Annotated in this window: 40 protein-coding genes and 1 pseudogene; 14 read left to right on the forward strand and 27 right to left on the reverse strand. The window is 75.2% G+C overall.

Translation table 11 applies throughout. The annotated features are described in order from the left end of the window. Positions 1–125: 125 nt before the first annotated feature. Entirely contained in the window at positions 126–1,064 is a 939-nt protein-coding gene (locus C8D89_RS27365; RefSeq protein WP_116711313.1) for a ferric reductase-like transmembrane domain-containing protein, read from the reverse strand. Between the two features lie 10 nt (positions 1,065–1,074). Beyond that, positions 1,075–1,254, reverse strand: a complete 180-nt coding sequence (locus tag C8D89_RS27370) for a hypothetical protein (RefSeq protein WP_116711314.1) — start codon at positions 1,252–1,254, stop codon at positions 1,075–1,077. Positions 1,255–1,371: 117 nt separating this feature from the next. Here C8D89_RS27370 and C8D89_RS27375 point away from each other — a divergent pair, with 117 nt between their 5' ends. Next, complete coding sequence (locus tag C8D89_RS27375; protein ID WP_116711342.1) at positions 1,372–2,160, forward strand: intradiol ring-cleavage dioxygenase; 789 nt, start codon at positions 1,372–1,374, stop codon at positions 2,158–2,160. A 4-nt stretch (positions 2,161–2,164) separates the two neighbouring features. Here C8D89_RS27375 and C8D89_RS27380 read toward each other — a convergent pair whose 3' ends face one another. Continuing rightward, positions 2,165–3,205: an aldo/keto reductase gene (locus tag C8D89_RS27380; protein WP_116711315.1), complete on the reverse strand. Its 1,041-nt coding sequence runs from the start codon at positions 3,203–3,205 to the stop codon at positions 2,165–2,167. 86 nt (positions 3,206–3,291) lie between these two features. Between C8D89_RS27380 and C8D89_RS27385 the strand changes: the two are divergent. Beyond that, positions 3,292–3,423: pseudogene (locus C8D89_RS27385) on the forward strand (DNA-binding response regulator); the annotation flags it as partial. A 1-nt stretch (position 3,424) separates the two neighbouring features. On the opposite strand, the gene C8D89_RS27390 reads toward C8D89_RS27385, so the two are convergent. After that, positions 3,425–8,632, reverse strand: coding sequence for an ATP-binding protein (locus C8D89_RS27390; RefSeq protein WP_116711316.1), 5,208 nt, complete (start codon positions 8,630–8,632; stop codon positions 3,425–3,427). Positions 8,633–8,761: 129 nt separating this feature from the next. On the opposite strand from C8D89_RS27390, the gene treZ reads away from it, so the two are divergent. Continuing rightward, positions 8,762–10,495: a malto-oligosyltrehalose trehalohydrolase gene (gene treZ / locus C8D89_RS27395; protein WP_243418427.1), complete on the forward strand. Its 1,734-nt coding sequence runs from the start codon at positions 8,762–8,764 to the stop codon at positions 10,493–10,495. A gap of 43 nt (positions 10,496–10,538) precedes the next feature. Here the strand turns inward: treZ and C8D89_RS27400 are convergent, their stop codons facing one another. The 3 genes from C8D89_RS27400 to C8D89_RS27410 are packed head-to-tail and all read right to left on the reverse strand — an operon-like array spanning position 10,539 to position 12,127. After that, entirely contained in the window at positions 10,539–11,150 is a 612-nt protein-coding gene (locus C8D89_RS27400; protein ID WP_116711318.1) for a protein-L-isoaspartate(D-aspartate) O-methyltransferase, read from the reverse strand. Between the two features lie 42 nt (positions 11,151–11,192). Next, entirely contained in the window at positions 11,193–11,702 is a 510-nt protein-coding gene (locus tag C8D89_RS27405) for an STM3941 family protein (protein ID WP_133252089.1), read from the reverse strand. Beyond that, positions 11,699–12,127, reverse strand: a complete 429-nt coding sequence (locus C8D89_RS27410) for a CoA-binding protein (protein WP_165825971.1) — start codon at positions 12,125–12,127, stop codon at positions 11,699–11,701. The genes C8D89_RS27405 and C8D89_RS27410 overlap by 4 nt, the downstream gene beginning before the upstream one ends. A 106-nt stretch (positions 12,128–12,233) precedes the next feature. On the opposite strand from C8D89_RS27410, the gene C8D89_RS31020 reads away from it, so the two are divergent. Both C8D89_RS31020 and C8D89_RS27415 read left to right on the forward strand, forming a co-directional pair. Then, complete coding sequence (locus tag C8D89_RS31020; protein WP_341477339.1) at positions 12,234–13,226, forward strand: FAD-binding oxidoreductase; 993 nt, start codon at positions 12,234–12,236, stop codon at positions 13,224–13,226. 6 nt (positions 13,227–13,232) lie between these two features. After that, a complete protein-coding gene (locus C8D89_RS27415) occupies positions 13,233–15,200 on the forward strand; it encodes an FAD-binding and (Fe-S)-binding domain-containing protein (protein WP_341477340.1) in 1,968 nt (655 codons plus the stop codon). A gap of 37 nt (positions 15,201–15,237) precedes the next feature. Here the strand turns inward: C8D89_RS27415 and C8D89_RS27420 are convergent, their stop codons facing one another. Beyond that, complete coding sequence (locus tag C8D89_RS27420) at positions 15,238–16,443, reverse strand: MalY/PatB family protein (protein WP_243418428.1); 1,206 nt, start codon at positions 16,441–16,443, stop codon at positions 15,238–15,240. Beyond that, on the reverse strand, positions 16,440–17,858 hold the full coding sequence (gene pyk, locus C8D89_RS27425) for a pyruvate kinase (protein WP_116711321.1): 1,419 nt from the start codon (positions 17,856–17,858) through the stop codon (positions 16,440–16,442). The genes C8D89_RS27420 and pyk overlap by 4 nt, the downstream gene beginning before the upstream one ends. An 86-nt stretch (positions 17,859–17,944) precedes the next feature. Between pyk and C8D89_RS27430 the strand changes: the two genes are divergently transcribed. Continuing rightward, a complete protein-coding gene (locus C8D89_RS27430) occupies positions 17,945–19,240 on the forward strand; it encodes an AI-2E family transporter (RefSeq protein ID WP_116711322.1) in 1,296 nt (431 codons plus the stop codon). Between the two features lie 15 nt (positions 19,241–19,255). On the opposite strand, the gene C8D89_RS27435 is transcribed toward C8D89_RS27430, so the two are convergent. The 9 genes from C8D89_RS27435 to ruvC all read right to left on the reverse strand — a co-directional run bounded on the left by C8D89_RS27435 (position 19,256) and on the right by ruvC (position 29,481). Then, positions 19,256–21,739: a RelA/SpoT family protein gene (locus C8D89_RS27435; protein ID WP_243418429.1), complete on the reverse strand. Its 2,484-nt coding sequence runs from the start codon at positions 21,737–21,739 to the stop codon at positions 19,256–19,258. 252 nt (positions 21,740–21,991) lie between these two features. After that, complete coding sequence (locus tag C8D89_RS27440; protein WP_243418430.1) at positions 21,992–22,540, reverse strand: adenine phosphoribosyltransferase; 549 nt, start codon at positions 22,538–22,540, stop codon at positions 21,992–21,994. Next, positions 22,537–23,952: a protein translocase subunit SecF gene (gene secF, locus C8D89_RS27445; RefSeq protein ID WP_116711323.1), complete on the reverse strand. Its 1,416-nt coding sequence runs from the start codon at positions 23,950–23,952 to the stop codon at positions 22,537–22,539. Before secF ends, C8D89_RS27440 begins: the two co-directional genes overlap by 4 nt. Beyond that, positions 23,949–25,739 carry a protein translocase subunit SecD gene (gene secD, locus C8D89_RS27450; protein WP_116711324.1) on the reverse strand — a complete coding sequence of 597 codons (1,791 nt, stop codon included), beginning with the start codon at positions 25,737–25,739 and terminating at the stop codon, positions 23,949–23,951. The genes secF and secD overlap by 4 nt, the downstream gene beginning before the upstream one ends. Before the next feature lie 102 nt (positions 25,740–25,841). After that, a complete protein-coding gene (yajC, locus tag C8D89_RS27455) occupies positions 25,842–26,267 on the reverse strand; it encodes a preprotein translocase subunit YajC (protein ID WP_116711325.1) in 426 nt (141 codons plus the stop codon). Positions 26,268–26,336: 69 nt separating this feature from the next. After that, a complete protein-coding gene (ruvB, locus tag C8D89_RS27460) occupies positions 26,337–27,407 on the reverse strand; it encodes a Holliday junction branch migration DNA helicase RuvB (RefSeq protein ID WP_116711326.1) in 1,071 nt (356 codons plus the stop codon). Beyond that, positions 27,404–28,015 carry a Holliday junction branch migration protein RuvA gene (gene ruvA, locus C8D89_RS27465; protein ID WP_116711327.1) on the reverse strand — a complete coding sequence of 204 codons (612 nt, stop codon included), beginning with the start codon at positions 28,013–28,015 and terminating at the stop codon, positions 27,404–27,406. Before ruvA ends, ruvB begins: the two co-directional genes overlap by 4 nt. A gap of 87 nt (positions 28,016–28,102) precedes the next feature. After that, positions 28,103–28,921 carry an alpha/beta fold hydrolase gene (locus C8D89_RS27470; protein WP_116711328.1) on the reverse strand — a complete coding sequence of 273 codons (819 nt, stop codon included), beginning with the start codon at positions 28,919–28,921 and terminating at the stop codon, positions 28,103–28,105. Beyond that, the gene (gene ruvC / locus C8D89_RS27475; RefSeq protein WP_116711329.1) at positions 28,918–29,481 is read right to left on the reverse strand and encodes a crossover junction endodeoxyribonuclease RuvC; all 564 of its coding nucleotides are present in this window, start codon (positions 29,479–29,481) and stop codon (positions 28,918–28,920) included. Before ruvC ends, C8D89_RS27470 begins: the two co-directional genes overlap by 4 nt. A gap of 107 nt (positions 29,482–29,588) precedes the next feature. On the opposite strand from ruvC, the gene C8D89_RS27480 reads away from it, so the two are divergent. Further along, positions 29,589–30,059, forward strand: coding sequence for a nuclear transport factor 2 family protein (locus C8D89_RS27480; protein ID WP_116711346.1), 471 nt, complete (start codon positions 29,589–29,591; stop codon positions 30,057–30,059). On the opposite strand, the gene C8D89_RS27485 is transcribed toward C8D89_RS27480, so the two are convergent. Continuing rightward, positions 30,056–30,694, reverse strand: a complete 639-nt coding sequence (locus C8D89_RS27485; protein WP_116711330.1) for an alpha-ketoglutarate-dependent dioxygenase AlkB — start codon at positions 30,692–30,694, stop codon at positions 30,056–30,058. The two genes, C8D89_RS27480 and C8D89_RS27485, sit on opposite strands and share 4 nt — an antisense overlap. A 90-nt stretch (positions 30,695–30,784) precedes the next feature. Here C8D89_RS27485 and C8D89_RS27490 point away from each other — a divergent pair, with 90 nt between their 5' ends. Together C8D89_RS27490 and C8D89_RS27495 are read left to right on the forward strand one after the other, a co-directional pair. Beyond that, complete coding sequence (locus C8D89_RS27490; protein WP_116711331.1) at positions 30,785–31,051, forward strand: acylphosphatase; 267 nt, start codon at positions 30,785–30,787, stop codon at positions 31,049–31,051. Next, positions 31,048–32,169, forward strand: coding sequence for a DNA glycosylase AlkZ-like family protein (locus C8D89_RS27495; protein WP_116711332.1), 1,122 nt, complete (start codon positions 31,048–31,050; stop codon positions 32,167–32,169). The genes C8D89_RS27490 and C8D89_RS27495 overlap by 4 nt, the downstream gene beginning before the upstream one ends. Here the strand turns inward: C8D89_RS27495 and C8D89_RS27500 are convergent. Genes C8D89_RS27500 through C8D89_RS27510 form a run of 3 tightly spaced genes read right to left on the reverse strand, consistent with a single transcriptional unit; the run spans position 32,153 to position 34,419 of the window. Next, on the reverse strand, positions 32,153–33,154 hold the full coding sequence (locus C8D89_RS27500) for an endonuclease/exonuclease/phosphatase family protein (protein WP_116711333.1): 1,002 nt from the start codon (positions 33,152–33,154) through the stop codon (positions 32,153–32,155). The two genes, C8D89_RS27495 and C8D89_RS27500, sit on opposite strands and share 17 nt — an antisense overlap. Positions 33,155–33,160: 6 nt before the next feature. Then, a complete protein-coding gene (locus C8D89_RS27505) occupies positions 33,161–33,652 on the reverse strand; it encodes a GNAT family N-acetyltransferase (RefSeq protein ID WP_116711334.1) in 492 nt (163 codons plus the stop codon). Between the two features lie 5 nt (positions 33,653–33,657). Continuing rightward, positions 33,658–34,419 carry a YebC/PmpR family DNA-binding transcriptional regulator gene (locus tag C8D89_RS27510; protein WP_116711347.1) on the reverse strand — a complete coding sequence of 254 codons (762 nt, stop codon included), beginning with the start codon at positions 34,417–34,419 and terminating at the stop codon, positions 33,658–33,660. Between the two features lie 74 nt (positions 34,420–34,493). Between C8D89_RS27510 and C8D89_RS27515 the strand changes: the two genes are divergently transcribed. From C8D89_RS27515 to C8D89_RS27525, 3 genes are all read left to right on the forward strand, one after another. Next, positions 34,494–35,027 (forward strand): PaaI family thioesterase, encoded by a 534-nt coding sequence (locus C8D89_RS27515; RefSeq protein WP_279323409.1) that lies wholly within the window; start codon positions 34,494–34,496, stop codon positions 35,025–35,027. Between the two features lie 84 nt (positions 35,028–35,111). Next, on the forward strand, positions 35,112–36,158 hold the full coding sequence (locus C8D89_RS27520; RefSeq protein WP_207787466.1) for a PQQ-dependent sugar dehydrogenase: 1,047 nt from the start codon (positions 35,112–35,114) through the stop codon (positions 36,156–36,158). A 68-nt stretch (positions 36,159–36,226) separates the two neighbouring features. Continuing rightward, on the forward strand, positions 36,227–36,700 hold the full coding sequence (locus tag C8D89_RS27525; RefSeq protein WP_116711337.1) for an SRPBCC family protein: 474 nt from the start codon (positions 36,227–36,229) through the stop codon (positions 36,698–36,700). A gap of 5 nt (positions 36,701–36,705) precedes the next feature. Here the strand turns inward: C8D89_RS27525 and C8D89_RS27530 are convergent, their stop codons facing one another. From C8D89_RS27530 to C8D89_RS27540, 3 genes are all read right to left on the reverse strand, one after another. Further along, positions 36,706–37,197 (reverse strand): winged helix-turn-helix transcriptional regulator, encoded by a 492-nt coding sequence (locus C8D89_RS27530; protein WP_243418431.1) that lies wholly within the window; start codon positions 37,195–37,197, stop codon positions 36,706–36,708. 7 nt (positions 37,198–37,204) lie between these two features. Next, positions 37,205–37,714, reverse strand: coding sequence for an SRPBCC family protein (locus C8D89_RS27535; RefSeq protein ID WP_243418432.1), 510 nt, complete (start codon positions 37,712–37,714; stop codon positions 37,205–37,207). Between the two features lie 107 nt (positions 37,715–37,821). Then, positions 37,822–38,823 carry an LLM class flavin-dependent oxidoreductase gene (locus C8D89_RS27540; RefSeq protein ID WP_243418433.1) on the reverse strand — a complete coding sequence of 334 codons (1,002 nt, stop codon included), beginning with the start codon at positions 38,821–38,823 and terminating at the stop codon, positions 37,822–37,824. A gap of 90 nt (positions 38,824–38,913) precedes the next feature. Here C8D89_RS27540 and C8D89_RS27545 point away from each other — a divergent pair, with 90 nt between their 5' ends. Continuing rightward, complete coding sequence (locus C8D89_RS27545; protein ID WP_116711338.1) at positions 38,914–39,861, forward strand: ATP-binding protein; 948 nt, start codon at positions 38,914–38,916, stop codon at positions 39,859–39,861. Between the two features lie 83 nt (positions 39,862–39,944). Then, positions 39,945–40,337: an SCO5389 family protein gene (locus tag C8D89_RS27550; RefSeq protein ID WP_116711339.1), complete on the forward strand. Its 393-nt coding sequence runs from the start codon at positions 39,945–39,947 to the stop codon at positions 40,335–40,337. On the opposite strand, the gene pdxT is transcribed toward C8D89_RS27550, so the two are convergent. Continuing rightward, positions 40,334–40,960, reverse strand: a complete 627-nt coding sequence (gene pdxT, locus C8D89_RS27555) for a pyridoxal 5'-phosphate synthase glutaminase subunit PdxT (protein WP_116711340.1) — start codon at positions 40,958–40,960, stop codon at positions 40,334–40,336. The genes C8D89_RS27550 and pdxT overlap by 4 nt on opposite strands. Before the next feature lie 212 nt (positions 40,961–41,172). Continuing rightward, on the reverse strand, positions 41,173–41,475 hold a 303-nt coding region (locus C8D89_RS27560), incomplete at its 5' end, for a hypothetical protein (RefSeq protein ID WP_207787467.1).

Below are 41,475 nucleotides of genomic sequence, written 5' to 3' on the forward strand. Positions count from 1 at the left end.
ATCCCGATCCACCGGTCGATACCTCTTTGCCACCCCAAGATCCTCCCGCTCAAAGGAGATCAACAGGGGGAGGCGCGCGATTTGGCAACAAGCTCATCTCCCTGACGACCGTGACGGCCTGCTGATCACTGCCGGCGGCGTCGTCGCGGCCGCAGCCCGACGGTCGGTGCCTCCGGCCCGGCGAGCGTGTCGGTCCGGGCCGCGGCGCCGGCGTCGTCCTCGGGGTCGGCGTCGTGTCGGCCTCGGGAGGCGGGACGCTCCGCGGGCCGTGCGACCACCCGCATCTCGTGCACCGCCGTCCCCGGCGGACGCGGCGGCTCGACGTCCTCGCCCCCGTCCGCCCGCGACCCCGGCTCGGCCTGCGCAGCGAGGGCGTCCCCCGCTGCCCCCGACGCAGCCGAGGTGACCCTCGCTCCCCCACCCTCCGAGCGCCCCGGCCCGTCCCCCACCACCGGCTGCGAGCCCGTCGCGTGGTCACCCGCGCGCCGGGCCTCGGCCGGGTCGGTCCGGCCGCGCGCGGCGAGCGGCACCGGGCCACGCCGGCGGACCGAGCGCCGGTGCAGCAGGGCCGCGACGACGACGCCCGTCCCGATCAGCGGCACCACCAGTGTCCACCACGTCCCGCCGCGGAAGGAGGCGTTGGCGACGGCGTGCGCCACCGCCACCGGGAAGCACACGTACGAGGTCCAGTGCACGACCAGCCACGCGCGCTTGGACAGGAATCGACGCAGGCTGCTCGAGATCACCACCGCGAGCAGGAGGTCCAGCGCGACCGCCCCGAGCCCGACCGGCCACGGGTTGAACCCGGCGGAACCGGGCACGACGACGTGGTACCAGCGCAACGGGAGGTAGGGCGTCACGATCACCGCCGCGACGTGCAACGCCACGAACACCACGGTGATCAGCGCCAGGTTGCGGTGCAGCGCGACCAGCACGAACCGCGGGAGCGTCTGCCCGGCCCGGCCCGACGTCGTGTTGTGCAGGGCACCGAGGGCGATCACGACGCTCAGCAGCAGGAGCGCGACCAGCCCGAGGGCCCGGGAGACGTTCCAGAGCTCGATCACCGGCGAGCGCTCAGCGGTACTCGGCGGTGGTCACGCGCGGGACGTCGGCGGCGGTCGACGACGCCGAGATGGCCGCGTGCAACCCCACCACCAGCATCGCCGCCGCGACCGTGGTCCAGGCGGTCAGCTCGACGATCGTGCGCTTGTTCTGCTCGTGCTGCACGGCCTTCGTGGTGCGGCGACGGGACACCTCGGACCTCCCTGGACGTGGTCGTCACAGGATGGACGACCACGCAGGGTGACGCCCTCGGGGGCGGTGCCGTGAACGTTCAGCGCGGGCTCAGCCGCTGTGGTCATGCTGGGCGCCATGACGCCGGACGACCACCACGCCCACGACGGGGGCCTGCGGGCCGACCTGCCCCGGCTGCTCGGGCGCCGCCGAGCGATCACCCTCCTCGCGGGCGTCGCGCTCGCCACCGCCTGCGCACCCGGCCGGGGCGAGGGCGGCGGGCCCGGCGGGGCCGTCGAACCGGGGTCGCCCGGCGAGATCCCGCAGGAGACGGCGGGCCCGATCCCCGGCGACGGCACCAACGGGCCGAACGTGCTGCGCGAGGCCGGGGTGGTGCGCCGGGACATCCGGCCGAGCTTCGGCTCGCTCTCCGGTGTCGCCGAGGGCGTCCCGCTGACCCTCGACCTGACGGTCACCTCCGCCGCCACCGGCGCGGCGATCCCCGGGGCCGCGGTGTACGTCTGGCACTGCGACCGCTCGGGCGCCTACTCCCTCTACGACCGCGAGGACCAGAACTACCTCCGCGGCGTGCAGCCCGCCGACGCCGCCGGGCGCGTGGTGTTCACCAGCATCTTCCCGGCGGCCTACGCGGGCCGCTGGCCGCACGTGCACTTCGAGGTCTACCCGGACCTCGCCCGCGCCACGGGCGGCGACGCCGCGATCACCACCTCGCAGCTGGCGTTCCCCGAGGCCGTGTGTCGGCAGGTCTACGCGCTGCCCGGCTACGAGGACAGCGTCGGCAACCTCGCCGACGTGTCGCTGGCGAGCGACGGCGTCTTCGCCGACGGTGCCGGCGCCCAGACGGCGGCGATGAGCGGCGACCCCGCCCGCGGCCTGGTCGCCGCCCTCACCGTCCCGGTGGCGTGAGCGGTCAGGTCAGCAGCGACGCGTCGGCCGGCGAGAGCCGGTCGGTGATCGTGTTCTTCTGGTGCCAGTACGGGTAGAGCAGCGGCATCGCCGAGACCTCGTCGAGGCGACCGACCTCGTCGGAGGTGAGGGCGAGCTCGGCGGCGCCCAGGTTGTCGGCCAGCTGCTCCTCGGTGCGGGCGCCGATCACGAGCGAGGTCACGCCGGGCTTGTGCAGCAGCCACGCGTTGGCCACCTGCGCGACCGAGACGCCGTGGCCGTCGGCGATCTCGGCGGCCACCTCGACGATGTCGTAGAGCCGCTCGCGGTCGTGGACCGGCGGCTCGGACCACTCGCCGAGGTGGCGCGAGGTCTCCGGGTCGTCCTGCCCGCGGCGGAACTTGCCCGACAGCAGGCCGCCCGCGATCGGGCTCCAGACGAGGATGCCGAGACCCTGGTCGATCGACACGGGCACCAGCTCGTTCTCGGCCTCGCGGGCCTGCAGCGTGTAGTGGATCTGCTGGGACACGAAGCGCTGGTACTCCCCGCGCTCGGACACCCCGAGCGCCTTCATGACGTGCCAGGCCGAGTAGTTCGAGCAGCCGATGTAGCGAATCTTGCCCTTGCGGACCAGCGTGTCGAGCGCCTCGAGCGTCTCCTCCAGCGGCGTCTGCCCGTCCCAGCCGTGCAGCTGGTAGAGGTCGATGTGCTCGACACCGAGCCGGCGCAGGCTGTCCTCGCAGCTGCGCACGATGTGCTGGCGCGACGCACCGCCGTCGTTGGGCCCGTCACCCATGGGGAAGCGACACTTGGTGGCGAGCAGCAGGTCGTCGCGGTGGTTCTTCGTCGCCTGGCCGACGATCTCCTCGGACACGCCCGCCGAATACATGTCGGCGGTGTCGACGAGGTTGACTCCGTGGTCGACGCACAGGTCGATCTGGCGCGTCGCGCCCTCGACGTCGGTGGTCCCGAGCGTGGAGAATCCGCCCTTGCCGCCGAAGGTCATCGTGCCCATGGTCATCGTCGAGACCTTCAGCCCCGACCGTCCGAGTGCGCGGTACTCCATGCCGCTCGGTTGCCCCCGCCCGACCGGCCCGGAACGTGAGATGGCCGAAGGACCCCTCCGCTCGATCCACGCGAGCACCGGGGCCCTCCGGCCTCTTCCTGTCGCCCAAGACGGTGCGCAACGTGGTGTCCGCCATCTTCACCGAGCTCCACGTCGCCGACCGCGCCGAGGCGATCGTGCGTGCCCGCGAGGCCGGGCTCGGCCGCGGGACGGGGTGAGTCAGGCCTCCTCGGGCATCGCCAGCGCGACGACGCGGGCGGCCGGACTGCCGGGTCGCGTGCGGACGCCCGCCCGCGCGCCGCGCCCGCGCGTGCGCTGCAGGGCCTCGAGTACGAGGCCGACGCCGGCGCTCGCGAGGTGGCCGACCGCGCGCAGGTCGAGGACCACGTGGTCGCCCACGTCGACGGCGTCGAGCACGGGCTCCCGAGCGCTCGACGCCGCGGCGAGGTCGAGGTCGCCGCGCAGCACGATCCGGCGCCCGGCGGCGTCGTCCTGCACCGTGACCGTCGCCGGGGACCCCGCCGGCGGCGGTGCGGTGTCGTCGGCCGGATCGGTCCCGGATGCGGCGTCGGGCTCGGTGTCGGTGTCGTCCGGGGTCTCGGGCGCGTCGGGCCCGCCGGCCCCGTCGGGGTCGAACAGGAACCGCACGCGCGTGCCGCCGTCGGCCGCCGGGGTCACCTCGGTCTCGCGGGTGAGCTCGCGGACGAGCGTCAGCCCGCGACCGCGGTAGCCCGGGTCGGCGGGGACCGGCCGCCAGGCGCCGTGGTCGCGCACCGAGACCTCGATCGTGCCGTCGGCGCACCGCGCGAGGCGCACGTCGACCACCCCGGGCTCGACGTCCTGGTAGGCGTGCTCGACGGCGTTGGTGGCCGACTCCCCGAGCGCGAGCTGCAGGTCGTCGAGGGCGACCGCGGGCAGGGCCGCGACCCGAGCCCAGCGGGCGACCCGCCGCCGCAGCAGCGAGAGCGACTCGGGCTGCGCCGGCAGGTGCATCTCCAGCGGCGGCGGCAGCAGCCGGGCGACCACGAGGGCGACGTCGTCGGAGCGGCCGCCGAGGTCGGCGAGCAGCGCGCTGGCCAGCGGCTCCGGCCCGGCGTCCCGGTGCCGCTGCGCCGCCTCGGCGAGCCGCGCGAGCCCGTCGTCGAGGGACTCGCCGCGGCGCTCCACGAGCCCGTCGGTGTAGAGCACCAGCGCCGCGCCCGGTTCCAGCGTGGCGACGGCCTCGCCGTGGCCGCGCCGGTCCGGCGGCAGGCCCAGCAGCGGGCCGTGGCCGGCCGGGTCGTCGAGGTAGCGCACGGCCGGCCCGTCCCCGTCGCTCGCGGGCGCCACGAGCAGCGCCGGCAGGTGCCCGGCGCGCGCCCACCGCAGCGCGCCGCTGCGCAGGTCCAGGATCAGGCACATCGCCGTGGACGCCCGCGCGCCGGGGATGCGCGCGGTGAGGCCGTCGAGCAGGCCCAGGGCCTCGGCGGGACCGTGCCCGGCGAGCAGGTAACCGCTCAGCGCCGTACGCAGCTGGCCCATGACCGCCGCCGCGGCCGTGCCCTGCCCGACGACGTCACCCACCGCGACGGCGACGCGGTCGCCGTCGAGCGCCACGACGTCGTACCAGTCGCCGCCGGCCTGTGTGCCCGTGGCGCCGGGGATGTAGCGCACGGCCAGGCCGAGCCGGTCGACGGTGGGCAGGGCCTGGGGCAGCAGGCTGCGTTGCAGGGTGTCGGCGATCTGGTGCTCGGCGCGGTAGAGCCGGGCCCGGTCCAGGGCCATCGCGCACGGCTCGGCCAGCGCCATGAGCGTGTTGCGTTCCGTGCGCGAGATGCGCGCCCGGTCGACCAGGCCGACCTTGATCGCGCCGACCGGGATACCCGCGGCCACGAGCGGCAGCGCCATCGCCCCGCGGACGTCGCTCTCGCGCAGACGCGCCACGATCGCCGGGTCGAGCCTCGAGCCGGCCCGCCCGTCGGCTCCTTCCCCGCCTCCTCCGCCGAGGGACGCGGCGTGGTCGCCGAGGAGCCACAGCGGCTCGCCGCCGTCGACGGCGGCGCCCACCAGCGAGGGTGTCTCCCGTGTCGGGTCGAGGAACGGCGCCTCGGCGTTGCGGGCGACGAGCAGCGCGAGATTCCCGGACTCCGGCTCGTACTCGAACACCGCGACGCGCGAGGTGGACCCGAACAGGGCCTGGAGGTGCTCCACGGCCACCTCGGCCACCTGGGTGGGGGTGGCCGCGGCGGAGAGCTCGGTGGTCGCGCGCTGCAGCAGTGCCAGCCGGTCCGCCGTCGCGCGCTCCTCGGCCAGCAGCAGCGCGTTGTCCAGGGCGAGGGCGGCGCGGTCGGCGACCTCCTCGACGAGCCCGCGGTCGTCGTCGTCCCAGGTCGGGGCCTCGGCGTGACGCTGCAGCGTGAGCACCGCCACGGCTCGGTCGCGCGCCAGCAGCGGCAGCGACAGCGTGGCGCCCGCCGTGACGGGCGCCCGGGTCGTGATGGCCTCGCGCTCCTCCCGGGTGACCGAGTCCGCCGGGGCCGCCGCGGTGCGCCGCGTGGCCGACGAGGAGTTGGCCGGCGGCGTGCCCGGTCCGGCGCCCGGCCCGGCGTCCCACGACGGGACGGCCACGCACCCCCACGCGGGCCGGCCGTCCTCGCCGACCGACCGGACCGTGGCGTGCTCGGCGAGCCCCACGTCCACGAGCACGTGGACGAGGCGCTCGAGGCGGTCGACCATCTCGGGCTCGCCGTCGAGCTCGGCGCCGACGCGGGCGAGCAGCCGGTGGCGATCGGCCTCGAGGGCGCGCGCGTTGACGTCGACGCAGCTGCCGACCCAGCCGGACACGCCCTCCTCGCCCGGCAGCGGGACGGCGTGCTCCACGACGCGGTGGTGGGCCCCGTCGCCGCGGCGCAGGCGGAACTCGATCTCCCAGCCCTCGCCCGCGGCCATCGCCGCCGCCGTGACCTCGTGGTAGCGGTCGCGGTCGTCGGGGTGCAGGCCGTCCTGCCACCCGTCGCCGCGCTCCTCGCCCTCGTCCCGCCCGGTGAACCGCCGCCACCCGGCGTTGTGGAAGGTGCGGCCGCCGTCGGGATCGGCGACCCAGATCATGGCCGGGGCGAGGTCGGCCATCGCGGTGAACCGGTCCTCGGCACGGCGCCGGGCGCGCCCGAGCTGGAGATGGGCGTCGACCCGGGCCCGCAGCTCGGGGGCGGTGAACGGCTTGACGAGGTAGTCGTCGGCGCGGGCCGCGAGGCCCTCCACGGCGGCCTCCTGCCCGGCCCGCGCGGAGAGCAGCAGCACCGGGATCCGCGACGTGCGCTCGTCGTCCCGCAGTGCCGCGAGCATGGATAGGCCGTCGCGCCGGGGCATCATCACGTCGGAGACGACGATCTCGGGCGGGTCGGCCAGCGCGGCCTGCAGCGCCTCCTCGCCGTCCGCCGCGAGGCGGACCTCGTGCTGCGGTGCGAGCAGCCGCTGCAGGTAGGCGCGCATGTCGGCGTTGTCGTCGGCGACGAGGACCCGACCGCCGGCGGCACCCGTCGCGCTCCTGGCTCCGTCGGCCGGAGCGGCCGGCGGGGCGTCCGCGGACTGCTCGGCGTCGGGCAGCCAGCGCAGCGCCTCGGAGACGAAGGACTCCGCCTCGGCCGAGGGCGGCGGCGGGACGTCCGCGGTGTCGTCCGGGTCCTCGGTGACCTGGTCGGCGGGCAGGTGCGCGCGGCCGAACGGCACGCGCACGGTCATCGTGGTGCCGGCGCCGGTCTCGCTCTCGGCGCTCACCTCGCCCCCGTGCAGCGCGACGAGCTCGCGCACCAGGGCCAGGCCGATGCCGCTGCCCTCCCCCGAGCGGGCCCGACCACCCGCGACGCGGTGGAAGCGCTCGAACAGGCGGGGCAGCTCGTCGGCCGGGATCCCGACGCCGGTGTCGGTGACGTGCAGGACCGCCGCGTCGGCCGCCGCCTCCAGCCGCACCGTCACCCGGCCCTCGACGGTGAACTTCAGCGCGTTGGACAGGAGGTTCAGGACGACCTTCTCCCAGGCGTCCCGGTCGACCAGCACCCGCCGCGGCAGCGGTGGGCAGTCGACGACGTACTCCAGCCCGGCGCGCTCCATCGCCGAACGGAACACCCCGGCGAGCTCCGCGGTCGCGGTGGCGAGGTCGATCGGCACGAAGTGGGCCTCGTGCCGTCCGGCCTGCAGCCGCGAGAAGTCGAGCAGGCTGTTGACCAGGCGTCCGAGGCGCTGGCCGTTGCGGTGCACCACCTCGAGCTCGGCGCGCCAGCGCTCCGGGTCGACCTCGTCGGCCGCCCGCAGGTCCTCGACCGGCCCCATGATCAGCGTCAGCGGCGTGCGGAACTCGTGGCTGACGTTGGAGAAGAAGTCGGTCTTGGCGCGATCGAGCTCGGCGAGCGCCTCGGCGCGGCGGCGCTCGGCCTCGTAGCTGCCGGCCCGCGCGAGACCGGCGGCGACCTGCCCGCCCACCAGCTCCAGGAAGCTCGCCATGCGCTCGTCGAGGGGCCGGTGCGGGTTGGCGCCGACGACGAGGACGCCCGCGGTGGACGACCCCGGCCCGCCCTCGGTGCCCTGGCCGGGCGCGGCGGGCAGGGGCACGAGGACGGCGCGCGCCGGCGGGCGGTCCCACGCACCGGACGGGACGTCCGGCCCGCACCGGCTCGCGAGGTCGTCGACGACGGTCGTGCCGGTGGCCCGGTCCAGCGGCCACGGGCCGGCGCCGGGCTCGATCACCTCGGGGGCCGTGGCCGACCCGCGCACCGCACCGGCGCCGGCGGCCAGTCGGGCGGTGCCGGTCTCCTCGTCGAACAGGTAGACCAGCCCGAAGGGCACGTCGCGATCGTTGGCCGCGAGCACGTGCTCGACCGCGCCGAGCACGTCGGCCTGCGAGCGGGCCGTACCCACGGCCGTCGCCAGGTCCCGCAGTGTCGCCATGCGCCGGTCACCGACGACGCGGTCGGTGCTCTCGGTGACCACGCAGAGCAAGCCGCGCACCGCACCTTCGTCGTCGGCGAGCGGGCTGTAGGAGAACGTGTGGTAGGTCTCCTCGGGGTAGCCGCTGCGCTCGAGGAAGAGCAGGAGGTCCTCGTCCCAGGTGGCGACCCCGGTGTCGAGCACCGAGGCGATCCGCGGCTCGATGTCCGGCCAGATCTCCGACCAGATCACCCGGATCGACTTGCCCAGCGCCCACGGGTGCTTCGACTGCAGGGTGTCGCGCCAGTAGGCGTCGTTGTAGAAGACGGTGAGCTCGGGCCCCCACGCCATCCACATGGCGAAGCGGGAGGTCAGCAGCGTGCGCACGGTGGTGCGCAACGGCGTCGGCCACGTGCCGGGCGGCCCGAGGGGCGTCGCTGCCCAGTCGACCTCGGCCATGTCCGCGCCGACCCGTCCACCACCCGCGAAGAGGGCACCCTCGTCCGCCGCGGACTCCGCGCGCATGTCACCGCCTTCGCGTGCACCTCGGTCGGGATGCGTGGCCGTCGTGGTGAGGCCGCCCTCTCCCCGATACCCCATCATCCCGAGCCGATGTCACGCATGCGGCACCGACCCGTCGGGAAGGTTGCGGCCGTGACAGACGAGAGGGCACACGAGTTCGCGGTGTGGGCCCCCGACCGCACGTCGGTCGGCCTGGTCCTGGACGGCCGTACCGAGGCGATGACCGCGGGCGAGGACGGGTGGTGGACGGTGACGGTGCCCGGCGCGGGCCCGGGCACCGACTACGCCTTCTCCCTCGACGGCGGCGAGCCGCTGCCCGACCCGCGGTCGCGCTGGCAGCCGCACGGGGTGCACGCGCCGTCGCGGCTCGTCGAGGTCGAGCCCTCCCCCGCCGACGCGGTCTGGACCGGGCGGTCCCTGCCCGGGTCGGTGATCTACGAGATGCACGTCGGCACGTTCACCCCCGGCGGGACGTTCGCGTCGGCCGAGGAGCGGCTCGACCACCTCGTGGAGCTCGGCGTCGACTTCGTCGAGGTGCTGCCCGTCAACGCCTTCGACGGCACGCGTGGCTGGGGCTACGACGGCGTGCTCTGGTACGCGGTCACCGAGAACTACGGCGGGCCGGCGGCGTTCCGCCGCTTCGTCGACGCCTGCCACGCCCGCGGACTGGGCGTCGTGCTCGACGTCGTCTACAACCACCTGGGGCCGTCCGGGGCCTACCTCGACCGCTTCGGGCCGTACTTCCTCGGCGAGAACGTGTGGGGGCCCTCGCTCAACCTCGACGGGCCGGGCTCGGACACCGTGCGGGCCTACATCCTCGACAACGTCACGATGTGGCTGCGCGACTACGGCGTCGACGCCCTGCGCCTCGACGCGGTGCACGCCCTGCGCGACGCGCGGGCCACCCACCTGCTCGAGGAGATGGCCCAGCACGTGCAGACGCTCTCGGCGCACCTGCGCCGCCCGTTGACGCTGATCGCGGAGTCCGACCTCAACGACCCGCGATTGATCACGCCGCGCGAGGCGGGCGGCTACGGGCTGGACGCGCAGTGGTGCGACGACATCCACCACGCACTGCACTCCTCGCTCACCGGGGAGACGCAGGGCTACTACGTCGACTTCGGATCCCTCGACGTGCTCGCGGGCGTGCTGCGCCACCCGTTCCACCACGCCGGGACGTGGTCGACGTTCCGCGGGCGCACGCACGGCCGGCCCGTCGACGTGCTCACCATCCCGGGCCACCGGTTCCTGGCCTACCTGCAGGACCACGACCAGGTGGGCAACCGCGCCGCCGGCGACCGGCTCGCCGCGTCGCTCTCGCCCGGGCTGCTGGCGTGCGGGGCCGCGCTGGTGTTGTGCTCGCCCTACACGCCGATGCTGTTCATGGGCGAGGAGTGGGGCGCCCGCACACCGTGGGCGTTCTTCGTGGGCTTCGAGGACCCGGAGCTGCAGGCCGCGGTGCGCGAGGGGCGTCGCTCGGAGTTCGCCGAGCACGGATGGGGCGCCTCCGACGTGCCCGACCCGACGGCCCCGTCGACGTTCGAGGACTCGCGGCTGGACTGGTCGGAGCCCGATCGCGAGCCCCACGCCTGGCTGCTCGCGGTGCACCGGGACCTCATCGCCCTGCGCCGCGCCCACCCCGAGCTCACCGACCCGCACCTCGACCGCGTGCACGTCGACCACGACCCCGGGGCCCGCACGCTCGTCGTGCACCGGGGGACGTTGCGGCTGGCGGTCAACCTCGGCGACGGGCCGGCGACGCTGCCCGTCGCCGCGCGCGAGGTGCTCTGCGCCCCCTCGGGCGTCGAGACCGCCCCCGACACCCTGACCCTCCCGCCGGAGTCCTTTGCGCTGACGCGCGTGTGAGCGCTTTCCCGTGCCTGGGCACGGGAGAGCGCGCACACGCTCGCTAGAGCAAAGGGACGAACGAGACGGGCATGAGCCGTTCGGTCTCGCCGCCGCGGCGCATCCGGACGAGGTCGCCGTGGCGGCCGTGCCCGACGGGGCAGACGAGCACGCCGTCGTCGGTGAGCTGCTCGAGCAGCGCGGCGGGCACCTCGCCCTCGGCCATCGCGGCCACCGAGATCGCGTCGAACGGTGCCCGGTCCGGCGCGCCGAGCCGCCCGTCGCCGCACCGCACCTCGACGTCGTGGCCCGTCGCGGCCAGGGCGTCGCGGGCGGCGGCGGCGAGCGCGGGGTGGTACTCGATCGCCAGCACCTCCCGGGCGCAGCGCGAGAGCACCGCCGCGGCGTAGCCACTGCCGGCGCCCACCTCGAGGACGCGCTCGCGGCCGGTGAGCTCCAGCGCCGCGGCCATCGCGGCGACGATCGCCGGCGCCGAGATCGTCTGGCCGGACGCGATCGGCAGAGGCCCCTGACCGTAGGCTTCCCCGGCGAGGTGCGCGGGCACGAACCGGTGACGCGGTACCACGGCCATCGCCGCCCACACCCGCTCGTCGCCGACCCCTTGGCGGCGCAGCTCGGCGACCATCGCCGCGCGTCGCCGGTCGTGGTCGGTCATGCCCGGATTCGTACCCGATGCCGCGCCCGCAGCACACGGTCCTCAGGGCCGCAGGCGCTCCAGATCCGCGGCGAGCTCCTCAGCCGGCACGGGCAGGACCGTCGGCGGCAGGACCACGGGGCTGCCGAGCCGCCCCGCCTGCGCTCGACCGACGCGTGCCCGCGCCGGGCTCGTGCGGGCCAACACCGCCTCGGGGTCGCGGACCCCGATGACGAGCATCCCGCCGCCGCGCCCGGGCAGGACCTCGATCGTCCCGATCTCCGACCACGGCAGGAAGCCGGCCGCCACCACGGACCCGCCGTCGTCGACGCCGTCGGGTGTCGCCACGAGCAGGGCGCGTCCCTTCACCAGGCGCAGCAGCGCCCGGATCGCGCCGACCCCGAAGAACGCGAGGAGCACGACACCGAGCACGACGTTCCCCGCGCCGCCCGAGACCAGCAGCCACACCCCGGCGGCGACGCCCACCACGCTCATCGCCAGCGTGGCCATCGGGGCGGCGCGGGGCGCGCGGACCTCGATGCGGTCGGGCTCGCGGGAGATCGCCGGGCTCACGCGCACCACCGCTGGTGCTCGGCACGCAGGTCCCGGTCGGCGACGGCGACAAGCCCGGCGGCGCGGGCGCGGGCGAGCGTGCGCGCGGTCGCGTCCTCGTCGGCCACGCCGGACGGCAGCCACACCGCGGCGCCCCCGGCCGCGGCGACCTCGTCGACCACGCCGTCCCAGGCCGCCGGGGCCCGGAAGACGACGACCAGGTCGGGAGGGGGCACGTCGGCGAGCGCCGGCGCGCACAGCCGCCCGAGCGTCTCGACGACGTGGGGGTTCACCAGGTCGACGACCCAGGCCGTGCGGTCGAGCAGGTAGGCCGCGAGCCGGAAGCTGGGGCGGGTGAAGCGGTCGGACACGCCGAGCACCGCCACGCGCTCGACGCGCGTGAGCAGCGCGCCGACCGCGGCGTCGTCCAGCACCCCGGTCCCCACGTGTCTCATCCTCCCGCACGTGCGTGATCTTCTGAGCTATAGCTCAGAAGATCACGCACGTAGCGCCCGGGTTGCGCCCCACCGGGCCGGTGGCGAAGGTCGGCGGGTGGCCACGGTCGACCTGCCCTCACCGCGCACCCGCACCGCGAGCCCGGAGGAGGCGCTCGCCCGCGACCTGGCCGCGCGGGTGGACGGCGAGGTCCGGTTCGACGCCGGCTCCCGGGCCGCCTACGCCGTCGACGCGTCGAACTACCGCCAGGTGCCGATCGGCGTCGTCGTCCCGCGCTCGATCGACGCCGGGGTCGAGGCGCTGGCGGTCTGCCGCGAGCACGACGTCCCGGTGCTCTCGCGCGGCGGCGGGACGAGCCTCGCCGGGCAGTGCTGCAACGCCGCCGTGGTGATCGACTGGTCCAAGTACTGCACCCGCCTGGTCTCGGTCGACGCCGACGCCCGCACCTGCGTCGTCGAGCCCGGGATCAAGCTCGACGACCTCAACGCCGCCCTGCCCGGCCCGCTGATCTACGGCCCGAAGCCCGCCACCCACGTCAGCTGCACGCTCGGCGGGATGATCGGCAACAACTCCTGCGGCTCGACCGCGCAGGTCTTCGGCAAGGTCGCCGACAACGTGCGACGCCTCGAGGTGCTGACCTACGACGGCCTGCGGATGTGGGTCGGGCCGACGTCGGAGGAGGAGTACGCGGCGATCCATGCCGCCGGCGGGCGGCGCGCCGAGATCTACCGGGGCCTGCGGGCGATCGCCTCCGACCACGCCGCCCTGGTCGCCGAGCGCTTCCCCGACATCCCCCGGCGCGTGTCGGGCTACAACCTCGACGACCTGGTGCCGGGCCCGGACGCCGACGGTACCGGGTTCGACCTCGCCCGCGCGCTGGTCGGGTCCGAGTCGACCCTGGTGACGGTGCTGCACGCCGAGCTGGACCTCGTCACCGAGGCCCGGCACACCGCCATGGTGGTGCTCGGCTTCGACGACGTCGTCGCCGCCGCGCGCTGCGTGCCGGCGATCCTGCCGCACGCCCCGCACTTCCTGGAGTCGATCGACCGCGTCATCGTCGAGTTCGAGCGGGCCAAGGGCGTGCACTAGCGCGCGATGGCCGCGATGCCGCCGGGACACAGCTGGCTCATGGTCCAGATCCGCGACGACGACCCCGAGCGGGTCGCGGAGCGCGCGCGGGCGCTGGCCGACGCGCTGGGGGGGACCTGCTCGATCCTCACCGTCACCGACCCCGCCGCGCAGGCCGAGCTCTTCGGCATCCGGGAGTCCGCGCTCGCCGTCTCCGCCCGCGATCCCCGCACAGGGCAGGACAATTACGAGGGCTGGGAGGACGCGGCCCTGCCCACCGACCGTCTCGCGGACTACCTCGCGGAGTGGGTGGCGCTCGTCGAGGAGTACGGCTTCACCGAGGGCACCGCGATCTACGGGCACTTCGGACACGGGTGCATCCACACACGCATCCCGTTCGACCTCGGCTCGGCGGCGGGAATCGCGGCCTACCGGTCGTTCATGGAGCGCTCGGCGGACCTGTGCGTGGAGTACGGCGGGTCGCTGTCGGGCGAGCACGGCGACGGCCAGTCGCGCGGCGAGCTCCTCGAGCGGATGTACGGCCCGGAGCTGGTGGCCGCGTTCGAGTCGGTGAAGGCGCTCTTCGATCCCCGCAACCGGATGAACCCGGGCAAGCTCGTCCGCCCGAACCGCCTCGACGAGCACCTGCACGTCGGCGCCGACTACTCGCCCGCCGACCCGGCGTCGGCGTTCGCCTACCCGTCCGATGACGGCCGTTTCACCCGCGCCGTCGAGCGCTGCATCGGGGTCGGCCGGTGCCGAGCGACCGATGGTGCTGGCGGGATGGTCATGTGCCCCTCGTACCGCGTCACCGGCGAGGAGCACCACTCCACGCGGGGTCGCGCGCGGCTGCTGTGGGAGATGCTGCGCGGCCACGCCGACTCGCCGATCCGCTCCGGCTGGCGCTCGACCGAGGTCCGCGACGCGCTGGACCTGTGCCTGGCGTGCAAGGGCTGCCTGTCCGGCTGCCCGGTCAACGTCGACATGGCCACCTACAAGGCCGAGTTCCTGCACCACCACTATGAGGGTCGGCCGTGGCGCCGCCCGCGCTCGCACCTGTCGATGGGCTGGCTGCCCGCCCTCGCCCGGGTCGCGTCACCGCTCGCGCCGCTGGTCAACCGCCTGACGTCGTCGCGGGCCGCGGGCCTGCTCCAGCGCGCCGGCGGCATCGACGCCCGCCGTGCGATCCCGACGTTCGCCACCCCGCGGTTCGCGCACTGGTACCGCGCCCGCGGGCCCTTCCCGCAGGGCGGCACGGCGACGCGCGGCGAGGTGCTGCTCTGGCCGGACACGTTCACCGAGTTCCTGCACCCCCGCGCGGGCGCCGACGCGGTGCGGGTGCTGGAGGCCGCGGGTTTCACCGTCCGCGTGCCCGACCGGGAGCTCTGCTGCGGGCTGACCTGGGTGACGACGGGCCAGCTCGACGTCGCCGCCCGGGTGCTGGGCCGGACGCTGGACGCGCTCGCCCCGGCCGTGGGCGACGGGATGCCGATCGTCGGCCTCGAGCCCAGCTGCACCGCGGTGTTCACCGACGACGCGCCCAACCTGCTGCCCGGCCCCCGCGCCGACGCGATCGCGGCGGCGACGACGACGCTGGGGCGTCTGCTGGCCGAGCGCGCGCCCGACTGGACCCCGCCGGGGCTGGACGGGCGCGAGGTGATCGTCCAGCAGCACTGCCACCAGCACGCCACCGGCGGCTACGGTGCCGAGACCGCGGTGCTGGAGCGGGCGGGCGCGCGGGTGGAGGTGCTCGACTCGGGGTGCTGCGGGCTGGCCGGCAACTTCGGGTTCGAGCAGGGGCACTACGAGGTGTCGGTGGCCTGCGGCGAGCAGGTGCTGCTGCCCCGTGTGCGTGCCGCCGACGCCGCCACCGCCGTCGTCGCCGACGGCTTCTCCTGCCGCACCCAGATCGACCAGCTCACCGCACGCCGCGGCGACCACCTCGCCTCGCTCCTCGCCGCCGGCCTCCCCGACGACGAGCCCCTCCCCTGGTGACCTACGTGCGTGATCTTCTGAGCTATAGCTCAGAAGATCACGCACGTAGGGCGGCGCGCAGGCGGTCGAGGGCCTCGGCGAGGACGGGGCGGGCCATGGCGAGGTTGAGGCGCACGCCCCCACGGCCGGCCTCGCCGCAGGCGGCGCCGTCGGTCATGACCACGCCCGCCTCGCGGGCGAAGAACGCCGATGGGGGCTCGCCGAGCCCGAGGCCGCGGGCGTCGAGCCACGCCAGGTAGGTGCCGTCGGGCACGATGACGTCGAGACCGGGCAGGTCGGTCCCGGCGAGCAGGGCACGGTTGCCCTCGAGGTAGGCCAGCACCTCGTCGAGCCAGGCGCCGCCCTCCCGGTACGCCGCGGTCGTCGCCAGCACCCCCGGCGTCGCCGTGCCGTGCTCGGCGAGGTAGCCGGTGGCCGCCCAGTGCGCCGCGTCGGCCTCGTTGGACAGGATCACCTGGCCGCACTTGAGCCCCGGGGTGTTCCAGGCCTTCGACGCCGAGGTCGCCGTGACCGTGTGCGCCGCGGCGGCGTCGGACGTGGCCGCGTAGGGCCGGTGCCGGGCGCCGCCGAAGGTCAGCGGTGCGTGGATCTCGTCGGCGAACACACGCGCGCCGTGGCGCTCGACGACCTCGGTCACCTCCGCGAGCTCGGCGTCGGAGAACACGCGGCCGGTCGGGTTGTGGGGATTGGTGAGCACGAGCAGCCCCGCCCCCGCGGCGAACGCCCGGTCGATCGCGTCCAGGTCGAGCACGAACCGCCCGCCCACCCAGGGCATCGGCGTCTGGACGAGCTCCCGGTCGATCATCCCGGGCACGGTGAGGAAGGGCATGTAGGCCGGCGTCGGCAGCACGATCGCGCTGCCCGGGCGGCTGAAGTGCCGGACGGTGGCGGTGAAGGCGGTGAGCACGTCGGGCACGGGGCGCACCCTCGCGGGGTCGGGCGCCCACCCGAACCGCTCGCCCCAGAAGGCCGCGCACGCCGCGGCCATGTCGGCCACCCACGCGTCCGGCAGGTAGCCGAACCGCGAGCCCTCGGCGCACGCCCGCACCGCGTCGGCGACGGCCTCGGCCACCGGGTAGTCCATCTCCGCGACGAACGCGCCGATCAGGCCGTGCCGACCGTCCGGCCCGTGCCACTCCCCCGGGGTCGACCACTTCCACGACCCGCCGGCACGCATGTGCTCGGCGGTGAGGGCGTCGAAGCGGTGGCTCGCCGGACCCGCAGTGGTCACGAGCCGCGTCAACGGCTGTCCTCGCCGATCTTGTGCACGCGCAGCAGGTTGGTCTTGCCGACCGTGCCCGGCGGCGAGCCGGACACGATCACCACCAGTTCGCCCGCGGCGAAGCGCCCGATCTCCAGCAGCGACGCGTCGACCTGGCGGATCATCGCGTCGGTGGTGTCGGCCCACGGCACGAGGAACGTCTCGACGCCCCAGCTGAGCGCGAGCTGGCTGCGCACCTCGGGGATCGGGGTGAACGCCAGCACCGGCAGCCGCGTGTGCAGGCGCGCGAGACGGCGCACCGTGTCGCCGGTGCGCGTGAACGCCACCAGCGCCCGGGCGTTGAGCCGCTCGCCGATGTCGCGGGCCGCGGTGGTGACGACGCCGCGCTGGGTGCGCGGGACGTGCTGGATGGGCGGCACCGACGCCGGCCCGACCTCGACCGCGGCGACGATGCGGGACATCGTCTGGACCGTCTCGATCGGGTAGGAGCCGACGCTGGTCTCCCCCGAGAGCATCACCGCGTCGGCGCCGTCGAGCACCGCGTTGGCGACGTCGGAGGCCTCGGCCCGCGTCGGCCGGAAGTTGTGGATCATCGACTCGAGCATCTGCGTGGCGACGACCACCGGCTTGGCGTTCTCGCGCGCGATCTGCACCGCCCGCTTCTGCACCAGCGGCACGTCCTCGAGCGCGAGCTCGACGCCCAGGTCGCCCCGGGCCACCATGACCGCGTCGAAGGCGAGCACGATCGCCTCGAGCGCGTCGACGGCCTCCGGCTTCTCCAGCTTCGCGATCACCGGGAGCCGCGCGCCGTACTCGTCCATGATCTTGTGGACCAGCTCGGCGTCCGCCGGCGAGCGCACGAACGACAGCGCGATCATGTCGACGCGCAGCCCCAGCGCGAAGCGCAGGTCGGCTTCGTCCTTGTCGCTCATCGCCGGCACGGACACCGCGGTGTGCGGCAGCGAGATGCCCTTGTGGTCGGAGACGCGCCCGCCCTCGAGCACCCGGGCGACGACGTCGCGGCCCTCCACCGCGGTCACCTCGAGGGCGACGTTGCCGTCGTCGACCAGCAGCGACTCCCCGACGCGGCAGTCGTCGGCGAGGCCGGAGTAGGTGGTGGAGACCCGGTCGTGGGTGCCCTCGACGTCCTCGGTGGTGATGCGGACGGTCTCGCCCGTCGCCCAGGTCTGCGGGCCGTCGCGGAACGTCCCCAGGCGGATCTTCGGACCCTGGAGGTCGGCGAGGACACCGACCGCGCGACCCTCGGCGTCGGCCGCCTCGCGAACGAGGCGGTAGACCCGTTCGTGCTCCGCGTGGCTGCCGTGGCTGAAGTTGAGGCGGGCGACGTCCATGCCGGCACGGACGAGGTCGCGGGTGGCCTCGGGTGACGACGTCGCCGGCCCGAGCGTGCACACGATCTTGGCTCGTCGGCTCACCCGGCCATGCTAGGCGGTCCTGCACCGATCCAGCGACGCCGCCGCGAGGCCGATCCACGCTCGGCGCGCGGGACTACGGTGGTCCGATGGCCGCGTCGTCCACCCCCGCCGACCCCGCCGAGGGTCACGAGGACGGCGGCGCGCCCGGGCGGGAGCCGCCACGGGATGTCGGTGACCTGCCCGGAGCGACCGTGCGCCCGCTGCGCCGGTGGGAGGTGCCGGTTGCGCTGGAGATCGCCAGCGGCCTGGCCTGGCGGGTGCTGCTGATCGCGGCGGCGGGCGCGGTCGTGGTCTACGTCATGGGCCTGCTCTCGGCGGTCCTCGTGCCGGTGGTGCTCGCCGTCATCGCGGCGTCCCTGCTGGCTCCCGAGGCCCACGCGCTCTCCCGGCGCTTCCGGGGCGTGCCGCACGCACTGGCGACGGCCCTCGTGCTCGTCGCCGGCATCGCCGTCGTCGGCGGGGTGTTCTACGGCGTCGTGCTCGCGTTCATCTCCGGGCTGCCGGACCTGACCACCCAGCTCACCGCGAGCCTCACCGCCATCCAGGAGTGGCTGCGGACCGGGCCGCTGCGGCTGGGCAACGAGCAGTTCACCGCCATCGGCAACCAGGCGATCGCCTACCTGCAGTCCAGCCAGGCCGCGCTCGCGTCCAGCGCGATCGGCGCCGTGGGCACGGTCGGCGAACTGTTCGCCGAGATGCTGCTGACCCTCTTCACGCTCATCTTCTTCATCTACAACGGCAGGGTCGTCTGGCGCTTCGTGCTCGCGGGCGTGCCGCAGGCCGCCCGCGACCGGGCCGACGTCGCCGGCCGCCGGGCGTTCGCGTCCCTCGTCGGCTACACCCGCGCGACGATCCTCGTCGCGGCCGCCGACGCGATCACCGCCGGCGTCGGGCTGTGGCTCATCGGCGTCCCCCTGGTCGTCCCGCTGGCGGCGCTGATCTTCTTCGGGGCCTTCGTGCCCACGCTGGGCGCCGTGGTGTCCGGCGTCGTCGCGGTCCTCGTCGCGCTGGTCAGCGGCGGGCTCACCGACGCGCTGCTCGTCGTCGCCCTGCTGCTGCTGGTGCAGAACCTCGAGGGCTACATCCTCCAGCCCCTCCTGCTCGGGCGGTCGATCAAGCTGCACCCGCTCGCGGTCGTGCTGCCGATCGCCTGTGGCCTGGTCCTCTACGGCGTCCCCGGCGCGCTGCTGGCGGTGCCGCTGGTGACGGTGGTCGACGCCGGCGTCCGGTCCCTGGTGCGCCCGTCCGACGCGGACCTCGACCCGGCGACCGTCGACCCGCTCGACCCGCACTCCGCCCGCCCGGAGTGGCTGGGCGGCGACGCCTCGCCCTCCCCTCTCCGGGGCCGCCTCGCCGGCCTCATCCGCAGGCGCGACGCCTGACCCGGACGGCGCCGGCTAGCTGGCCGACGTCACCCGGTACACGTCGTAGACGCCCTCGACGTTGCGCACGGCCTTGAGCACGTGGCCCAGGTGCTTGGGGTCGCCCATCTCGAAGGAGAACCGGCTGACCGCGACGCGGTCGCGCGAGGTCGTGACCGACGCGGACAGGATGTTGACCTTCTCGTCCGCGAGGACCTTGGTGATGTCGGAGAGCAGGCGGTGCCGGTCGAGCGCCTCGGCCTGGATGGCGACGAGGAACAGCGCGCTCGACGAGGACGCCCAGTGCACGTTGACCAGGCGGTCGGGCTCGCTGCGCAGGTCGTCGGCGTTGGTGCAGTCGGTGCGGTGCACGCTGACCCCGCCGCCGCGGGTGACGAAGCCGAGGATGCCGTCGCCGGGCACCGGCGTGCAGCACCGGGCCAGCTTGATCCACACGTCGGACGAGTCGGCCGCCTCACCCTCCATGTCGTCGATGACGACACCGACGTCGCCGGTGCCCCTCCGGCGCTGGACGGTCGACGGGGTGGCCCGGTCGGCGAGCTCCTCCTCGTTCTGCTCGACGCCGCCGAGCAGCGCGACGAGGCGCTGGACGACGTGGCGGGCCGACACGTGGTGCTCGCCGACGGCGGCGTAGAGGGCCGAGACGTCCTGGTAGCGCAGCTCGTGGGCCAGCGCCGTCATCGAGTCGGCGGACACGAGGCGCTGCAACGGCAGGCCGGTGCGCCGCGCCTCTCGGGTGATGGCCTCCTTGCCGCCCTCGATCGCCTCCTCGCGGCGCTCCTTGGCGAACCACTGCTTGATCTTCTGCTTGGCCCGCGGGGAGGCGACGAACGCCAGCCAGTCGCGCGACGGCCCGGCGCTCTCGGCCTTCGAGGTGAAGATCTCGACGACCTCGCCGTTCTCGAGCTCGCGCTCGAGGGCGACCAGCCGGCCGTTGACGCGGCTGCCGATGCACTTGTTGCCGACCTCGGTGTGCACCGCGTAGGCGAAGTCGACCGGCGTGGAGCCGCTGGGCAGCGTGATGACGTCGCCCTTGGGCGTGAACACGAAGATCTCGCGGGTGGCGAGGTCGTAGCGCAGGGACTCGAGGAACTCGCCGGGGTCGGCGGCCTCGCGCTGCCAGTCGAGGAGCTGGCGCATCCAGGCCATCTCGTCGAGCTCGAGCGTCCCGTCGCCCGAACCGCCACCCTTCTCGGCGTGCTTGTGGGCGGCCCCGCTGTTCCTGGTCTCCTTGTAGCGCCAGTGCGCCGCGATGCCGTACTCGGCGGTGCGGTGCATCTCGTGGGTGCGGATCTGCACCTCGAGCGGCTGCCCGTCCGGCCCGATCACGGTGGTGTGCAGCGACTGGTAGACCCCGAACCGCGGCTGGGCGATGTAGTCCTTGAACCGCCCGGGCATCGGCTGCCACAGCGCGTGGACCATGCCCATCGCCGCGTAGCAGTCGCGCACGTCCTCGACGAGCACCCGCACGCCCACCAGGTCGTGGATGTCGTCGAAGTCCTTCCCCTTGACGATCATCTTCTGGTAGATCGAGTAGTAGTGCTTCGGTCGACCGAGCACCTCGGCCTTGATCCGCGCCTCGGTGAGCTGGCCGGACACCTCGTCGATCACGGTGCGCAGGTAGGTGTCGCGGCTGGGCGCGCGGTCGGCGACGAGGCGGACGATCTCGTCGTAGCGCTTGGGGTGCAGGATCGCGAACGCGAGGTCCTCGAGCTCCCACTTGACCGTCGACATCCCCAGCCGGTGGGCCAGCGGGGCGAGCACCTCGAGGGTCTCGCGGGCCTTCTTGGCCTGCTTCTCCGGCTTGAGGAAGCGCATCGTGCGCATGTTGTGCAGCCGGTCGGCCAGCTTGATGACGAGCACGCGCGGGTCGCGGGCCATCGCCACGACCATCTTGCGGATCGTCTCGGCCTCCGCGGCCGCGCCGAGCTGGACCTTGTCGAGCTTGGTGACGCCGTCCACCAGGTGGGCCACCTCGGCCCCGAAGTCTGCCGAGAGCTTGTCCAGCGCGTAGTCGGTGTCCTCGACGGTGTCGTGCAGCAGCGCCGCGACCAGCGTCGTGGTGTCCATCCCGAGCTCGCCGAGGATGGTCGCCACGGCCAGCGGGTGTGTGATGTAGGGGTCGCCGCTCTTGCGCATCTGCCCGTCGTGGAAGCGCTCGGCGGTGTCGTAGGCCCGCTGGAGCGTGGCCATGTCGGCCGACGGGTGCAGCTCGCGGTGGACGGCGGCGAGCGGCTCGAGCACCGGCTTGACGACCCCGGAGCGCTGGGCGGTGATGCGCCGCGCGATGCGGGCCCGGACCCGGCGGGTGGCCGACGGCGGACGGGTGGTGCTGACCGGCGGGGTCGGCGAGAGGCCGGCGGCCCGGAGGACCGCGTCCTCGCGCGCGGAGCCGTTGGCGGACGCCTCGGACCCGGCACCCGACGACGAGCCCGGATCGGGCCGGGAGCCCGGCTCCGTGGCGGTCGGCGTGCCGGTGGCGTCGACGTCCTGGCTCACGCGTCGTCCCCTCCCCTCCGGACGAGCCGCGGGCCCGCGCCCGCCGCCGTCCGGAATCCATCCAGCGTATCTCCGCGGGCGCGACGTGTCCGGTCGGTCGGGTCCCGATCGGACGATCGGTCGCCCGCGATCGGTACGCGTGGATGGTGCCCGCACCACGACCTCGTCACACCGGGCCGCGCGACGGGCGGTCCGGCGGCCGGTCGTCCGGAGCCCGGGGAGCGGACGAGCGGTCGCGGCGGCCGGGACGGGTCAGCGCGCGAGCAGGGCGTGGACGCGGTGGTCGTCCAGGCGGGAACGGCCGTCGAGCGCGGGGAGCTCGAGCACGACCGAGACGCCGGCCACCGTCGCCCCCTCGCCCTCGACCAGCGCGCACGCCGCGGCCGCCGTGCCGCCGGTGGCCAGGACGTCGTCGACGAGCAGCGCCCGCGTCCCCGGGTGCAGGACACCGCGAGGCAGCTCGAGCACCGCCGACCCGTACTCGAGGTCGTAGGACTCGCGCGCCGCGACCGCGGGCAGCTTGCCCTCCTTGCGCACCGCGACGACGCCCACGCCCAGCGCGTGCGCGACCGCGGCGCCCAACAGGAACCCGCGGGCCTCGATCCCGACGACGACGTCGGCGCCCTCACCCTCGCGTGCAGGTGCCCCGAGCAGCCGCGTGGTGGCGGCGAGCCCCGGCCCGTCGGCGAGCAGCGCGGTGAGGTCCCAGAAGCGGATCCCGGGCGTCGGGAAGTCGGGGACGTCGCGCAGGAGGCCGGCGACGAGATCGAGGTCGGCGGTGTCCGTGCCGGGCGCGGTCACCGGCGGCGCTTCCCCGACGGCCGCGCGCCCTTGCCGGACGGGCGTGCCCCGGGCCGGGGCGCCGACCGGGCCCCCCGGTCCGCCCCGGCCGCGCGGGCGCCCCCGGTCCGGGCCCCGGCCGTCGCGACCTCGCGGGTGTCGAGGACATCGGTGGCCGGACCGGTGGCCGATACCGCACCGTCCGCCGCGTCCTCGGATCCGCCCGCGGCGCGGCGGGCGGCCTTGGCCCGGCGCGCGGCGACCTTCTCGGCCTGCTGGGCCCACCGCCGGTCGCGCATCGCGAGGTCGGCGACGATCGGCGTCGCGAGCAGCACCGACGACGCGGCCCCGACGACGGTGCCGACGAGCTGGACGAGCGCGAGGTCGCCGAGCACGCCGACCCCGAGCAGCACGACACCGACGACGAACAGCCCCATGAGCGGGAGCGCGGCGATCAGTGACGTGTTGAGCGAGCGCATGAGTGTCTGGTTGACCGCGAGGTTCGCGGCCTCGGCGTACGTGCGCCGCGTCAGCCCGAGCAGCCCGCGGGTGTTCTCGCGGACCTTGTCGAACACGACGACCGTGTCGTAGAGCGAGAACCCGAGGATGGTCAACAGGCCGATCACCGTGGCCGGCGAGACCTCGAAGCCCACGAGCGAGTAGACGCCTGCGGTGATGATGATGTCGTTGGCCAGCGCCACCATCGCCGCGAACGCCATCCGTCGCTCGAAGTAGAACGACAGGTAGATCGTCACGAGCACGAGGAACACCGCGAGCGCGATGAGCGCCTGCTGCGTGATCTCGCCGCCCCAGCTCGCGCTGACCGCACTGTCGGAGATCGCGTTCGGATCCGGCGCGCCCGACGCACCGAGTGGCTGGAACCGTTCGAACAGCGCCTCGCGCAGCGTGACGACCTGCCCGATGTCGAGGCTCTCGGAGCGGATGAGCACCGTGGCGGTGTCGCCCTGGCCCGCGGTCTGCACCGAGGTGGGCGGGAAGCCCAGCGCGTCGGTGTAGGTCTGCTCGACCTCCTGGGTCGCGATCGGCCCGGTGGCCCCGGTGGCCGGCATCTGGACGCTCGTGCCGCCCTCGAAGTCGATGCCGAAGTTGAAGCCCCGGATGATCATCGACAGGACGCAGATGACGATCGCGGCGCCGAAGATCGCGTACCAGGTCCGCTTCCGGCCGACGATGTCCAGGCCGCCGTTGCCGCGGTAGAGCATCTCGAGCCGGCTGCGCTTCGCCGGTCGACGGCGGTCGGTGGAATCGTCGTCGGTGTGGTCGTCCGTCGGGTCGTCCCGGACCTCGTCCGCGGGCGCGTCCACGGACTCGTCGGCGGGACGGTCGTCATCGAGGACGTCCTCGTCGAGACGGTCGTCCGCGGGCCGGTCGTCCCGGTCCTGCGCGCGGCGCCGGCCGGTGGGGCGGGTCATCGCGCACCCCCGCGTCCGGCGCGACCACGGGCCGACCCGGTGCCGCTGCCCGTGCCGGTGCCCGCACCCCTGCCCGTGCCGTTGCCCGCACCGGCGGGCGCCGGACGGCGTCCCCCGGGACGCGGCGGGCCGGGCGCGCCCGGGCGACGCCCGTGGCGCACCGCCTCGCCGAGGCCCGACCACGCCGGGCTGGAGAACAGGCGGGAGTTGGACGCCAGCGCCAGGAGCGGGTGGGTCACGAGGAACACCACGATGAGGTCGAGGACGGTGGACATGCCCAGGGTGAAGGCGAAGCCCTTGACCTGGCCGACGGCGAGCACGTAGAGCACGACCGCGGCGAGGAAGCTCACGGCGTCCGCGGACAGGATCGTCCGCCGTGCTCGCAACCACCCGCGGGGCACCGCCGAACGGAAGCTGCGGCCCTCGCGGACCTCGTCCTTGATCCGTTCGAAGAAGACGACGAAGGAGTCCGCCGTGATGCCGATCGCGACGATGAACCCCGCGACCCCGGCGAGGTCGAGCGTGAACCCGATGCCGCGTCCGAGCAGGACGAGCACGGCGTAGACGACCAGCCCGGACAGGATCAGCGACAGGATCGTCAGCACGCCGAGGGCGCGGTAGTAGAACAGCGAGTAGGCGAACACCAGGATCAGGCCGACGACGCCGGCGATGAGCCCGGCCTGCAGCGAGGCCAGCCCCAGCGTCGCCGACACGGTCTGTGCCTCGGAGACGTCGAACGACAGCGGCAGGGAGCCGTAGCGCAGGATGTTGGCGAAGTCGGTGGCCGACTCCTGGTTGAAGTTGCCGGAGATCTGGGCCTGGCCGTCCAGCAGGGGCTGCACGATGCGCAGCGCCGACACCACCTGCGAGTCGAGCACGACCGCGTTCAGGTTGTTGACGTTCGCGCTGGTGTAGTCGGCCCAGGTGCTCGCGGCCTCGCTCTTGAACGCCAGGTTGATGACCCAGCCGACGCCCTGCGGGTTGGGGTTCGGGGTGGCGCTGGCGACGTCGGTGCCCGAGAGGATCGCCGGACCCAGGAGGTACTTCTCGGTGCCCTCGCGGTTGCAGGTGACCAACGGCCGGGTCGGGTCGTCGTAGCCGCGCAGCGGATCCTCGACGGAGCAGTCCAGGGCCAGCGCGGCCTGCTCCTGCACCGCCGGGTCCTCGCTCTGGCGCAGCGCCTTGGCCTCGGCGATGGCCTGGGCCTGCCGGGGGTCGGCGGACGTGCCCGGGTCGCCCGGTGGCGGCGCCGGCACGGGCGGCTGGGCCGGCTGCCCGGCCTCGGACGCGGCGATCGGTGTGCTCTGGCCCGCCGGTGACTGGCCGGGCGTCCCGGCCCCCGTCCCCCCGCCCGGGGCCGGCGCGGTGGCCCCTGGCTGGCCCGGCGCGCCCGGCTGGGGGCCGGCCGGGATCGGGCCGCCGATGACCGGGCGGAAGAACAACCGGGCGGTCTGCCCGAGCGAGCGCGCCTGGTCGCCCTCCTCGCCGGGCACGGTGATGACGAGGTTGGAGCCGTCCTGCACGACCTCGGCTCCGCTGACGCCGAGCCCGTTGACGCGCTGGTCGATGATCTGCCGCGCGAGATCGAGCTGGTCGGGCGTCGGCGCCGCACCCGTCTCCGTGCGCGCCGTGAGCGTCACCCGCGTGCCGCCCTGCAGGTCGATGCCGAGCTTCGGCGTCGGCGACCCGTCCCCGGTGAAGAACACCAGCCCGTACAGCGTCGCCACGATCACCACGAAGGCGGCGAGGTAGCGCCCTGGCCGGAAGCGGACGGTCGGAGGGGCCACGCTGCGTTGCTCCAGTTGCTCGGGTGGGTCAGCCGGGGAGGGGCTCGTCGCGAGGGTAGGCGCCGGGCCCGACGGCCCCGGCGGCGCCCTGCCCCGGGAACGTCAGGACGAGCGCGGGCGGGACACGGTGTCCTTCGTGTCCGCCGTGGCGTCCTTCGTCGTGTCCGTGGCGTCCGTCGTGTTCGTCGCCGGGGCCTCGACGCCCGGCGTCGAGGCGGTGGGCACCGAGGACCCGGGCACCACGTCGTCGTCGACCTCCTCGACGGCGTCCTCGGCCACCAGCTTCTCGCGCACCGCGGCGCGAAGCCACGTCGTGACGACGTCCGGGGCGATCTCGAGGTCGATGGTGCGCTCGTCGTCGACGTCGACCACCGTGCCGCTGATGCCCGACGTCATGACGACGACGTCGCCGACGTGGAGGCTGTTCTGCAGGTCCTTCTGCTGGTTCTCCTGCTTCTTGCGCTGCCGGCTGGACATGAACACCAGACCGATCATGAACAGGATGAGCAGGGGGAAGATCAGGTCCATCGTTCTCCGATCACCGAGCGGGCGCGGCGCTGGTGCGTCCCGCGTGTGTCCGTTTCCGAGTCTGCCAGCTCAGCCGAACAGGGTCCCCTGGCCCCGGCCGTCGCCCGCGTCCGGCCCCGCCGGCGGCGGTTCCTCGCCGAGGTGGCGCCAGGCCGCGGCGGTGGCGACGCGTCCCCGCGGCGTGCGGGCGAGCATCCCCGCGCGCACGAGGTAGGGCTCACACACCTCCTCGACCGTGCCGGGCTCCTCCCCCACCGCGACGGCCAGCGTGGACACCCCCACCGGCCCACCGCCGAAGGAGCGCACGAGGGCGGCGAGCACGGCGCGGTCGAGCCGGTCGAGTCCGAGCTCGTCGACGTCGTAGACCGCCAGCGCCGCCCGGGCGACCTCGCGCGTGACGGTGCCGTCGGCGCGGACCTCGGCGTAGTCGCGCACCCGGCGCAGCAGGCGGTTGGCGATGCGCGGCGTGCCGCGGGACCGGCGGGCGATCTCGCGCGCGCCGTCGGGGCGCAGCACGACGTCGAGGATGCGGGCGCTGCGGGTGAGCACCTGCTCGAGGTCGGACGGCTCGTAGAACTCCATGTGCCCGGTGAACCCGAAGCGGTCGCGCAGCGGGCCCGTGAGCGCGCCCGCCCGCGTGGTCGCCCCGACCAGCGTGAACGGCGCGACGTCCAGCGGGATCGACGTCGCGCCCGGGCCCTTGCCGACCACGACGTCGACCCGGAAGTCCTCCATCGCCAGGTAGAGCATCTCCTCGGCCGGGCGGGCCGTGCGGTGGATCTCGTCGATGAACAGCACGTCGCCCTCGACGAGGTTCGACAGCATCGCCGCGAGGTCTCCCGCGCGCTCCAGCGCCGGCCCCGAGGTGATGCGCACGGCGCTGCCCAGCTCCGCCCCGATGATCATGGCCAGGCTGGTCTTGCCCAGGCCGGGCGGCCCGGAGAGCAGGACGTGGTCCGGCGGGCGGCCGCGGCGCAGCGCGCCCTGGAGCACCAGGTCGAGCTGCTCGCGCACCCGGGGCTGGCCGATGAACTCGTCCAGGCGCGCGGGGCGCAGCCTGTTCTCGAGGTCGCCCTCGCCGTCCTCGGCCGTGGCGTCCAGGGCGCGCTGGAGGCTGTTCTCCAGGTCGTGCTCGCTCATCGCGACGGCCCGAGACGGGTGAGGGCGGCGCGCAGCACGGCCGACGAGTCGGAGGGCCCGCCGGCACCGAGCACCTCGTCGACGGCCTTCTCCGCCGGCCTGGCCGCGAAACCGAGACCGACCAGCGCCTCGACCACCTGGTCGCGCAGCGTGCCCGCGGCGACCGGCGAGGCGGGCGGCTCGCCGGCGCCGGCGTCGCCGGGCGCGGCGGGGGCCACCTTGTCGCGCAGCTCGACCACCAGCCGCTCGGCGCCCTTGCGCCCGATGCCCGGCACGCTCATCAGCGTCGTGAGGTTGCCGTCGGCGAGCGCGGTCGACAGCGCCTGGGGGTCGAGCACCGCCAGCGTGGCGAGCGCGAGCCGCGGACCGACGCCGGAGACCGTCTGGAGCAGGCCGAACAGCTCGCGCTCGGCCGCGTCGGCGAAACCGAAGAGCGTCAGCGAGTCCTCGCGGACGACCAGGGCGGTGTCGAGCCGGGCGGCCTGCCCCCGGCGCAGGCGCGCGAGCGTGGACGGTGTGGCCTGCACCGCCAGGCCGACCCCGCCGACCTCGACCACCGCGTGGTCGAGCCCGACCGACAGGACCTCACCCCGCACCGACGAGATCACCGCACGTCCCTCCCGACCCCGCTCGCGAACACGCGTTCGAAGGCTACCGGCCACCCCCGACGCTCCCGGGGACCGCCGCGCGCGCCCTCACCGCGCCAGGAACTCCGCGAGCACCGGGGCCAGCACCGTCGGGGCGACGACGTGCCCCTGCCCGGGCAGGGTGCGCCGCCGCGCCCCCGGCACGGCCGCGGCCAGGGCGCCGACCGTCGCCGCCATCCAGGCGGGGCTCGCGCCGCCGTCGACGGCGAGCAGCGGTGCCGCGAGGCCCGCGAGCCGGTCGATCGGCAGCGGGTCGCGGCAGATCAGCGCCACATCGTGCGGCAGCGCCACCGCCAGCGCCGCAGTCCGCGGCCAGAAGGGCGTCACGCGCAGGCGCTCGACCGGCGCAGGCGCGGCCGCCGGGAAGCCCTCGAGGAAGGCCGCCGCGGCGCCGTCGGTGCTCCCGGCGCGCAGGGCGGTCATCGTGGCGTCGGCGAGGGCGCAGCGGGGGCCGGGGCTCTCGTCGTCGCGGCGCCACGGCGGCTCGTGGGCGACGATCCGCGCCGCGGGCACGCCCCGCAGCGCCGCCTCGACGACGAGCACGGCGCCCGCCGAGTGCCCGTAGTGCGCCGGGGTGCCGCCGGCGTACGCGCAGACCGCGGCGAGGTCGGCGACCTCGGTCGCGACCAGCGCGTCCCCGTCGGGGCCCAGGGGATCGCGCGCCGGGTCGGGCGCGCCGCCGCTGTCCCCGCGGCCGCGCCGGTCCCAGAGGTGCACGGTCGCCCGGTCGGCCAGGGCCTGCGCGAGCAGCCGCATGCTCGCCCGGTCCTGCAGCGCGCCCGGCGTGAGGACCAGCGGCGCGCCCTCGCCGAGGGTCTCGACGGCGAGGCGCGTGCCGTCGGCGGAGACGACGTGGGTGGTGCTCACCGCGCCCGGCGGGCCGCGGCGAGGCGGGCGCGGTGGTGCTTCGCGACCTCGGCGGCCCGCACCTCCGCCTCGGCCATGCGCGCGAGCATCGGCGCGCGCCAGCAGTGGCAGACGGCGAGCGCGAGGGCGTCGGCGGCGTCGGCGGGTCGCGGGGCGGCGCCGAGCGAGAGCACCCGGGTGACCATCGCCGTCACCTGCTCCTTGCCCGCCCGCCCCGAGCCGGTGACCGCGGCCTTGACCTCGCTGGGCGTGTGGAAGGCGACGGGCAGTCCGGCGCGGCCCGCGACCAGGGCCACGACCCCGCTGACCTGTGCGGTGCCCATGACCGTGCGCACGTTGTGCTGGGCGAACACCCGCTCGACGGCGATGACGTCCGGGCGGTGCTCGGCGATCCATCCCTCGACGGCGTCGGCCACGGCGGCGAGCCGCTGCGCCACCGCCTCCCCGGGCGGGGTGCGCACGACGTCCACGGCCACGGCGTGCACCGCGCGGCCCCCACCGCCCTCGACGACGCCGAGGCCGCAGCGCGTCAGCCCGGGGTCCACGCCCAGCACCCGCATGGCCCCGGACGCTACGGGCCGGGGCGCCGATCACCCGCGCTCGTCCCCGGCTCGGTGTGTCGGCATGCTGGCCCCGCCAGCACCCGGGCACCGACAAGGAGGCCGCCGTGACCCGTCCCCCGAGCGAGGAGCCCCGCCCGCCGTTCCCGCCGTTCGACGAGGAGTCGGCGCGGGCGAAGGTGCTGGCCGCGGAGAACGCCTGGAACACCCGTGACCCGGAGAAGGTCGCGCTCGCGTACACCCTGGACACGGTGTGGCGGAACCGCGACGAGTGGCTCACCGGGCGCGAGGAGGTCGTCGCGTTCCTGACCCGCAAGTGGGAGCGCGAGCGGGACTACGCCCTGCGCAAGGCGCTGTGGACCTACGCCGGGCACCGCATCGCCGTGCGCTTCCAGTACGAGTGCCGCGACGCCGACGGGCAGTGGTGGCGCTGCTACGGCAACGAGAACTGGGAGTTCGCGCCCAACGGGCTGATGGCGCGGCGCGAGGCGAGCATCAACGATCTGCGCATCGAGGAGTCCCAGCGGCGCATCCACGGTCCGCGTCCCGACGGGGACACCAGCGAGATTCCGATCTAGGGGCGCGGCCCCGGGTCGTCGTGGCGGAACGTGACGCTGACCCGGGGCCCGGCGCCGGGCCACTTCGGCACGGTGTGCTGCCACTCGTGCTGGCACCGCCCGCCCATGACCAGCAGGTCGCCGCCCGCGACGGTCAGGCGCGTCGCCGCGCCGCCGCCGAGCGGCCGCAGCCCGAACCGCCGCGGCGCGCCGAGCGAGACGATCGCGACGATCGGCGCCTCGTGGGTGAAGCGGACGCGGTCGCCGTGCCAGGCCACGGAGTCCTGGCCGTCGCGGTAGAAGTTGCACGCGACGCGGTCGAACCGCACGCCGTAGCGTGCGGAGAGCACGGCGGCGACCGCCGGCGCCGGGTCGGGGGCCTCCTCCACCCGCCAGCCGCAGGTCAGTCGCGGCTCGATCACGGTGCTTGCCTCTCTCCTGGCTGGGTCGTACATGCGACGTTGCCGCTGGCCCCACGGCGCCTCCGCGGTGATCGCGTCGAACCACGCGTCCGCGCCGGTGATCCAGGCGGGGGCGAGGTCGACCCACGAGCGGTCGTCCAGCACGATGCGGCGCGGGACGACCGCGGGATCCACAGCAGGGTTCCCGGCGGTGTCGCCTCCGCCGAAGAGCGAGGGTGTCCAGGCCACGGTCATCCCCGCCAGTAGAACACACGTTCGATTCGAGGTGTGAGTGCTTTCCCGTGCCAGGGCGCGGGAGAGCACGCACGGGCCCGGAGGGCAGAGATGACCAGCAAGCACATCGTCGTCAGCGGCCGCGTGCAGGGCGTCAACTTCCGCTCGGCGGCCCAGGACGCCGCGACCGACCTCGGGATCGCCGGGTGGGTGCGGAACCGGGACGACGGCAGCGTGGAGATGCTCGTCGAGGGCGACGACGACGCCGTCGAGCGCATGGTCGGCTGGGCCCGGCAGGGTCCGTCGGCCGCCGAGGTGACCGACGTCGACGTCACCGACACCGAGCCGCAGGGGCTGAGCTCGTTCGAGCAGGCGTGACGCCCGCGGTCCCGCCCGCGCAGGTCCGCGCCTTCCGCCTGCGCCGGCAGGGCGTCGTCGACCGCGACGGCGCCGGTCCGGTCGACGTCGCCCGGCGGCTGGTCGGCGTCCAGGCCCAGGTGCCCTCGGCAGCGGCGCAGGCCGTCGCCGCGCGGACGGCGGGCGGCACGGCCGACGACGGCACGGTCGAGGCCGCGCTGGCGGCGGGGACGCTGCTGCGGACGTGGTCGGTGCGCGGCACCCTGCACCTGCTCGCCGCCGACCAGGCCCCCGCCGTGCTGGCCCTGCTCGCCGCGGCGCGCACCTGGGACAAGGGCGCCTGGCAGCGCGAGTTCGCCACCGCCGCCCAGATGAGCGCGCTCGCGGCGGCCGCGGCCGAGGTGCTCGCCGACGCCGTCCTCACCCGCGAGGAGCTCACGTCGGCCCTCGTCGCGCACACCCGCGACGCCGGGCTCGCCGAGGCGCTCGGGTCGGGCTGGGGCGCGCTGCTCAAGCCGCTCGCGTGGCAGGGCCTGCTCTGCCACGGTCCGCCCGCCGGGTCGCGCGTGACCTTCACCAGCCCGGGCGTGCTCGTGCCGGGCTGGCCGGGCCTCCCGGACCCCGACGAGGCCGCCCGCACGGTCGTCCCCGCCTTCCTCGCCGCGCACGGCCCCGCGACCGCCACGGCGTTCGACGCCTGGCTGCTGCGGGGCGGGACACCGAAGGCGCGGCTGCGGCGCTGGTTCGCCGACCTGCGCGACGCCGGCTCGCTCACCGAGGTCACGGTCGACGGCGAGGTCCGGTACGCGCGCACCGTCGACCTCGACGACCTCACCGATCTCGCCGGCGCCTCGCCCCCCGGCCTGCGCCTGCTCGGCCCCTTCGACCCCTACGTGCTCGGCGCAGGCACCGCCGACCCGGACCTCGTGCCCCCGGAGCACCGGCGTGCGGTCAGCCGCGCCGCGGGCTGGATCGCCCCCGTCGTGCTGGACGCCGGGCGCGCCGTGGGCACGTGGAGCGCCGAGGAGGACCGGCTCGTCGTGACCCCGTTCGCCGACCCGGTCCCGTCCGCCGCGCTGGAGGGCGAGCGCGCGGTGTGGAGCCGGGTGCTGGGGCGCCCGCTCACGCTCCCGGCGTGACGCCGGCGCGCCCGTCGCGCACGAGCAGCGTCACCACGAGCCCCGCGTGGTCGGTCGTCGGCAGGCGCCGGATCACGAGCCCGGTCGGCGTCGCCGGCCCGGACACCAGCACGTGGTCGATCGCCGCGAACGGCGGCAGGACGCCGTCGGTCGGCCACGTGCCCCGCAGGCCCGCGCCCAGCGACGCGCCCGCGTCGCGCCACGTCCCGTCGGCGAGGAGGCGGCGCAGCGGGCGGTGGTCGAGGGTGGCGTTGAGGTCGCCGAGCACCAGCCGCGCCGTTCCCCCCGCGGGCGCCGGAGCGGGCAGGTCGGCGATCTCCCGGGCCCAGCCGGCGGGGTCACCGCGGAAGACCGGCGCCTCGGGGTGCGCGACGACGACGTCGACCGGACCCGCGGGCGCGAGCACCCGAGCCGTGACCTGCGAGAACTCGCCCGGTCGCAGCGTCAGCCCCGACGGCACGAGCGGGTGCCTCGACACGATCGCCGTGCCGCCGGCACCCGGACGGGCCGCCGACTCGGTGAACGGGAGCTCCGCGCGCAGCCCGGCCGCGACCAGCCGCTGCTCGGCCTCCGGGGTCACCTCCTGCAGCCCGAGCACGTCGACGCGCTGCTCGCGGACCAGCGCCGTCACCGCCGCCGGGTCGCCGCGTCCGAACTGCAGGTTCACGGTCGCGACGACCACGGGCGCGCGTCCCGGGCCGGGCGCGCCCCCGGGGTCGCGGTCGTCGACCGCCCGCGGCACCACCACCGCGGCGAGCACCAGGCCCGCGACCAGCGCGACGGCCCCCGCCGCCCGCCGCCGCAGCACGAGCGCGACGACGCCCACGGCGAGCGCGAGGGCCGCCGCCACCGGGGTGAGGGCCAGCAGGGCGAAGGCCTCCGGCGGCGCGATCGGCGCCCACCACCAGAACGGCACCCAGAGGGCCGCGACCGCGGCGCCGAGCCACAGCACGCCGCTCACGAGGCGGCGCAGGACGGTCGCCACGCGGCGTCAGGGCGCCAGGCGCTCGAGACGCAACAGCTCGACGCCCGCGGCGTCGGAGAGCCGTCCGGTCTCCTCGTAGCCGGCGCGCCGGTAGAGCCGCAGGTTCTCCTCGCTGCGCGCACCCGTGACCAGCCACGTGACGTCGCCCGTGGCCAGCTCGGCGTGCGCCCGCTCCATCAGTGCCCGGCCGATGCCGTGGCCCTGGACGTCGGGTGCGACCGAGAACCGGGCCAGCTCCGCGCACCCCGAGCCTGTGCCCACCCGCTCGCCCCGCAGCCGCACCGAGCCCACCAGCCGCACCCCCGCCCAGGCGCCGAAGGCGCGCACGTCGGCGCGTTCGAGATCGGCGGCGAGCTCCGCGACGGTCTCGCGCAGCGGCGGGATTCCGGTCGTGCCGTAGCGGCGTCCTTCGGAGAGGTAGGCCGCGTACTGCACGGTCAGCGCCTCCCCGGCGTCGGCCACGGTCAGCGCGGCGACGACGCACGGGGCGGTGGTCACGGCTCTCAGCCGACCTCGGCCATGACCTCGTCGGAGGCGTCGAAGTTGGAGTAGACGTTCTGGACGTCGTCGGAGTCCTCGAGCGCGTCGATGATCCGCAGCACCTTGCGAGCGCCGTCGGCGTCGACCTCGACGTTCATCGACGGCACGAACGACACCTCGGCCGAGTCGTAGTCGATGCCGCCGTCCTGCAGGGCGGTGCGCACGGTCACGAGGTCGCCGGCCTCGCACAGCACCTCGAAGCTCTCGCCGAGGTCGTTGACCTCCTCGGCACCGGCCTCGAGCACGGCGAGCAGCAGGTCGTCCTCGGCGAGGTCGCCCGAGGACTGCTCCTTGGGGACGATGACGACGCCCTTGCGGTTGAACAGGTAGGCGACCGAGCCCGGGTCCGCCATCTGCCCGCCGTTGCGGTTCATGGCCGTGCGGACCTCGCCGGCGGCGCGGTTCTTGTTGTCGGTGAGGCACTCCACGAGCACGGCCACCCCGCCCGGGGCGTAGCCCTCGTAGGTGATCGCCTGGTAGTCGGCCCCGCCGGCCTCGGCGCCCGAGCCGCGCTTGACCGCGCGGTCGATGTTGTCGTTGGGCACCGAGGTCTTCTTCGCCTTCTGGATGGCGTCGTAGAGCGTCGGGTTCGCGGCCGGGTCCCCGCCGCCGGTGCGCGCGGCGACCTCGATGTTCTTGATCAGCTTGGCGAACATCTTGCCGCGCTTGGCGTCGACCACGGCCTTCTTGTGCTTGGTGGTCGCCCACTTGGAGTGGCCGCTCATCGTCACCCGCCCTTCGTCTCGCAGCGGTCCATCCTACCGAGGGCCCTGGCCGCCCGAGGGGACGGTACGGTGCCGTGGAGGCTGAGTCCGGATTCAATACCCAGGGGAGCGGCATGGACGTCACGACGCGCGAGCGCACCCACAGCTGGTCCGACCCGGGGACCCTCGCCGCCGCGGCGACGGAGCGCGACGGCCTGGCGTTCCTGCAGGCGATGGCGGACGGGACGCTGCCGCCCCCGCCGATCATGACCTTGGTCGGCGCCGGCGTGGAGTCGGTCGAGCACGGACGCGTGGTGTTCACCGTCGAGCCGGCCGAGTACCACTACAACCCGATCGGATCGGTGCACGGCGGCATCTACGCCACGCTGCTGGACTCGGCGGCCGGGTGCGCGGTGCACAGCACCCTGGAGGCCGGCGTCGGCTACACCAGCCTCGACCTCTCGGTGAAGTTCCTGCGTCGCCTGACCGCCGACTCCGGGACCAGCCGCGCCACCGGGTACGTCGTGCACGCCGGACGCAGCACCGCGCTTGCCCGTGCCGAGCTCGTCGACGGCGCCGGGCGCCTGGTCGCCGAGGCGACGTCGAGCTGCCTGATCCTGCGCGGCTGAGGCCCGCGAGGCCGACGTCACAGCGGCTGTGGGGGGCTCCGGGGGACCCCCGGGTGGTCCGGATGCCGTCGACGGGAGGCCGCCATGCCCGCGCAGCGCCGCGTGACGCGCACCGTCACCACGGGGGTGACGGTCCTGCTCCTCGGCCTCGGGGCCGCCTGCGGTCAGGGCGGGGCTCCCGCGCCGGCCGGTCTCCCGGACCCGGCGCGGACGGCCTCGGCCGAGCCGGCCGGCGGCGGCCCCGCGCCGGCCGGCGCCGCCACCCAGGGCCTGGTCGAGGCGCCCGTGATCGTGCCGCCCGGGCTGGGCGCGGCGCCGTTCGACACCCCGCGGCGGGCACTCGTGCCCGACGGGTGGTCGGTCGCGGTATGGGCCCGCGTCGACGGCGCGCGCCTGGCGGCGTTCGCGCCCGACGGCGCCCTGCTCGTCTCGCGCCCCGGTGCCGGCGAGGTCGTCCGCCTCGCGCCCGGGCCGAGGGGCCCGACCACGACGACGCTGGTCAGCGGCCTGACCCAGCCCCACGGCCTCGCGTTCTCGGGCAGCACGCTCTACGTCGCCGAGAGCAACGCCGTGCGCTCCTACCCCTACGAGGGCACGACGCTCGGCACGCCCACCGCGGTCGTCGAGGACCTGCCCGACGCCCGCAGCCCCGAGCTGGGCGGCGCCTACGCCCACGCCCTCAAGAGCGTCGCCGTGGGCCCGGACGGCGCGGTCTACGTGTCCGTCGGCTCCACCGGCAACGTCTCCCCGGCCGACCGCGAGGCCACCCCGCAGCGCGCGGCGATCCTGCGCGTGCCACCGGGCGGCGGGCCGGCCGAGCCCTATGCCCGCGGCGTGCGCAACGGCACCGGCCTGGCGATCGCCCCCGACGGCGCGCTGTGGACCGCGGTCAACAACCGCGACGACATCCCCTTCCCCCACGACCGCCCGCCGCGCGCGCCGGAGGTGTCGTTCTACCCGTGGCAGAACGGCGAGCTCGGTGGCCAGCGCACCCTCGTCGGCGGTTTCCAGGCGCCCGACGGCTCCCGCTGGGGCCGGCCGGTGGCCGCGGTCCCCGAGCCCGACGGCGCCGTGTACGTCACCGACGACGGGGCCGGCGCGGTCTACCGGCTCGCACCGTCCGGTCGGTAGGACCCAACCGTTTTGCGGGGCGGTCCGCCGGGCAGGTGGACGGCGTACCGACCCAGCGGAGAGGACCCATGAGCGAGAACGTCACCGTCACCCGGACCGTCGACGCGAGGCCCGACCGGATCTTCGCCCTGCTCGCCACCCCGGCCCGTCACCACGAGTTCGACGGCGCGGGCATGATCCAGGGCGTCGAGGGCAACGCCACGCTCACCGGGGTGGGCGACCAGTTCGTCATGAACATGCGCAACGACGCGCTCGGCGACTACCAGATGCTCAACACCGTCACGAGCTTCGTGCAGGACCGCGAGATCGGCTGGTCGCCGCAGGCGCACCCCCTCGACGGCTACACCGACAAGCTCGGGGACGTCCGGGTCAAGGGCCACACCTGGACCTGGAAGCTCGAGCCCGCGGGCAACGGCACCGAGGTCACCCAGGTCTACGACTGGAGCGGCGTCGAGGACGACCAGTTCCGAGGCTTCTTCCCCTTCGTCACCGAGGAGCAGATGGAGCAGACGATCGACAGGGTGGCCGAGGCGGCCTCCTGAGATCGTCAGCCGTCGGCGCCGGGGGCCGGGCGTGCCCCCGGGCCGGGCGTCGTGCGCATCCGGTCGTCCGCGGCGAGGCGGTGTCCGGCGGCGCACTCCGCCACCAGCTCCACCGGCGCCCCGCAGCCGTCGTGGCGCACCACGACCGGCGGGCCCGCCGGCCCGGCACGGTGGCGGTCGCCCCACGCCATCAGCGACAGCAGGACCGGGCGCAGGTCGTGGCACGCGGCGGTCGGGCGGTACTCGTGGCGCACCCGCCGGCCCGGCTCGCGGTACTCGGCCGTCTCCACCAGCCCGGCCTCGGCGAGCACGGCCAGGCGCCGGGAGAGCACGGTGCGGGCGATCCCGAGGTGGGCGACGAGGTCGTCGAAGCGCCGGACACCGCCCAGGAGATCCCGCACGACGAGCACCGTCCACGGCTCGCCGAGCACGGCCATCGTCCGGGCGATCGAGCAGGTCGCGCTGTCCAGCTCGCGCCAGGACGGGGCGGTGCTCACGCCCGCCTCACGACTCGGCCCGCTGCTTGATGCCGGCCAGCGTGCGTTCGATGCCCTGCTGCCACTCGCGCAGCCGGCCCGCGACGAGGCGCTCCTCCTTGTCGGGCATGCGCTCGATGACCGTGGTGAGGTTCGACGGCCCCGGCCCCATGCGGGCCCGCTGCCGCAGCTCGGTGCCGCCCGCGACCGGTCTGAGCGTGAAGCGCCAGAGCGCGGTGGGGTTCGCGGGGTCCGTGACGGCCCACGCGAACGCGCGCTCCTCGTCGCACTCGACGACCTCCGAGACGGTCTCCCACTCCCCCACCTGCGGGTGGGCGTTGCGGCCGCGGAAGCGGTGGCCGACCGCCGGCGCGTCCCCCTCGGCGGGCCCGTCCGGGGCGGGCAGCCACTGCGCCTCCTGGAGCTCCTCGGAGGTCTCGGCCACGACCGCGATGTCGCTCACCAGCGGCCACACCCGCGCGGGCGGCGCCTCGACGTGGACGGCGGCCTCGGCGGTGGGGCCCTCGGCGTAGCGCACCGGCACTCCCAGGAGCTCGTGACGGGTGGACGCGGAGCCTAGTGCCAGCTGGGTCCGCCCGCGAGACCCAGGACCCACGGGAGCGAATTCCCGGCTACAGGCGCCGGCTACAGGCGGGAGCTCCGCTCACGAAGGGCGGCGAGGGCCTCGACGGTCGCGGTGGTGCGGGCGGGGTCGCCGGTGGTCTGGACCATGAGCGCGAGGTGCTCGAGCCCCGTGGCCGCGGCGGTGGCGGCGACGCGCTCGGCGACGTCGTCGACCGTGCCCACGGGGTGCAGCCGGCAGAGCAGGTCGGTGTAGGCGACGGGATCGCGCAGGGTGCGTTCCGCTCCGTCCGCACGCACGTGCCCCGCCAGCCCCGGCCCGAGCCAGCCGGGCAGGGCGTCGCGCACGGACCGCTGCGCCGCGGCGTGGGTGTCGGCGACGTGCGCGATGCCGACGCCGACGTGCGCCCCCGCCCGCCCGGCGCGCTCGTCCCAGCGCCGCACCATCGCAGCGCGCTCGGTGTCGTCGGCGTGCATCCCGAGCAGCAGCGGTAGGCCGCGGTCGGCGGCGAGGTCCACGGTCGCTCCGCTCGTCGCCGCGACGCGCACGGCCGGCCCGCCGGGCGTCGCCGGCCGCGGCACCACCGCCACCTCGGGGAAGGGCAGCACCGGACCGGGTCCGGCGACCGTCTCGTCGCGCCACGCCCCGAGCAGGGCGTCGAGCTCCTCGGCGAACCCGCGCTCGAAGCGGTCGGCGCCCCCGCCCTGCACCACCAGCTCCCTCCACGGTCCCCCGCGGCCCACCCCGAGAGTGAAGCGACCGGGCGCGAGCTGGTCGAGCAGCGCGGCCTGCTCGGCCAGGGCCACCGGGTGGGTCACGGGCAGGACGCTCACCGCGGTCCCGACGCCGACGCGGTCCGTGCCCGCGAGGAGGTGCCCGGCGAGCGTGACCGCCGAGGGGCAGACGCCGTAGGAGACGAAGTGGTGCTCGGCGAGCCACACATCGTCGAGGCCGAGGCGATCGGCCAGCCGCGCCAGCCGCACCGTCTCGGCGAGCGCCTCGCCGTGGGTACGGCCCGGCCACTGCGGCGAGACGAGGAAGAGCCCGAGGCGCACGCACGCCACCCTGCCCGACGGTGACCGCCTGATCATGCACGCCCGTGCATGACTTAGAGTAATCACCTGTTCCGCGCAGCGTCACGAGAGGGGCTCCGAGTGAAGGTCGCGTTCGTCGGCAAGGGCGGCAGCGGGAAGACCACCTGCGCGTCGCTGTTCGCGCTGCGCGCGGCCGCGACGGGTGCCCCGGTGCTCGCGCTCGACGCCGACATCAACCAGCACCTGGCCGTCGCCCTGGGCGCGAGCGAGGCAGACGCGGCGGCGCTGCCGACGCTGCCGGCGCACCTGGGGCTGATCAAGGAGTGGTTGCGCGGGGACAACCCGCGCTTCACCCCGGAGCAGATGATCAAGACGACGCCGCCCGGGCACGGGTCCCGGCTGCTGCGCGTCGTCGAGGACAACCCGGTGTGGGACGCGACGCTCCGCGAGGTCGTGCCCGGCGTCCGCCTCGGGCTGGCCGGGGCGTTCGACGACGCCGACCTCGGGGTCGCGTGCTTCCACGCGAAGACCGGCGCGGTCGAGCTGCTGCTCAACCACCTGGTCGACGGTCGGGGCGAGTACGTCGTGGTCGACATGACCGCGGGCGCCGACGCGTTCGCCTCGGGGCTGTTCACCCGCTTCGACCTCACGTTCCTGGTCTGCGAGCCCACCCAGCGCTCGGTCGGCGTGTACCGCCAGTACGCCGGCTACGCCCGCGACTTCGGCGTGCGGCTGGCAGTGGTCGGCAACAAGGTGTCCGACGCCGACGACGCGGCCTACCTGCGCGACGAGGTCGGCGACGACCTCGTGGGCGTGCTCGGACGCTCGGCCCACGTCCGCGCCGGCGACCGGGGCGCCTCGCGTGACGTCGCCGGGCTCGAGGAGGCCAACGTCGCCGCGCTCGACGATCTGCGCGCGGCGGTCGACGCCGTCGAGAAGGACTGGGTGCGCTACCAGGCCGACGCCGTCGCGATGCACCGCCGCAACGCCGACGCCTGGGCGGGCCCTGCGCTCGCCGCGCAGATCGACCCGGACTTCGTCCCGGGCCGCGAGACCGTCACCCTCTGAGCACCTCCCGTCGGGCGATTGCCCCGGTCCCCGGCCGTGATCTTGGCTCGGGGTGCCGGATAACTGAGCCGACGGAGGTCACCGTGTCCCTGGACGTCTCGCCCGACCTGCTCGACAGCGCCGCCCGCGGGGAGGTCACCGACGCCGAGTTCGTCGACTGCGTGCGAACCTCGCTGCCCTACGCCTGGACCGTCATCTCCTCGGTGGTCGCGGACCTCGAGCTCTCCGACGGCGAGCTCGCCGACCACGAGGTCCCGCCGCCCAGCGAGGCCGAGCGGGGCCAGCTGCTGCGCGCGCTCGCCTCGGACGCCATCCGCGGCGGGCTCGAGCGCCACTTCGGCGTGCGTCTCGCGTTCCAGAACTGCCACCGCGTCGCCGCCTTCCGGCCGGAGGCGGTCGGCGGCGTGACGTACCGGGAGTTCACCTCGCCCCGCGGGCAGCTGCTCAACCAGAGCCCCGAGCTACGCGACTGCTAGCTCGTCAGGCCCAGCACGGTGTCGCGGACCCGGCGGAGGAAGAGGTCGTGCAGGCGGGCGTCGCCGGTCTGCTCCGGGTGGAACGCCGTCGCCATCACCGCACCCTGGCGCACGGCGACGACCTTGCCCGACGCCGGGCCGGGCACCGATCCGGGCACGCGGGCGAGCACCTCGACGCCGCGGCCCACCGACTCCACCCACGGCGCGCGGATGAACACCGCGCGCACCGGGCCGCCCGCGATCCCGGTCACGGCGAGGTCGGCCTCGAACGACTGCACCTGCCGTCCGAAGGCGTTGCGGCGCACGGTGATGTCGAGGGCGCCGAGCTGGTGCTGGTCGGGGCGCCCGTCCACGGCCTCGCGGGCGAGCAGGATCATGCCCGCGCACGAGCCGAACGCCGGCATCCCGGCGCGCAGGCGCTCGCGCAGCGGCTCGAGCAGGTCGAACGCCTCGAGCAGCTTCGACAGCGTCGTCGACTCCCCGCCCGGCAGCACGAGCCCGGCGACCTCGTCCAGCTCGGCGGGCCGGCGCACCGGCCGCGCGTCGGCGCCGCAGGCGCGCAGGGCGTCGAGGTGCTCGGGGACGTTGCCCTGCAGGGCCAGGACGCCGACGGGGGGACTCACACCACCAGTGTAGGAACGTCGGCCCGTCGCCGATCCCGATGGACGTCGACTGGACGTCGACGACGCCCGCAGGACGTGGAGGTCAGGCGCCGGCGGGCTCCGGTGCCGGCGTCGGCCTGCTCGTCCCGGGTCTGGGCGCGATGGTCGACGGGGACGTGCTGGGCGAGCCCGTCGCGGTGTGGGGCGGTGAGCGCCCAGCTCCGGACCGGACTTCACGCAGCAGATCCGCCGACGCGGGGTCGCGCGCCGTGCTCGCGCCAGTCGAGGTCGTCCTGCCGGTCGACGTGCTGGTCGGTGGGTTCGCGGTCGGCGGTGTCGCACAGCTCGGCGAGCTGGGCGTCGGCCACCCGCGCCACCAGCCGACGCACCGTCTCCCGCAACTGCGCCGGCGTACGCTCCCGCCCCGGCCGCGACCACAATGCCGCATCCACCTCCCGCGCCGAGCCCGGCGAGCACTGCTCGGTCTGCTCGATCACCACCCGCACATGCGACAACGACACCCGCCCCGCCTCCAA

Source organism: Actinomycetospora cinnamomea (assembly GCF_003096675.1).
In the GTDB taxonomy this organism is placed as follows: domain Bacteria; phylum Actinomycetota; class Actinomycetes; order Mycobacteriales; family Pseudonocardiaceae; genus Actinomycetospora; species Actinomycetospora cinnamomea.

What these genes read in the sequence shown, in the direction of transcription:
- C8D89_RS27375 (WP_116711342.1), top strand. Translation starts at nt 1,372, where the DNA reads ATGACGCCGGACGACCACCACGCCCACGACGGGGGCCTGCGGGCCGAC.
- C8D89_RS27380 (WP_116711315.1), bottom strand. Translation starts at nt 3,205, where the DNA reads ATGGAGTACCGCGCACTCGGACGGTCGGGGCTGAAGGTCTCGACGATG.
- C8D89_RS27390 (WP_116711316.1), bottom strand. Translation starts at nt 8,632, where the DNA reads ATGCGCGCGGAGTCCGCGGCGGACGAGGGTGCCCTCTTCGCGGGTGGT.
- C8D89_RS27400 (WP_116711318.1), bottom strand. Translation starts at nt 11,150, where the DNA reads ATGACCGACCACGACCGGCGACGCGCGGCGATGGTCGCCGAGCTGCGC.
- C8D89_RS27415 (WP_341477340.1), top strand. Translation starts at nt 13,233, where the DNA reads ATGGCCGCGATGCCGCCGGGACACAGCTGGCTCATGGTCCAGATCCGC.
- C8D89_RS27430 (WP_116711322.1), top strand. Translation starts at nt 17,945, where the DNA reads ATGGCCGCGTCGTCCACCCCCGCCGACCCCGCCGAGGGTCACGAGGAC.
- secF (WP_116711323.1), bottom strand. Translation starts at nt 23,952, where the DNA reads ATGACCCGCCCCACCGGCCGGCGCCGCGCGCAGGACCGGGACGACCGG.
- yajC (WP_116711325.1), bottom strand. Translation starts at nt 26,267, where the DNA reads ATGGACCTGATCTTCCCCCTGCTCATCCTGTTCATGATCGGTCTGGTG.
- ruvB (WP_116711326.1), bottom strand. Translation starts at nt 27,407, where the DNA reads ATGAGCGAGCACGACCTGGAGAACAGCCTCCAGCGCGCCCTGGACGCC.
- ruvC (WP_116711329.1), bottom strand. Translation starts at nt 29,481, where the DNA reads ATGCGGGTGCTGGGCGTGGACCCCGGGCTGACGCGCTGCGGCCTCGGC.
- C8D89_RS27485 (WP_116711330.1), bottom strand. Translation starts at nt 30,694, where the DNA reads ATGACCGTGGCCTGGACACCCTCGCTCTTCGGCGGAGGCGACACCGCC.
- C8D89_RS27490 (WP_116711331.1), top strand. Translation starts at nt 30,785, where the DNA reads ATGACCAGCAAGCACATCGTCGTCAGCGGCCGCGTGCAGGGCGTCAAC.
- C8D89_RS27510 (WP_116711347.1), bottom strand. Translation starts at nt 34,419, where the DNA reads ATGAGCGGCCACTCCAAGTGGGCGACCACCAAGCACAAGAAGGCCGTG.
- C8D89_RS27520 (WP_207787466.1), top strand. Translation starts at nt 35,112, where the DNA reads ATGCCCGCGCAGCGCCGCGTGACGCGCACCGTCACCACGGGGGTGACG.
- C8D89_RS27525 (WP_116711337.1), top strand. Translation starts at nt 36,227, where the DNA reads ATGAGCGAGAACGTCACCGTCACCCGGACCGTCGACGCGAGGCCCGAC.